Below are 55,936 nucleotides of genomic sequence, written 5' to 3'. Positions count from 1 at the left end.
CGGGGTGCCCGCGCCGCCCGCCGACTGGCCGGCCTGGCCGCTCTGCCCGCCGGGCTGACCGGAGGCGCCGGCCGACGTACCGGCGGAGGTGCCCGAGGACGCGCCGGAGGTGCCGCCCGGCGTGCCCGTACTCCCGCCCGGGATCGGCGGGTTGGCGCCGTTGGTCGGGTTGGCCCCGGGCGTGATGGCGCTCGGATCGGGCGAGACCGAACCCGACGGGATCGGCTTCTTGTCCGAGGCGTTCTTCTTGTCGTCGGAGTCCCCACCGGCAGTGCATGCCCAGGCCACCAGCGCGATCAACAGCGCGAGGGCGAGCAGCACGACGACCCGCCGACGCCAATAGACGGTTGACGGCAGGTGACCCACGGGACGGCGCATCGAGTCCACGCGCAAACTCTAGGGGAGATCGTTACGCCGTCCGGTGTAGCCACACCGTCCGAAGCGTTGGATTTTCCGGCCGTGTCGCGACCGAAGAAGCCCTGGTCGCGGGCCTATTCCGGCATTTGCGGGCAGAAGCCACCGTCACCCGCCCGAGTGACCACCCGTAACGTGCGAGGATCGGGGGGAGATGTCACACGCACTGCACGAGCCGATCCTCGACTGGTATTCGGCCAACAACCGCGATCTGCCCTGGCGCACCCCCGACGCGTCCGCGTGGGCGGTGGTGGTCAGCGAGTTCATGCTGCAACAGACCCCGGTGGCCCGGGTGTTGCCGGTCTACACGGCCTGGCTGGAGCGCTGGCCCACCCCGGCCGCACTGGCCGCCGACGAGCCGGGCGAGGCGGTGCGGATGTGGGGCCGGCTCGGCTACCCGCGCCGCGCGCTGCGCCTGCACGGCGCGGCGACCGCGATGGTCGACCGGCACGACGGCGAGGTCCCGCGCGCACACGCGGACCTGCTCGCACTGCCCGGGGTCGGCGAGTACACCGCCGCCGCCATCGCCTCGTTCGCGTTCGAACAGCGGCACATCGTGCTGGACACCAACGTGCGCCGGGTGATCGGCCGGGCGATCGACGGCGTCGAGTATCCGCCGCAGGCCACCACGCCGGCCGAACGGCGCACCGCGACCACGCTGTTGCCCGACACCGCCGAGACGGCGTCGACCTGGGCGGTCGCGATCATGGAGCTCGGCGCGCTGGTGTGCACGGCCAAGTCGCCCAAATGCGTGGGGTGTCCGATCGCGGCGCTGTGCGCGTGGCGGCTGGCCGGCAAGCCCGCCTACACGGGTCCGCCGCGACGCGGGCAGACGTACGCGGGCACCGATCGCCAGGTCCGGGGCCGACTGCTCGCGGTGCTGCGCGACAGCGCCGAACCGGTGGACCAGGCCGCGTTGGACGCGGTGTGGGACGAACCCGTCCAACGCGCGCGAGCGCTGGACGGGCTGGTCGCCGACGGGCTGGTGGAACCGTTGGCGGCGGGTGTGTACCGCCTGCCGGCCGGTCCGCTCAGTGACAGTACTTCTTCTCCGCGTCGATCGGATTCGTCGGAATCCGCATCGAATTCCGTTTCACCGAGCCGGTGAAATTCTTCCAGAACCGGGACAACGACATCGGCTCGCGGGTCGCTTCCTGAAGTTCGCGAATTTCGCCGCAATTCAGCGCCCGACGGGCCGCCTCGACCTTTGCCGGGTCGACGTTGCGCAGGTCGAGCGGGGTGCCCGGCCGAGTGAAGTCGGCCAGAATCCATTCGATGTAGGTCAGCTTGTCGTGCCCCGACCGGGTGCGGTAGTCGAGGTCGAGGTGTGCGCCGAGCGGATTCGCCAGGCCGAAGATGTCGATCGCCAGACCCGAGGTCGGCACCAGCACGGCGGGCTGGCCGAGGGCGCCGTAGACGACCGAGTCGGTGACCGGGACATGATATTTGAGCGGCGCGGACCGGAAGTCGAAGTTCAGCATCCAGAACTTGTCGGGCTCGTGGTAGTAGGTCAGATAGACGAACTGCGCGCCGGGCGTCGCCCGATCCGCCTGCCATTCCCGGCCGACCCCTTCGAGCCGCTTCACGAACGCCGCCCGATAGGACGCCGCGGTCACGGGGTTCGACTCGCCCGTCCAGGCCGTGTACCAGGTGCGGGTGTCCTCGATGTTCTTCGGCCCGAACCCCTGATACGGCACCCGCATCGCGGCCGCGCAGACCAGCGACCACACCGCGAGCGCGGCCGCGGTACCCGCGTACAGCCGTTGCAGCGGCAACACCAGGACCGGCAACAGGAAGGCGAAGGTGCCCGGCAGCAGCAGCCGGGCGTGCATGAAGTCGCCGCCGACCACGATCACGTAGCCGAGCAGCACCGTGCCCGCGACCAGCGCGGTCCCGGTCAGCACCCGGATCCGGTAGCGCTCGAAGTCGCCCACCGAGCGTCCGACGGTCGCCAACAGACCGACCGCGACCACGGTCAGCAGCAGCGGCGCCCAGATGTTGTACGGGCTCGCGTAGTCCTCGAAGTACGTCCACCCGCGCCCGACGTCGGTCTTGGTGCCCTCCTTGGCGATCGCCGTGTTGGGCAGCAGGACGCCGTAGTAGCCCATCCGGAAGAGCTGGTACAGCACCGGCAGCAGCCCGCCGCACGCCGCGAGCACGGCCAACCGCTTCCGGGTCGGCCGCAGCAGCAGCCAGGCGGCCACCGCGAACACGATGGTGCCGAGCGCGAGGTCGGGCCGCACCAGGACACCCATGCCGAGCGCGAACGAGGTCCACGCCTGGCGTCGGAACGAGGTGTTCCGGTCCAGCCGGACCAGCAGACACCAACTCGTGCCCAGCCAGACGAAGATCAGGCCCATCTCCAGGCCCGAGGTGGCGAAGTCCCAGAACGGCGGGAGCGCGGCGATCACGAGCGCGCCGGCGGGCAGCGGCCATCCGCCGCCGGGCAGGTCGCGGTAGAGCCGGCGAGTGCCCGCCGAGGCCAGCGCCAAGCCGACGACCGCGCAGCCGAGCGAGCCGTAGACCGCGACGGCCACCAGGTCGATCCCGGTCGCCCCGCCGACCAGCGCGAGCAGCCACGGCCACAACGTCGAGGTCGCCGCCTCGGCCCGCTCGCCCACGTTGAAATTGGGTCCGTTGCCGTCCAGGATCTGCTGGGAGACGCGGACGAAGATCAGTCCGTCGTCGCCGATCCAGCGCCGCCGGAACGCGGCCACGCCGAGCAGCAGGGCCGGGACCAGGACGACGGCGAGGGCCCATCCGGTCCGCGCATCCGGCCGATACCACGGTCTTTGTGGCGATATTTCCGGACCGGAATTCTTCGCGCCCTCGACCGCGTGGTCCTCGACCAAGGCGCCTTCTACGCCCATCGTCCTGCCCCCGAGCTGTTGTGGTTCACACTTCGATCCGCGCGATAATAACATCGGTGAAATACGTGTTCGAATTACCCCTGCCCGAAGCCCGGCAATGCGATCGAAAACTGTATCGGCGACCGCGCCCGACATCGTCTTTGCGGGCCTATTCTTTTCCAACGTAACGAAATAACCGAGCGAACGCATTACCCGCCCACCCCGGCCCTACCGACCGGCGGCCCGGGGACCGCGGGCCCCGGACCGCCCCCCTCGCCGCGCGCCACTCCCCCGGCCGCCCGCGACGCGGTGCGGCGTTCCGCCCGGAATGCCGGCGCTCGGCCTCCGACGGGCGAATACTGGTTGTGCACGCGGCGGCTACGCAACGCGATCCGGCCGCGCAGCGCGGCGGTACACCGACAGCGAAGGGGGACGCGGTGATGGAGGACGCCGGCCACGACGAGCGCGGATCGGGCGACGCGATCCAATGCATGGGCTGCCAGGGCACCGGCCTGGACACCTCGGGTCGGGTGTATCGCAGCCGGCACCGCGAGGTGTCGACGATCTGGGCGGGCACCCGCTGTCCGCACTGTCGGGGCACCGGTTGGCTGCGCAACGGCCCGACCGATCCCCCCGAGGGCTCCACGGGCGGTCCCTGGCGCACCGGCACCTGACCCGCGCGCGAACCCACCCTCAACCGCGCGCCGCACCACCCGCGACGGGTCGCAGATAACGCCGAAACCCCTGGGCGAGGGCGTCGAACCCGCAGGCCCGATAGAAGGCGTGCACCTCGGCACCGTCGGCGGCGAGCAGTTGCACCTTGTAGCACCCGGCGTCGCCGGCGGCGGTGAGCGCGGCGGCCATCAGTCGCCCGCCGATGCCCCGCCGGCGATGCGACGCGGCGACCACGACGTTCTCCACGAACATGATCGAGTGCCCGCCTCGGGTCAGGTTGGGCAACACCACGCTGTCGACGGTGCCCACGACTGTCCCGTCCAGGTCGGCGACCAGCACCGTGCGCCCGCGCTGGGTGGCGATGTCCGCCCAGATCGGATGCGCCTGCTCGATCGGCAACGGCACGTCCCCGGGATGGAATTCGGCGTAGAGCGCGAGCAAACCCGACAGATCCCGAGCGGTCGCCGGGCGGATGGTCATGGTCATGCCGAGAGCCTACAAATCGGGACCGCCCGGGGCACGACGCCCGGCCGCTCTTGGGGGAATCCCGGCGGACCGGGTAAAGCCTCCTAGCGGCCCGACCGCCACGCCGCCGCCTTGACCGGTCGATAGACCATCCCCAGGGCCTCGTACATCCGGACGGCGGCGTGGTTCCACTCGTCGACCATCAGCGCCGCACGCCCGTGTCGACCCCGGGCCTCGGCCAGTACGAACGCGCACACCATCCGCCCCAGCCCGCGCCCACGCACCGCCGGATCCACGACCATCTCCCACACCGCACGAATCCTGTCGGAGCGTGCCCGCCCCACCCCCGCCGGGGCATCCCCGCGCCGACCACCGCCCACTCACCCACTCGGGTGAAATCCCACCCGCCCGCGCACGAGCCGGCGCGGATCGCATTCCCCCAGTTGACGGCGCCGCACCGGGGTACCGCCCGACCCCGTCCCGGCCCCCTCCGGTTGTCGCTTCGCCCGATTCGCCGTCTGCTGGAGAACGAAGCTCCCACACGACTACCTCCGGCCGGCGGCACCCCCGCCGCGACTCCGGGAACAGGAGCGTTGGCTCGTGAAGACGAATGTCACCCCACAGGAACTGATCGGCCGCAAGGTCGTCGATTCCGAAGGCAGCAAGATCGGGACCATCGGCCAGGTGTACCTGGACGACCGCACCGGCGAGCCGGAGTGGGTCACCGTCAAGACCGGCATGTTCGGCGGACGCGAGAGCTTCGTACCGCTGGGCCCGGCCGACATGCAGGGTGACGACCTGCGTGTGCCGTTCGACAAGGAGCTGGTCAAGGAGGCGCCCAGTCTGGGTACCGACGAGCACCTGTCGCCGGAGGAGGAGGCCCGTCTCTACCGCCACTACAGCGTCACGCCCTCGGCCGGCATGACCCGCACCGGGACTGCCGAAGGCACCGCCGGCACCGCCGCCGGAGCCGCCGGTACGGCCGCCGCCGCGGGCACCCGGCACCGGCCCGACATGTCCAAGTCCCAGCTCGCCGGTTCGGACGACGGCTACGAGGAGCTGACCGGCAGGCACGACCCGTCGGTGCGGACGAACGATCCGCCGGCCCGGGCCGCGGGCGCCCTGGACACCACGGCCGCCGGCACCGCCGGCGCCGTGAGCGGCCGGACCGCCCGCCCGACCGCGCGGACCGACACCGGGGCCGCCGGCGCCACGACCCGGCCCGCCTCCGCAGCCTCGGGCACCGCCGCCCGGACCGAGGCGACCTCCGGCAAGGCCGGCATGGAGTGGATGACCCGTTCCGAGGAACGCCTCGACGTGCACGTGGAGACGATCGAGGCCGGCCGCGCCGCGCTGCGCAAGGTGGTCGAGACCGAGCGGGTGGACAAGGTCGTCCCGGTGATGCACGAGGAGTGGGAGATCGTCCGCGAGCCGATCGACGACTCCAACCGCGGCGCCGCGCTCAAGGGCCCCGACATGCGGGAGAGCGCGCTGGAGATCGTGCTGCACGCCGAGCGGGTCGTCGTGCACAAGGAGGTCGTCCCGGTCGAGCGCATCCGGCTGGTCTCCAAGCGGGTGCAGGGCGAGCAGCGGGTGACCGAGGAGGTCCGCCGCGAGCGGATCGAACTGCACGACGGGGACAAGGTGCAGGTCCTCGACGGCAAGGGCGAACGGCTCGACAAGAACCGCTGACGCCGGCACCACACGAAGCCCCCGATCACCCCCGGTACATCCCTCCGGCGGCGATCGGGGGCTTTCGCGCACGAGCCCGCACGGCCCGCACGGCCCGGGAAAATCGCGGGAAATCACCCCTTCCACCCGGCGTTACTCGCCAGTAGGGTCCGAGCATGGACCTCACGGTGTTCGCCATTCCGGCCTTCACCCTCCTCCTGGTCGTCGAGTGGGTGTCGTATCGCTTCGCCCCCGACGACGACGAGCGCGGGTATGCGGTGAAGGACACCGCGACGAGCCTGACCATGGGCCTGGGCAGCATCGCGGCCGGCCTCGGCTGGGGTTTGTCGACCGTCCTTGCCTGGGACGGGCTGCACGAGCTGACTCCGTTGCGGCTCCCGCACACGTGGTGGACGTGGGTCCTGGTGATCGTCGGCGTCGACTTCTTCTACTACTGGGAGCACCGCGCCGGTCACGAGGTGCGGCTGCTGTGGGCGAGCCATGTCGTGCACCACTCCAGCCGGCACTACAACCTCTCCACCGCGCTGCGACAGACCTGGACCGGCGCGCACCACATCGTGTTCATCGGGCCGATGTTGCTGCTCGGCTTCCCCTTCGCGATGGTGGTCACGTCCTTCTCGATCAATCTGCTGTACCAGTTCTGGATCCACACCGAGCGGATCGGCCGGCTCTGGAAACCGATCGAGTACGTCTTCAACACCCCCTCGCACCACCGGGTGCACCACGGTTCGAATCCGCGATATCTGGACCGCAACTACGGCGGCATCCTGATCGTGTGGGACCGGCTCTTCCGCAGCTTCGAGCCCGAGGGCGAGCCGGTGAACTACGGGCTGACCAAGAACATCGAGACGTACAACCCGCTGCGGGTGGCCTTTCACGAATACGCGGCGATCGCGCGCGACGTGCGGGCCGCGCGTACCTGGCGGGTGCGGTTCGGGCGGGTGCTGCGCGGTCCCGGGTGGCAGCCCGCGCCGGCCGCGCCGACGGCCCCGGCAGGCGCCGCCGCCGAGGCCGCGGCGTGAGGGCTCGTGCACTGCTCGTCGCCTACCTGACGCTGGGCGTCGCCGACTCGGTGCTCGCGGCGGCGGATGTGGACGGGCCCCGCTGGGTCACCAAGACGCTGTTGATGCCGGTGCTGATCGCCTTCGTGTGGGTGGCCGCGCGGCCCGGCGCCGAGCACGACCTGCGGCTGCCGATCGGCGCGCTCGTGGGCGGGTTCGTCGGGGACGTGGGGTTGCTGGTGGATCGGGAGGCCACGTTCCTGGTCGGGATGGCCGGGTTCGCCGTCGGGCACGTCTGCTACCTGCTCGCCTTCCGGCGGGTGGGGATCACCCTGCCGGCGTGGCTGCCCGCGGTGTACCTGCTCGCCTGGGGCGCCATGATGGCCACCGTCCGCAGCGGACTGGACGATCTGCTGGTGCCGGTGCTCGGCTACAGCCTCCTGCTCACCGCGATGGCCGTGTGCGCGGCCGGGGTGAGTCGGCGCACCGGACTCGGCGGTGCGCTGTTCCTGGGCTCCGACGCGGTGATCGCCCTCGGCCTGGCCGATGTCGACCTGTTTCCGGGGCAGGCGGCGCTGGTGATGCCCACCTATGTGGCCGGGCAACTGCTGCTGGCGCTCACCTGGGCAAGCCGGCCGTTTCCCGGCCGGCACGCCGACGAGGCGGCGGACTCTCGGTCCACCGCCTCGTCGGGTTGAGCGGGTCGGTCAGTCGGCGTACCTGGCCGCCGCCGCGGTGTATTCCGGCTCCGGGTTCATCGCCGCCGCGAGCCGCAGGTACGGCGCCGCCTCGGCCCCTCGGCCGGCCCGCTCCAGGGTGCGGCCGAGCGCGTGGGTGGCCCACGCGTCACACGGGTCCAGCTCGATCACCCGGCGCAGCGTGGCCTCGGCCCGGCGGAGCTGAAGCGAGAGGTAGTACGCCCGCCCGGCCAGTTGCTGCACGGCGACGTTGTCGCGCTCCTCGTCGAGGGCCGGCTCCAACAGGCGCAGCGCACGCAGCGGCTCGCGCTGCTCGACCAGTCCTTCGGCCATGCGGTAGGTCTCCAGGGTCAGCGTCACGTCGGCTCCCTTCGCGATGCTCGTGACGGCGTCGGACACCCGACAGAACCGAATACCCCGGCCGGGTATTCCAACGGTTGCGCGGACCCCGCTCAGGCGCCCGGGACGAGCACCGCGCGGCCGTTGATCCGGCCGTGGTGCAGCCGGTCGTACACCTCGGGAGCGTCGTCCAGCGTGAATGTCTCCACGTGCGCCTTCACCGCGCCGCGGCGGGCCAGGTCGATCAGTTCGATCAGTTCGGCGCGCGAGCCCCAGTAGGGGGTGCTGACCGAGCACTCGTACGGGATCAGCCCGAAGCCGACCGGGAGGGTGCCGCCGCCGATGCCGACGATGGTCAGGTCGCTTTCCACGCCGGCGCACTTCGCGGCGAGGTCGACGGTGGGTTGTACGCCGGCGAAGTCGAGCACGAGTTGCGCGCCGCGTCCGTCGGTGGCCTCGCGGACGATGTCGGCGGCCTTGGCGTCGGAGGTGATCGCCATGTGCGCGCCGGAGGCCCGGGCCAACTCCAGTTTGTCCTCGCTCACGTCCAGCGCGATCACCTGCGCGGCGGAGAGCGCGCGAAGCAACTGCACTCCGATGTGGCCGAGGCCGCCGACGCCGATCACCACGGCCGTGCTGCCCGCGTACAGCTTGTCCAGCGAACGTTTGATCGCGTGGTATGGGGTCAGCCCGGCGTCGGTCAGCGGGACGGTCCGCACCGGGTCCAGGTCGCCGATCGGGACCAGGTGGCGCGGGTCGTCGATCAGCAGGTAATCGGCGAGCGCACCGGGGGCACCCAGGCCGGGCGGGCGGATGCCGAGTTCCCCGGCGCGCGAGCAGTAGTTCTCCCGGCCCTGCGCGCACGCGTGGCAGGTGCCGCAGCCCCACGGCCCGTACACGACCACGGCGTCGCCGATCGCCAGGCCGGTGACCCCCTCGCCGAGCGCGGCGACCACGCCGGCGCCCTCGTGGCCCAGGGTGAGCGGGGCGGCGAAGCCGAAATCGGCGGGCGGGCGGCTCATCACGAAGATGTCGGAGTGGCAGACGCCCGCGGCGGTGACCCGGAGCAGTACCTGCCCGGGGCCCGGTTCGGGTGCGGGGATCTCCCGCACCTCGACCGGCTTGCCGAACTCGACGTATTGGACGGCCTTCATGGGTTTCTCCCTTTCCGGCGTACCGGCCCCCATGCGGGTGACATGGCTGGTGCTCGGGTGGCACGGTGGGCCGGCGACGTCGTTTCCAGACTAGGACCCGCCAACCGGATGGATTACCGGGGCGGGGTATCCCGACGCGCGTGCTACGGCGCGGTGTAGCCGCCGTCGACCGGGTGGTAGCTCCCGGTGATGAACGAGGCCCGGTCGGAGAGCAGGAAGGCGACCGGTTCGGCGACCTCCTCGGGGGTGCCGAGTCGGCCCATCGGATGCAGCCGGGTCAGCGCGGCGCGCGCCTTCGGGTCGGCGTCGGCGAGCAGCGGGGTCTCGACGAAGCCCGGACCGACCGCGTTGATCCGGATCCCGCGCTGCGCATACTCGATCGCGGCGGTCCGGGTCAGGCCGAGCACGCCGTGTTTGGCGGCCACGTAGCCGGCCGCGTTCGGGAAGCCGACCACGGCGAGGATCGACGCCACGTTGACGATCGCCCCGCCGCCGCACTCCAGCATCGCCGGGATCTGGTGGCGCATCCCGTGGAAGACACCGCCGAGATCGACGTCGATCACCGTGCGCCAGCCGTCCGCCGGATATTCGCCGGTGAGTGCGTGCGGGCCGGTGACGCCCGCGTTGTTGACCGCTAGGTGCAGGCCGCCGAACGCCGCCACGGTCGCCCGCACCAGCTCCGCGCCGGAGTCCGGGTCGGCCACGTCCACCCGCATGCCCCGGGCGGTGCCGCCGGCCTCGGTGATCTCGGCGGCGACGCGGGCCGCGCCGACGTCGTCGAGGTCGGCGACCACGACCCGAGCGCCGTCGGCCGCGAGCCGCCGGGCGACGGCCGCGCCGATCCCGGAGGCGGCCCCGGTGACGATGGCGGTCCTGGCGGCGAAGTCGGCACTCATGCCTTCGATCCTGGGATCCCGCCACCACACCCGCCCGCCGGAGAGGGCCTATCGGGGGACGCCGGCCGGGGTTACAGACCGTTCAGCGCCACGTCGAGGCCGCGGCTGACGATGTCGGCCTTGACGTCGTCCGGGAGCCGGGCCAGCTCCGTGTCGAGGAGCAGCACGCTCAGGCCGTGCACCGCGGACCACATCACCACGTCGGAATACCTGCGCCGCTCCTGCGGGAGTCGGCCCAGCGCGACCAGTTCGTCCAGCGCCTCGGACATCAGCGCGTACGACTCGTCCGACACGTCGGGCGCGCCGTACGCCTCCCCGTCGTCGCCCTCGACCTCGGCCGTCTGCCGCCGGCCGACCATCGGCTCCTCCTCGGCGCCGCCGAAGAAGATGGTGCGGAACAGCCCGGGTTCGGCGAACGCGAAGCGCACGTAGCCCAGACCCGCCGCGCGCAATCGGCGCATCGCCTCGTCACCGGGGTCCGGGCACGGCTCGCCCTTGGCCAACTCGGCCCGCATCGTCGCCGCGAGCAGCGCCAAGCCGTGGTCCTTGACCGCCACGACCAACTCGTGATGGTTGGCGAAGTGCCGGTAGGCGGCGGTCGAGGACACCCCCGTCGCCCGGGCCACCTCGCGCAGCACGATCGCCTGTGGACCGGCCGCCCGGGCCCGCTCCACCGCGGCCTCGGTCAGCGCGTTGCGCAGGTCGCCGTGGTGATATCCGCGTCGGCTCGGCGTACCGGCGGCTTGCTCGCTTGGCATGGTTCTCCATTCGATCCAGCCCCATGTTGACACCGCGCACATTCAATGCAAAGTTATCAATGCCAACATTGTTATCGGCGTCAACATGACTCGCCGGACTCCGCACCCTCCGTTCCCCACGGATCGCATGGAAGGTCGATGATCATGCTCGAACGACTAGGGGACCTCGTCTTCCGCCGAGCGCGCGCCGTGCTCGTGATCGGCACACTGGTGTTGCTCGTCTCGGCCGGGGTGGGCTTCGGAGCCTTCGGCAAGCTGAAGTCGGGCGGGTTCGACGCGCCGAATTCGGCCTCCACCCGGGCCCAGAACGAGATCAAGGACACCTTCGGCGGTCGCCCGAATGTGGTGATCGAGGTCCGGGCCAAGGACGGCTCCGGCGTGGACACCCCCGCCGTCGCGGACGCCGGACGGCGACTCACCGCCGCCCTCGCCGCCGCGCCGGGCTTCGACCAGGTGGCCTCCTACTGGACCACCAACGCACCCGGCCTCAAGGCCGACGGCGGACGCGGCGCCCTGCTCGTCGCCCACTCGGCCAAGGACGACATCGCCGAACTACCCGAGAGCGCGCGACTGCCCGCCGACAGCCCGCTCCGGGTCCGGATCGGCGGCGACACCGCGATCGGCCCGGCGGTCAGCGGCCAGGTCGGCACCAGTCTCGCGATCGCCGAGTCGATCGCCGTGCCGCTGACCCTGCTGCTGCTCGTGCTCGCGTTCGGCAGCCTGATCGCGGCCCTGGTGCCGCTGGTGATCGGCTTCGTCGCGATCATGGGCACGTTCGCCGAACTGTTCGTCCTCGGCAGCCTCACCGACGTGTCGATCTTCTCGATCAACCTCACCACGGCCCTGGGCCTGGGGCTGGCCATCGACTACGCGCTGCTGATCGTGGCCCGACACCGCGAACTGCTGCACTCCGGACACGACCTGCACGACGCGGTGGTGGGCACGGTGCGCACCGCCGGGCGCACGATCGTCTTCTCCGCCGCGACGGTGGCCGCCGCGCTCGCCGTACTGCTGGTCTTCCCGCAGTACTTCCTGCGCTCGTTCGCCTACGCGGGCATCGGCGTGGTGATCATCTCCGCGCTCGCCGCGCTGATCATCGCCCCGGCCCTGCTGACCGTGCTCGGCCCACGCGTGGAGTCGATGCGCATCCGCGGCATCAAGGGCGTCCAAGGCGCCGAGGCGCCGATCTGGTCCCGACTCGCCGGCTTCGTCACCCGCCGGCCCGTGCTGACCGCGCTGCCCGTGGTCGCGGTGCTGCTGCTCGCCGCCTCGCCGCTGCTCGGAGTCACCTTCGGCACGCCCGACGAGCGGGTCCTGCCGACCAGTACCCAGGCCCGCCAGGTCGGCGACACGCTGCGCGCGGACTACAGCCTCGACGACACCCGCTCGCTCGACGTGGTCCTGCTCGGCACCGGCGCCCAGGCCCCGGTGGACGCCTACGCGGGTCGGCTCGCCGCGCTGCCCGGGGTGACCCGGGTGGACACCGCCGGCCCCGACCGGATCCGCCCGAACGCGCGGCTGATCTCGGTGATCACCACACTGCCCGCCAAGTCGGACGCCGCGCAGGACCTGGTCCACGACGTGCGCGCGGTGCCCGCCCCGAACGCCACCGAGGCCCTGGTCGGCGGCACCGACGCCCGCCTGGTCGACACCAAGGCCTCGATCGGCGACCGCCTGCCGCTCGCCTTCGGGCTGATCGTGCTCAGCACCTTCGTCCTGCTGTTCCTGTTCACCGGCAGCATCCTGCAACCGCTGCGGGCACTGCTCCTGAACGGGCTCAGCATCACGGCCGCGGTCGGCATCACCGTGTGGGTCTTCCAGGACGGGCACCTGTCCGGCCTGCTCGGCTTCACCCCGCTGCCGATGGACACCTCGATGACGGTGCTGCTGTTCTGCATCGCGTTCGCGCTGTCCATGGACTACGAGGTGTTCGTGACCAGCCGAATCAAGGAACTGCACGACGCGGGCGCGTCCGACGCGGACGCGGTCCGCCAGGGTCTGGGTCGCACCGGTCGCATCGTCACCACGGCGGCTGCGCTGCTCGCGGTGACCTTCGTGGCGTTCCTGACCAGCACCGTGAGCTTCCTGCAACTGTTCGGCTTCGGCGCGGCGCTGGCAATCCTGCTGGACGCCACGCTGGTCCGGGGCGTGCTGGTGCCCGCGGCGATGCGCCTGCTCGGCCGGCACGCGTGGTACGCCCCGCCGGTGCTGCGCAGGCTGCACGCGCGGGTGGGCCTGCACGAGTCGGCCCCGGAGTCCGGCCCGGCGCTGCCCGCCCGGGCGGGCGCCGAGCGTGGCGCGGACGTGCCAGGCGCCGTGCGCTGACCTGTGCCGGACACTGCGGCGGCCGGCAGGTTCGCTCACGGACCGCCGCACCCTGTCACGCGGGGGAGGGTGCGGCACACGAAAAGGGGCCGTCCCCGGGATTCGCATCCCGGGGACGGCCCCTTCGTCACATCTCGCGTCGGCTCGCGCCGGCGACTACTCCTTGGTCAGGTTCGGGCCCGAGCCGGTCGCCTCGACGGGCGGCGCGTCCGGCAGCGGTGCCTTCTCCATGCCCTCGAAGGTGAACTTCTCGTCCTTGCCCTCGCCCTCGGTGTCGACCACGATGATCGACCCCGAACGCAGCTCGCCGTAGAGGATCTTCTCGGAGAGGTTGTCCTCGATCTGGCGCTGGATCGTGCGCCGCAGCGGACGGGCGCCCAGCAGCGGGTCGTAGCCCCGCTTGGCGAGCAGCGTCTTGGCGGCCGGACGGAGCTCGATGCCCATGTCCCGGTCGCGCAGCCGCTCGTCCACCTTGGCGATCATCAGGTCGACGATCTGGATGATGTCTTCCTCGGAAAGCTGGTGGAAGACGATCGTGTCGTCGACACGGTTGAGGAACTCGGGACGGAAGTGCTGCTTCAGCTCTTCGTTGACCTTCGCCTTCATCCGGTCGTAACCGGTCTTGACGTCGGACGATCCGGAGAAACCGAGGCCGAAGCCCTTCGAGATGTCCCGCGTGCCGAGGTTGGTCGTCATGATGATGACGGTGTTCTTGAAGTCCACCACCCGACCCTGGGAATCGGTCAGCCGACCGTCTTCCAGAATCTGCAGCAGCGAGTTGAAGATGTCCGGGTGGGCCTTCTCGACCTCGTCGAACAGGACCACCGAGAAAGGCTTGCGACGGACCTTCTCGGTGAGCTGGCCACCCTCTTCGTAACCCACATATCCGGGCGGCGAACCGAACAGACGCGAGACCGTGTGCTTCTCGGAGAACTCGCTCATGTCCAGCTGGATGAGCGCGTCCTCGTCGCCGAACAGGAACTCGGCCAGCGTCTTCGACAGCTCGGTCTTACCGACACCGGACGGGCCGGCGAAGATGAACGAACCACCGGGACGCTTCGGGTCCTTGAGTCCGGCGCGGGTGCGCCGGATGGCCTGGGAAAGCGCCTTGATGGCGTCCTTCTGGCCGATGACCCGCTTGTGCAGCTCGTCCTCCATGCGGAGCAGTCGCGCGGACTCCTCCTCGGTCAGCTTGAAGACCGGGATGCCGGTGGCGGTCGAGAGAACCTCTGCGATCAGTTCCTCGTCGACCTCGGCCACGACGTCCATGTCGCCGGCCTTCCACTCCTTCTCCCGCTTCGCCTTGTCGGCGAGCAGCTTCTTCTCGCTGTCGCGCAGGGACGCGGCCTTCTCGAAGTCCTGCGCGTCGATCGCGGACTCCTTGTCCCGACGCACGTTGGCGATCTTCTCGTCGAACTCGCGCAGGTCCGGCGGCGCGGTCATCCGACGGATGCGCATCCGCGAACCGGCCTCGTCGATGAGGTCGATCGCCTTGTCGGGCAGGAACCGGTCGGAGATGTACCGGTCCGCGAGCGTCGCCGCGGCCACCAGGGCCTGGTCGGTGATCGACACGCGGTGGTGCGCCTCGTAGCGGTCGCGCAGACCCTTCAGGATCTCGATCGTGTGCGGCAGGGACGGTTCCGCGACCTGGATCGGCTGGAACCGGCGCTCGAGCGCCGCGTCCTTCTCCAGGTGCTTGCGGTATTCGTCCAGCGTGGTCGCACCGATGGTCTGGAGCTCGCCCCGGGCCAGCATCGGCTTGAGGATGCTCGCCGCGTCGATCGCGCCCTCGGCGGCACCCGCGCCGACGAGCGTGTGCAGCTCGTCGATGAACAGGATGATGTCGCCGCGGGTGCGGATCTCCTTGAGCACCTTCTTCAGGCGCTCCTCGAAGTCGCCGCGGTAGCGGGAGCCCGCCACGAGCGCGCCGAGGTCGAGCGTGTAGAGCTGCTTGTCCTTGAGCGTCTCGGGCACCTCGCCCTTGACGATCGCCTGGGCCAGGCCCTCGACGACGGCGGTCTTGCCGACGCCGGGCTCGCCGATCAGGACCGGGTTGTTCTTGGTGCGGCGGGACAGCACCTGCATGACCCGCTCGATTTCCTTCTCTCGCCCGATGACGGGGTCGAGCTTGCCCTCGCGGGCCGCCTGGGTCAGGTTGCGCCCGAACTGGTCGAGCACGAGGGACGTCGAAGGCGTGCCCTCCTGCCCGCTGCCGCCCGGGGTCGCGGACTCCTTGCCGCTCGAGTAGCCGGAGAGCAACTGGATGACCTGCTGGCGGACCCGGTTGAGGTCGGCGCCGAGCTTCACGAGGACCTGGGCGGCGACGCCCTCGCCCTCGCGGATCAGACCCAGGAGGATGTGCTCCGTGCCGATGTAGTTGTGGCCCAGCTGAAGCGCCTCGCGCAGCGACAGCTCGAGGACCTTCTTCGCACGGGGCGTGAAGGGGATATGACCGGACGGGGCCTGCTGGCCCTGGCCGATGATCTCCTCGACCTGCTGACGCACTGCCTCAAGCGAGATGCCGAGGCTCTCCAGGGCCTTCGCAGCGACGCCCTCACCCTCGTGGATGAGGCCAAGGAGGATGTGCTCAGTACCGATGTAGTTGTGGTTGAGCATCCGGGCCTCCTCCTGAGCCAGGACGACAACCCGCCGCGCGCGGTCGGTGAACCTCTCGAACATCGTTATCGCTCCTCAGAGCGGTCGTGCAGATCGGGGACGGTCCCCTCCCTGTCCTTCCGCATGCTAGTCCTGCACGCAGGACCGCTCGATTCGTCCGTGAAGACGGGCGACCCACGTGTTGCGGACCGCCTTGGACAACTAGTCAAACCCGATGGTGCGAGACGATGTTCCCGCCGGCCACGTACTGAGGCCGATTCCGAGTACGCCAGAAGCGAACGCGGCATTTTCGATCGCCGGTTTCGCCGTCGATCGCACCGAATCCGGCCGCCGTCGACGACTTCGCTTCCCCGTCTCCCCTCCATGTTCGGGTCATACCCCGGACGACACCTGCTGTATACCGGCAGGTCACGACCGGTGCGTACGCGACCGTGCCGGCACCGGGGGCGGCGCCGCGCGGCGAGCCCTCGAACCATGTCACTCATCGCGGTTGGCATATCACCTTTCGTAACCTCGCTGTCGTCCCGGAGTTGAACACGGTATGGCAGCCACGCTTGTTTTCGCGTCCCGTTCGGCGCCCGTCGTGCCCGGTCCGTTGGACGAGGCCATGTGGTACGCGCGGGCCCTGGGCTGGCCCGCGGCTCCCGGGACGGTCGAGTCGGCCGACCCGATCCCGGCCGCGACCACCGATCCGCGGCTGCTCTCGGCGTATTGGGCCAGCACGCCGGGGGCCGCCGTGCGGCTGGCCGCGGGGGTGCGGTTCGACGTCCTGGACGTGCCGGGCGCGGCCGGGACGTGGGCACTGGACCGGGTCGAGCGCCAGGGGCTGCCGGTCGGGCCGGTGGCGGCGACCGGCAGCGGGCGCACGCAGTTCTTCGTCGCCCCCGGCGTGGCGGGCGACCTGCCCGCGCTGCTCGACTGGCTGGACTGGGCCGACCTGGACCTGGACCTGCGCGCGTACGGCGAGGGCGACACGGTGGCCGCGCCGTTCCCGTGGCCGGCCACCTGGCGCTCGCCCTGGCCCCGGTCGTGGGAACACGCGCGCTGGGTGCGACCCCCGGTCGACCCCGGCCGGATGCCCCCGGTGGACGATCTCGCGGCGCGTACCGCGCTTCCACACGTGGACGTGCGCTTCCCGGACGTCACCCGGCTGATCGGCACGCTGGCGCACGCGTGCCAGCACGTACGGCTGTTCCCGAGGCCGCGGATGCGCGAGCCCAGGCTGCTGACCCACCACCGTCCCGGCGCCGCCTGAGCACCGGGCACAAAACGACACGAGCGGTGCTCTCCCCCGGTACGTACCGGGGGAGAGCACCGCTCGTCTACGGCGTCGGCGATCAGGCGTGGGCCTTCTCGTAGGCGTCGCGGATGTTGCCCGGCACACGACCGCGCTCACTCACGTCGTAGCCGTTCTCCTTGGCCCAGGCGCGGATCTTGGCGGTGTCGCCCGAGGCGGCACCGCCCTTGACCACCTGGCGAACGCCGCGACGGGCGGCGACCCGGCCACCGGTCTTGCGGCCGGCGTCGACGTAGGTCGTCAGCGCCGCGCGAAGCTGCTCTGCGTGCGTGGCGCTCAGGTCGATCTCGTAGGAGACACCGTCGAGCGCGAACGTCACCGTCTCATCGGCCTTGCCGCCGTCGAGGTCGTCAACGAGAAGAATCTGGACCTTCTGTGCCACCAGGATTCCCTTTCATCGGGAGGGTTCACAACGAGCTCAAGAAAAGGAAACCGCTTTCTGCGGGAAAATACAAACCCACGGGCGCGGAACCCCGTCGAGTCGGCAATACGTTACCGGGTTTGTGGTCACGACTTCACCGCACACCACACCGCCGCGGGCAAGAAGCGTCAAGGGGTTCGCCAGCACCGGTCGCGCGATCTCCGCCACACTCGTCCGGTCTACGCGGATCGAGATCACTGCCAGAGATGGAGCAGCATCCGCGTGTTGCCAAGGGTGTTGGGTTTGACGCGTTCCAGATCCAGAAACTCGGCCACGCCCTCGTCGTACGAACGCATCAGTTCACTGTAGACATCGCCGTCGATCGGTGTCTCCTCGATCTCGACGAAGCCGTGCTTCGCGAAGAAGTCGACCTCGAAGGTCAAGCAGAATATCCGTCGAACACCCAGCCAACGCGCGGTCTCCAGAAGTTTGCTGAGCAAGAGGTGTCCCACGCCGAGTCCGGTACACGCCGGATCCACCGCGAGAGTGCGCACCTCGGCGAGGTCTTCCCACATCACGTGCAGGGCCCCGCAGGCGACCACCTCGCTGTTGTCGTCCCGCTCGGCGACCCAAAACTCCTGCACGTCTTCGAAGAGGGTGACCGTGGGTTTGTCGAGAAGGATGCGTAGCCCCACGTACCCATCCACAAGGCGCCGAATGGCCCGCACATCGGACGTTCTGGCACGTCGGATCGTCACTTCCATGGGCTGACGCTATCGCGATCACGATAGGCGTCGCCGCTCCGCCCGGTTTACCACCGATCCGCCCCGGTGGCGGTGGAAACACCCGGATGGACACGCGAAGGCCCGGGCGAGGTTTCCCACCGCCCGGGCCACACGTTCTTCATACATGCGGTGCCGAGATCCGAACCGTGCCCTTGTGGAGTGATCAGGCCGGATATGGACGGATTTCCCCGGCCATTACCGTGTCCGGGAATCAGCCACGCGTGTGCCCGCACAGGCCGCCTCGGCGTCGTCGGTACACGCGTTGCGGATCACCGGCTTGGCACCGGGCGCGCTGACGAAACTCGACCTCGCGATCATCTCGGATCCGGCCGCGCCTTCCGGCACGGTGAGCACGAGAATCAGCGAGACCTCGGCGCCGGGCTTGATCCCGCCGGTCTTCCACACTCCGGTGGCGCTGTCGAATTCACCCTGCGAGGGCTTGGATTCGACCGGTTTCACGCCCGCCGGCAACGCGTTGCGCACGATCGCCGACTTCGCCTCGGTGCCGCCGTCGTTTCGCACGGTCACCGTATGGGTGATCCGGTCGCCGGGCTTGGCCTGCGCCGGGTCGGCCACGCGGCGCAGTTCCAGCTTCGGCGGCGCGGCGACGTCGACGGGCTGCGACGGCGGCACGGCCGGCTTGGTCGGCGCGGGGGTCGCGGTCGCCGTACCGACCGCGGCCAGGTTCGCGCCCACCGCGATGGTCGCCCCGACCGCGACCGCCGCGAGGGCACGTCCCGCTCGGGTTTTCGCTCGCATCATGTCGGCCCACTTTCCGTTCCACAGCTTCCGTTCCACCGCGCAGAAGTCCGCTTTTCTTACGTAGATCATTAATACGATTACGCAGAGTTGCGCCCCGAAGACGCTGCGGATTGCGCCGAACGAATTGACAAGGCCCCCGATCAGCCCAGGGAAGTGCCGAAGATCGCGCGAATCGGCTCACGGCAGCGCGACTCGCAGCGCGTCGCGCAACACTTCGATCTGCTCGGGCGTCATGCCCTCGACGAAGTGCACCAGGGCGCCGGCTCGACCACCGCCGGAGATCCAGTCGTCGCGCATCAACTCGGCGGTATGGGCGTCGCGCGAGTGCACCGCTTCATAGAGATAGGCCCGCCCGACCAACCGGCGGCGCAGCAGTCCCTTGCGGAACAGTTTGTCGAGCACGGTCATCACCGTCGTATAGGCGGGCTCCCGATCGGGCAGCAGCGCCTCCTGCACCTCGCGTACCGACGCGGGGCTGTTGCGCCGCCAGATCCGGAGCATCACCTGGGCTTCGAGTTCGCCTAGTCGATTCATGTCCCGCCCTTCGGGAAACCTCGTCGGGCCGTGAACTGCGTCACGCCTGCCGCGATGCCTCCTATGCGGCGTCGTAGAGGGAGCTTCATCCGAATTTGCCCGATTTCAAACGGGGACCGTCGGTTCGGCGGGATCGGGGCCGGGCGTGGGGTGCGGGTTTTGCTACTACGCGATGACGTAGTGTCCGCTCCGTTACGACTTGGTGGATATGCGGCGGATTGTTACCACTGGTGTCGGCCCCGTCGTCGACACCCCGAGGTATTCGTGCCGTACTCCCCCGCTTCCCCACCCACCGAAGTCCCCGCCACGCCCGTCGACCGCCGCGCCCGGTTGCGCGGCGCGCGTCCGGGTCGGGCGGTCGTCGTGGTCTCCGGCCTCGCGCTGCTGGCCGTGGCGGTCACCGCCGGTGTCCAGGGCGCGGGGACGGACTCGACCGGGAAGCGGGCGGCCGGTGCGGCGAGCGCGGATCCGGAGACGGCGCGGCGGCTCGCCGATCGTGGCGCGGACGTCGCGGCCCGCTCCGAGGAGCGCTCGACGCTCGACGCGGCGGGGTCGGCGGAGGCGGCCCGCCAGGCCCGCGAGACGCGCGAGGCGGAGCAGGCGGCCGCCGAGGCGGAGCAGGCCCGGGAGGCCGAGGCGGAGCAGGCCCGGGAGGCCGAGCGCGCGGCCCAGGCCGAACAGGCCGAGCGGGAGGCCGCGGCGGCGCGGGCGGACGCGGAGCGGGCCGCCTCGGGGTGGGTCCTGCCGACCTCGGGCTACACGCTGACCGGCCGCTTCGGCAACAGCGGCGCACGCTGGGCACACACGCACACCGGCCTGGACTTCGCCGCTCCCTCGGGCACCCCGATCCGCGCCGCCGCGGCCGGGACCATAACCTCCGCCGGTCCGGCCGGCGCCTTCGGCAACCGCATCGTGCTCAGCCACCCCGACGGCACCCGGACCTGGTACTGCCACCAGTCGCGGTTCGCCAAGACCTCCGGCTCGGTGGCCGCGGGCGAGGTGATCGGCTACGTGGGCACGACCGGCAACTCGACCGGCCCGCACCTGCACTTCGAGGTGCACCCCGACGGCGGCGCGGCCGTGGACCCGAACACGTGGCTGACCGGCCGGGGCGTCAAGCCCTGACCGGACGACGGGCGCGGCGGGTCGGCCGCCGCGCTCAGTGCCCCGGGGCCAGCGAGTCCAACCAGTCCCACCAGCCGCCGTCGGCGATCAGCGCGGCGAGTTTGGCGTAGCCCACGGCGTCGCAGTGCGCGCCGTCGCCGTACGCCTCGATGCCGGCCCACCACTGCGGGTCCTCGCGCAGCGCGCGCTGTATCGGCACGAACGGGATGCCCCGCGCGGCACAGGTCTTGGCGTAGGCGTCCTCCAGCGCGAGCGCGGCCTCACCGTGGTCCCGCTCGCCGGGGACGGGCGGCGCGCCGACCACCAGGCAGGTCCAGCGGGCGCCGGTCGCGGTGTCCAGTATCGCGTCGAGATTGGCGACGCTGTCGGCGTGGGCGACCCGGCGGCGGCCGTTCTCGATCCGCACGTCGTTGACGCCGAACGCGAAGACCATGCCGGTGCCGTCGGCGTGCCGCATCCTCGGTACGGCCTCGCCGTACCAGCGCTCGGCGACGTCGGCCGAGGTCTCGTACCGCACGCCCAGGTTGTACGCGGTCACCTGCCGGCCCCGGCGACGGGACTCGGCCGCGAGGCGGCCGACCCATCCGCCGCCGGAGAGGTCGCCGACACCTTGTACGAACGAGTCGCCGGCGACGCAGATCCGGAGATCGGGGGCTGCTGCTTCCATGCGGCCGACCCTATGCGTACGAACGGGTGACGCGCCCGGAAATGCGACAGGAGCCCCCTCGGGGGCGACGAACCGTCACCGAGGGGGCTCCCGTCGAGTCGATCAGTCGGTGGTCGGCTTCACCAGCGGGAACAGGATCGTCTCGCGGATGCCGCGACCGGTGAAGGCCATGATCATCCGGTCGATGCCCATGCCCACGCCGCCGCTCGGCGGCATCGCGAACTCCAGCGCGCGCAGGAAGTCCTCGTCGATCCGCATGGCCTCGACGTCGCCGCCCGCGGCGAGCAGCGACTGCTCGGTGAGCCGCCGGCGCTGCTCGACCGGGTCGACCAACTCGGAGTAGCCGGTGCCCAGTTCCATGCCGAAGCCGATCAGGTCCCACTTCTCCGCGACGCCGGCGACACTGCGGTGCTGGCGGGTGAGCGGCGATGTCTCGATCGGGTAGTCGCGGACGAAGGTCGGCTCGATCAGGGTGTGCTCGACCAGCGCCTCGAAGATCTCCTGGACGAGCTTGCCCTGGCCCCAGGACTTGTCGTATTCGATCTCGCGGGCGTCGGCGAGCTTGCGCACGGCCTCGATCGGCGTCTCGGGGGTGACCTCCTCGCCGAGCGCCTCGGAGACCGAGCCGTAGACGGTGATCTCGCGCCAGTCGCCGGAGATGTCCACCTCGCGGTCGCCGTAGCGGAAGATCTGCGAGCCGAACACGTCCTGCGCGACGTGCTGGTAGACCTCGCGGGTGAGGGTGGCCACCGTGTTGTAGTCGCCGTACGCCTCGTATGCCTCGAGCATGGTGAACTCGGGGTTGTGGGTCGAGTCCGCGCCCTCGTTGCGGAAGTTGCGGTTGATCTCGAAGACCTTCTCGGCGCCGCCGACGACCAGGCGCTTGAGGTACAGCTCCGGCGCGATGCGCAGGTACAGGTCCATGTCGTACGCGTTGATGTGGGTCACGAACGGGCGCGCGGTGGCGCCGCCGTGCACCGGCTGCAGCATCGGCGTCTCGACCTCCAGGAAGTCCCTGGCGTCGAACCACTCGCGGATGGCGCGCACGATCCGGCTGCGGGTGCGCAGGATCGCCCGCGACTCGTCGTTGACGATCAGGTCGACGTAGCGCTGGCGGACCCGGGCCTCGGGGTCGGTCAGGCCCTTGTGCTTGTCCGGCAGCGGACGCAGGCACTTGGACGTGATCGCCCAGGAGTCGACCATGATCGACAACTCGCCGCGCCGGGAGGTGATCACCTGGCCCTCGACACCGACATGGTCGCCCAGGTCGACGTCGCTCTTCCAGGCGGCCAGCGACTCGGCGCCGACGCCGTCCAGCGAGACCATCACCTGGATGTCGCCGTCACCGTCGCGCAGCGTGGCGAAGCACAGCTTGCCGCCGGTGCGGTACAGCACGACCCGGCCGGTCACGCCGACCCGGCGCCCGGTCTCCACATCGGCTTCGAGGCCGTCGAACTCCGCACGCAGCGCGCCCACCGTGGTGGTGCGGGGGAAGCCGACCGGGTACGGGTCGGTCCCCTCCGCCCGAAGCCGGTCGAGCTTGTCGCGGCGAACCCGCATCTGCTCGGGAAGGTCGTCGATCTGCGGCTGCGCTGCGCTCTGCTCGGTCACGGGACAAGGCTACCGACCCGCCGTCCGACCCTCGAACCGGTTCTCCCCGGTCCGGACGAGCCGCCCCGACCGTCACTCGGCAGGCGGGCGGGGCGATCCCGCGGCGCCGGCGCGGGACGCCCGGTGGCGCCGGTACCCGACGAACCCGACGGCCGCGACCGCGAGAGCCGCCACGGCCCAACGGGCGACCAGTGCCGCGGTCGACAGGCCGCCGGAGGTGGCGGAGGTGGAGGTGGCACCGGTTTCGGGGATCGCCGGCGGAGGCGGGCCGGCCTCGTCGCTCCGCATCGGCTCGGGTGTCCCGATGGTCGGGGGCGTCCCGGGAGCCACGGGGAAGGCGATGTGCACGAAGTGGCCCGGCGTCGTCCCCGCCCCCGTCATGCTCACCTGCGCGCTGCCGCCCGAGCCGGGTTCCGCCACGGCCTGCATGTGGTAGTCGACACTCTCGCCCGCGGCCAGATCCGCGATCACCGGACATGTGTAGGCACGGGGACCCCGGTACTGCGGTTGGCAGAGCTTGCTGCCCGCCGCCCCGATGTTCGGAGGCAGGTTCACGGTCACGTCGAGGAGGTGCCCGTACGCCGGACCCGGACTCACGTTCCGCACCCGGACGGAAAAGTCGACGTAGGTCGCCGAAGAGCCCATGCCGACGGGGTGGGTGTCCACGACGACGCCGTCGGACAGCGCGAAATCGGCCTGGACGGAGCGAATGTCCATCCGCTCGTTCCACTTGGGGTCGTAGAGGTCGCCGAAGGGGCGGTAGAGAGCGCCGTCGAGTCTGTCGACCTCGGCGAAGACGAGCGCGGGTCCGTCGCCACGACGGGCTCGACCGTGCCGAGCCAACCAATCGTCGAGATTTCGCCGCTCGAAGTTCTGCACCTCGACGGTGAAGTGCGAGACCACGACGTCTTGCGCAACGCCGAGGCCGACGCGACTCGTCGGCCGATATGTGGTCTGGGCGCTGAAGGGTCCGGTGGCCACACACAGGGCCTCGGGTGGTTCCACGCCGTCGGCGGACGAGTAGTAGCAGTTGCCGAACCGCTCGCGAAAGTCGACGCCCGGTCCCGTTCGCATGTGCACGACGAGGTCCCCGACGGCCTCGTCGTCCCTGTTGCGGAACATGGGTGCGGCGTCGACCGTCCCGTCGGCCTGCACCGGCACGGGATTCTTCAGCCCGTAGACGTTGGGCGGTGCGGGGTCCTTCGACACCGTGAACTCGGTTCTCGCGACGAGGACTCGCCCGTCGCCGGCCACGACCTTCAGGCCGAATCGCTCCTCGGGAGCCCGCGGTCCGTTGCGGGTACCGACGCGCATCGGCGGCAGTTCGCGGTAGCCGTCGACCGTGCCGACGGGGCAGTCGAGGAGGCCCTCCTCCCTGCCGCATGCCGGCAGGCCCACGTGGTAGTCGGTCATCCGTGTGGTGTCGATCAGGATCCGCACGTCCTCGACGGCGCCGCCGGAGGAGGTCAGCCACAGGTCGAACCCGGAGGTCGGCGCCGCCTCGTTCACCACGACATCGTTGATCGTGATGTGGGAGGACACGAAACCGAGAGTCAGGGTCGGTCCGGCGGCGCGCGCCGGGGTCACCGCGGCACCGGCGCCGAGCAGTACGAACGCGGCGACGATCGCCACGAGGGCTCGCGCGCGGGACAGACAGGTATGGAGCACGACGATCCCCCAGGCTCGACCGGACGAAGTGAGCGTACGACCCGGAGGCGGCGGGTTCAGCGGTCCGGGGCGGATGCGTTGCGACGGCGCCGGAGGACGAGGGCGACGCCGATACCGACGGCCAGGAGCACGGCCGTCACCCAGCGGGCGGTCAGCGCGGTCGTGGACAGGCCGGAATCACCGGCGGACTTCGGGGCGGCGGATCGGTCGATCGGCGGCTGGGGAAGCTCCGGCGCGCTCTTGGGCTTCTCGGACGCGTCGGGCAGGGCGGACGGCGCGGTGTTGATCGGGGCTCCGGGCCGAATGACGGTCCGTACACGCCACACGGGCTTGTACAGATCGAAGGACGCGTATCGGTCGCCCTGGAGTTGCGCGACCTCGGTGAAGTCGAGCGCGGGTTCCGTACCGGGCTCGGCATCGCCGTGCCTCGTCACCCAATCGGTCACGGTTCGTCCGTCGAACTTCCCCACCGCGGCGTCGAACCAGGTGGAGGAAACACCCGCGGAGATGTCGAGCACGACCGGGGTCGCCGGCTGGTACGTGGTGGATTCGGTGAAGGGCCCTTCCGCGACGCACAGGGCCTCCTCCGGCTCCCGATCGCTGCCACTGCCGCCGCCGCGAGAGTAGTGGCAGTTGGTGAACCTGTCCCGGAACCGGGCACCCGGGCCCGCCCGGAGAAAGACGATGAGATCTCCGGGAATCCCGTCCTCGACGCGGAACATGGCGATGGGATCCACGGTCGAGTCCGCCCGCACACCGATGGGCTGTTTCAGCTGGTAGGCCTTGGGCACATCGGGAGCCTTCGACACCGTGAACCAGGTCTTCGGAACCAGGATTCGCCCGTCGTCGGTCTCCGCCTGCACACTGAATCGCCCCACCGCACGGGCATCCGTCTTCCGGTTCGAACCCACGATCATCATCGAGGGCAGTTCGTGGTAGCCGTCGACCGTGCCGACGGTACAGACGTGGATCCCCGAATCGTGGGTGCACGGGTCGTCCGGTTGGCCCGGGTACGGGTAGCCGCTCATTGCGTAGGGCTCGATGCCCGTGGTGTCGAACCGGAGCCGCACATCGTCGACGGGCCCCCCGGAGGAGGTCAACCAGAGGTCGAACCGGTAATTCGGGCGGCTTTCCGCCGGATAGGTATCGTCCATGAAGAGGTCGGACGAGAAATAGCCCAGCGCCAGACCCGACCGGGCGGCATGCACCGGGCCGACCGCGGCGCCGACGGAAAGCAGCATGATCGCCGCGAGGATCGACCCGAGTGCGCGAACCCGGGATGTGCAGGAGCGGAACAAACGATCCCCCAAGAGTCCGACCCGACCACAGGAGCGGATGACCCACCCGCGACCCGCCCCACCGTACGCCCCACCCGAAGCCCTCCCGGCCCGGCGGCCGTTGCGCCCGGGACGGCGTGGATGCCGCCCTTCGCGCCAGTAAGGCCTTGGCGAGCTCGACCTCGAACCGGAGTTCAGCCGGTGCCGGTCTGGAGGATTTCCGGGGTGGGGAGTTGTCCGAGGACGCGGCCTTGGCGGCGATGGGGGATCACCTGGGAGAGGGTTTCCGTCGGCCGGACGTCGACGGTCGGCGGCGTTGTCGGAGCCTCTTCGAGGGTGGATTCCGGTGTGGGTGCCTCGTGTTCGAGAGTTGGCGCTTCGGGCTCGTGGGCTTCGGGTTTTTGGACCTCGGGGGCCCTGGTCTCGGGCTCGTGCGCCTCGGGCCCCGTGGCTTCCGGCTCGGAGTGCTCCGATCCGGCGGCCTCAGGGGCGGTGGGCTCGGTTGCCTCGGGCTCGACGACTTCCGGCTTCGGCGCTGCGGGTTCGACGGGCTCGGTCGCGGCGGGCTCGACGGCGGCCGGCTCGGGCGCGGCGGGTGCGTGCGCCTCGGCCTCCGGCGTCGTGGGTTGCGCCGGCGCGGGGGGCGGGGTGGGTCGAGCGGTGCCGGCCGTCCGACGCGACGGCGGCGGAGCGGCTGTCGCGCGGCCCGGGATGAGGATGTCCAACGGGTCCGGGCGGGTGGCGCGGTCGGCTTCGGCGGCGGCTCGGCGGTGGGCGCGGGCGGTGAGGCGTTGTTCGAGGGCGGCCTCGGCCAAGTGCGTGCAGCGGCGCAACAGGGCCGCGCGGCTCGCCCGTTCGTGGGGGCCGCAGGGGAGGTCGACGACCGTGCGCAGCGCGGCCAGGTCCTCGGCCGACGGCACGTGCGCGATCTCGTCCACGGCGTTGCGCAGGCAGGTCAGGAACGTGGCCGCGCTCCCCGGCAACGCGGCGCGATAGCGGCGCAGTTCGGCCGACATGAAGGCGCGCAGCCGCTCCCGCTCGTCGTGCGCCTCGCCGATCGCCCGGCCCAGCAGCCAGAAGTCGACCGAGTCGCGCCCGCCGCGCAGCGCGACGGTCAGCGCCCGACGCAGCACCCGCACCTCGTGCGCGCTGAAGGCCATCCCCTGGTCACCATGTGGCGTCGGCATACCACGCACTGTATGCGGCGAGCCGGACAATCCTGCTTATTTCATGCTTGTGTTTTTCCGACTTGGACGGCGAATCCGGGCCCGGCCCGCGCTCAGACCGTCGCGTTGCGCTCGTACACCATCCGCAGCCCGATCAGGGTCAACCACGGCTCGTGCACGTCGATCACCGACGCCTCGCCCAGGACCAGCGTGGCCAGCCCGCCCGTGGCCACCACCGTGACCGCGTCCGGGTCGTCCGGGGACAACTCGGCCGCCATGCGCTTGACCACACCGTCCACCTGGCCGGCGAAGCCGTACAGGATGCCGGCCTGCATCGCCTCGACCGTGCTCTTGCCGATCACGCTGCGCGGGCGCATCAGCTCGATCTTGCGCAACTGCGCGCCGCGGGCGCCCAGCGCGTCCACCGAGATCTCGATGCCGGGGGCGATCGCGCCGCCGACGTACTCGCCCTTGGTGCTGACCGCGTCGAACGTGGTCGCGGTGCCGAAGTCGACCACCACGCACGGGCCGCCGTACAGCTTGACGGCCGCGAGCGCGTTGATGATCCGGTCGGTGCCGACCTCCTTGGGGTTGTCCATCAGGACCGGCACGCCGGTCTTGACCCCGGGTTCGACCACGACCGTGGGGATGTCGCCGTAGTAGCGCCGCACCATGTCCCGCATCTCGTGCAGCACGGACGGCACGGTGGAGCAGATCGCGATGCCGTCGATGCCCTCGGCACCGATCAGCGGATGCTGGCCGAGCAGGCCCGCGAGGACGACCGCGAGTTCGTCGGCGGTCCGCCGGGCCTCGGTCGAGATGCGCCAGTGCTCGACGATCTCGTCACCGTCGAACAGGCCGAGCACGGTATGCGAGTTACCGACGTCGATGGTGAGCAACATCGTGGGCGTCCTTGGTGTTCTGGCTCGGGCCGTGGGGGACGGAGCGCGGCTTCGGGAGGGCGGGAGGAGCGCGGACGGTTGATCCGGTGAACGGTACCGGTCGCTCAGGCGCGCAGGTCCACACCGATGTCCAGGATCGGGGCGGAGTGGGTCAGCGCGCCGATCGAGAGGTAGTCCACACCGGTCTCGGCGACCTCCCGGGCGGTCCCCAGGGTGAGCCCGCCACTGGCCTCGAGTCGGGCCCGGCCCGCGACCAGGGCCACCGCCTCGCGCATCTGTCGGGTGCTCATGTTGTCCAGGAGGATCAGGTCGGCACCCGCCTCCAGGACCGGCGGGATCTGCTCGAGGTGGTCCACCTCGACCTCGACGGGAAGGTCCGGGAACGCCGCCCGCACGGCCTTGAACGCCTCCGCGACCCCGCCCGCGGCGACGACGTGGTTGTCCTTGACCATCGCCGCGTCGGACAGCGACATGCGGTGGTTGACCCCGCCGCCGCAGCGCACCGCGTACTTCTCCAACGCGCGCAGACCCGGCGTGGTCTTGCGGGTGTCCCGGATCGCGGCGCCGGTGCCGTGGACCGCGTCCACCCACGCGCGGGTGACGGTCGCCACCCCGGACAGCCGGGAGAGCAGGTTCAGCGCCACCCGCTCCGCGGTGAGCAGCGCGCGGGTGCCCGTCTCGGCGCCGAACAGCACCGTGCCGGGCGCCACCGCGTCGCCGTCCCGGACGTGCCGGGTGACCACCAGGTCGGCGCCGCAGACGAATTCGAGGACCGCCTCGGCGACCGGCAGGCCCGCGACCACACCCGCGGCGCGGGCGGTGAAGTCGGCGTGCCCGCGCGCGGTTTCCGGGATGGTGGCCACCGAGGTGACATCCACGCCGCCGGCCAGGTCCTCCGCGACGGCGGCGGCCACGAGCGCGGCGACGGCGAGCGGGTCGAGCCCGGCCTCGGCCAGGCGCGCGGTGAGGTCGGCGGACAGCTGGTCGGTGCTCACTCGGTGGACTCCTTCGGTTCGTGGGCCTGATAGGCGACCCGCAGCTCGCCATCGCGCAGCGTCGTGACCAGATTGCCGCGCCATGCCGTGTCGTCGGGGTCGGGGTGGTCCTCGCGCCAGTGGCAGCCGCGCGTCTCCTCGCGCAGCCGCGCGGCACGAGTGAGCGCGCTCGCGACCAGGTGCAGGTTGGTGGTCTCCCACGTCGACGTGCACGGATCGTCGCCGGCGCGCGCCGCGAGGCCGGTCAGCGCGGCCTCGGTCGCGGCCATCCCGGCCTCGTTGCGCAACACCCCGGCGCCCGAGGTCATCGCGCGTTGCAGCGGCAGGCGCACCGCCTCGCCCAGCAGCCCCGCGGGTGCGCTCGGTGCGACCGGCTCGGCGAACGGCGGCAGTTCCCCGGCCAGGTCGGCGGCGATGCGCTCGGCGAAGACCAGGCCCTCCAGAAGCGAGTTGGAGGCGAGCCGGTTGGCGCCGTGCACACCGGTGCAGGCCACCTCCCCGCAGGCGTACAACCCCGGCACGCTCGTGCGGCCGTGCAGGTCGGTGCGGACCCCTCCACTCGCGTGGTGCGCGGCGGGAGCGACCGGGATCGGCTCGGTCACCGGGTCGATCCCGTGCGCCAGGCACGCGGCCAGGATGGTCGGGAAGCGGTGCTTCCACATCTGCGCGCCGAAGTGCCGGCCGTCCAGGTACATGTGCTCGGCACCGGTCTCGGCCATCCGGCGCATGATGCCCTTGGCCACGACGTCGCGCGGGGCGAGTTCGCCGAGCGGGTGTCGGTCGGTCATGAACCGTACGCCCGCCGCGTCCACGAGGTACGCGCCCTCGCCGCGGACCGCTTCGGAGACCAGCGGCTGCTGTCCCTCGGCGTTCGGGCCCAACCACAAGACGGTCGGGTGGAATTGCACGAATTCCAGGTCGGTGACCTCCGCCCCGGCGCGCAGCGCGAGCGCGACCCCGTCACCGGTGGACACCGAGGGGTTGGTGGTGGATGAGAACACCTGGCCCATGCCGCCGGTGGCGAGCACGACGGCCCGACCCACCGCGGCGCCCACCCCGTCGCGCGCGCCCTCGTCCATCACGTGCAGCGTGACCCCGGCGGCCCGCCCGCTCTCGTCCTTCAACAGGTCGAGCACGAGCGCGTTCTCGATCACCTCGATGTCGGGCAGGGCGTGCACCGCGGCGACCAGCGCGCGCGATATCTCCGCCCCCGTCGCGTCGCCGCCCGCGTGCACGATGCGGTTGCGCAGGTGGCCGCCCTCGCGGGTGAGCAGCACGTCGCCGTCGGGGCCCCGGTCGAACTCGGCGCCGGTGTCGATCAGTCGGCGCACCGCGTCGGGGCCCTCGGTGACCAGCACCCGGACCGCGTCCTCCAGGCACAGCCCGGCGCCGGCCACGAGCGTGTCGCGCAGGTGCTGTTCGGGGCTGTCGCCCTCGTCGAGCGCGGCCGCGATCCCGCCCTGCGCCCAGCGGGTGGAGCCCTCGTCGAGCCGGCCCTTGGTCACCAACAACACCCGGCCGGCCCGCCGGGCCCGCAGCGCGACGGTCAGGCCGGCCACGCCGGAGCCGACCACGATGACATCGGCCCGTACGGTCCAGCCGGGATCGGGCGCGGCCAGGCGCATGGGTTGTGCGGGCGCGTTCACGACGTGGTCCGGGCGGGGGCCACGCGGTCGCCGCGCACGGTCTCCCCGCCGGGCAGCGCCTCGGCCGGGTCGTGCCCGGTGCCGGTGATCGTGTTGGCCGTGTCGACGAACACCACGCGCGGCTTCATCGCCCGCGCCTCGGCGTCGGTGACCTGCGCGTACGCGATGATGATCACCAGGTCGCCGGTGTGCACCAGCCGTGCCGCGGCGCCGTTGATGCCGATCACGCCGGTGCCGCGCGGGCCCGCGATCGTGTACGTCTCCAGGCGGGCGCCGTTGTCGATGTCGACCACGTGCACCAGTTCGCCGGGCAGGATGTCGGCGGCTTCGAGCAGATCCTCGTCGATGGTGATGGATCCGACGTAGTGGAGGTCCGCCTGCGTGATCGTCGCGCGGTGGATCTTGGACTTGAACATCGTGCGCATCATGACCGGGGGACTCCCGTGATCGTCAGGCGGGCGTTGTCGATGAGGCGGGTGGTGCCGACGCGGGCCGCCAGCGCCAGGATCGCCGGGCCCGCGTGGTCCGCGGCCACCGGGGTGAAGTCGTCGGGATCGACCAACTCCACGTAGTCGGGCTCGAGTACGGCCCGCAGCACCCCCACGGCCGCGGCCCGCACCGCCGCCGCGCCGTCGGCGGCGCGCCCGGCGCCCGCGTCGAGCGCGCGCCCGAGGGAGAGCGCGATCTCCCGCTCGGACGCGGAGAGATAGCGGTTGCGGCTGGACCGGGCCAGTCCGTCGGGTTCGCGGACGGTGGGCACGCCCACGATCTCGACGGGGAAGTTCAGATCGCGCACCATACGCCGGATCAGCGCCAGTTGCTGGGCGTCCTTCTCGCCGAAGAAGGCGACCTTCGGGTCGGTCAGGTGCAGCAGCTTGGCCACCACGGTGAGCATGCCGTCGAAGTGGCCGGGGCGGGAGGCGCCTTCGAGGACCGCGCCGGTGGGTCCGGCGGTGATCCGCACCTGCGGCTCGCCGCCCGGGTACACCTCGTCCACCGAGGGCGCGAACACCACGTCGGCGCCCGCCCGCGCGCTCACCGCCAGGTCGGCATCCAGGGTGCGCGGGTAGCGGTCCAGGTCCTCCCCCGCGCCGAACTGGAGCGGGTTGACGAACACGGTGACCACCACGTGTCCGGCCGGGCCGACGAACGCGCGCGCGGCGTGGATCAGCGCGGCGTGCCCCTCGTGCAGCGCGCCCATCGTCATCACCACCGCGCGCAGTCCGTGCGGGCGGGTGTCCTCGGCGAGTTCGGCCGCGGTCCGGGCCAGTCGCACATCGGTCACGGTCGGCCTCCCTCGGCCAGTACACCGAGCAGCGCCTCGGCCGCCTCGGCCTTGAGCAGCCCGGCGTTGAGCGCGCGGTCCGCGGTCAGCCGGGCCATCGCCACGTAGGCGGCCAGCGCCTCGGGCGAGACCCGACGCAGCTCGGCAACGTGCGCGGCCACCGTGCCCGCGTCGCCGCGCGCCACCGGACCGGTCAGCGCATGGTCGCCGGCGCGCAGCGCGTTGTCCAGGGCGGCGCCGAGCAGCGGCCCGAGCATCCGGCCCGGGGCCCGCACGCCGGCCGCGCCGAGCAGTTCGATCGACTGCGCGACCAGGGTGACCAGGTGGTTCGCGCCGTTGGCCAGGGCCACGTGGTAGAGCGCGCGGTCCTGCTCCTCGATCCACTCGGGCTCGCCGCCCATCTCCACCACCAGCGCCTCGGCGACCGGTCGCAGCACCTCGGGCGAGGTGACCCCGAAGGAGCAGCCGGCCAGCCGTTCCAGGTCGACGGTGCTGCCGGTGAAGGTCATCACGGGGTGCAGCGCGAGCGGCAACGCGCCGGCGCGGGTGGCCGGCTCCAGGATGGCGACGCCGTAGCGCCCGGAGGCGTGCACCAGGAGTTGGCCGGCCTTGATCGCCCCGGTCTCGGCCAGGCCGTGCACCAGGGCTTCCAGCGCGTCGTCGGGCACGGTCAGCAGGGTCAGGTCGGAGGCCGCGATGACCTCCTGCGGGGTGACCAGCGGGACACCCGGGAGCAGTTCCTCGGCGCGGCGCCGGGATGCCTCGGAGACGCCGGAGGCGGCCACCACCGAGTGCCCGGCGAGGGCGAGGGCGGCGGCCAGGGTCGGGCCGACGCGGCCGGTGCCCACCACGCCCACGCGCAGCCGCGCGGGGCGGTCGGCGGGGTCGGGCGAGCGGCCGTGCGGATACGGGCGTGCGGTGATGTCGTTGTTCACGCGAGCGAGCCTTCCGTTCCAGTCCGCGGCGGGTACCGGACGAGTACTGGCCCGATCAGGGTACTCACGCGCCGGGCGGACCGGTCCCCGGGATGGTCGGCGGGTGGGCCGGCCGCGGACTCGGCGCCGGCCACCGGTAGCGGGAGGCACCGGCCGCGTAGGAGGCCCGCAGGGCGACCTTGCGGCGGATCAGCTCCGGTCCGCGCATGCCGATCGCGCCGAGCGCGGTGAGCACGAGGCCGGTCAGCAACATCGTGCCGGTGACCACCCGGGCGACCCGCACGCTGCGCGGACCGCCCTGGGTCTGCAGCGAGTAGGCGGACGGGCTCGCTCCGTCGCCTCGGGGCGCGGATTCCACCGACGCGACGGCGCTACTGCGCTCGGGTGACGGAGCGGGAGCCGGGCCGGCGTCCAGGGCTCCGGCCGCCGCGACGATCCCGACCGCGGCGACCGCGAGCGCACAGCGGCGTCCCACGCGTATGACCAGTTGACGGCTGCCCATGGGAAGCCTCCCGGAGACCGGTGCCGATGAAACCGAGTACGAGCCTGTGCGGGCCGGGTACGAGGATTCGGCCCTCTTCGCCTTCCCCGAGTCGATCGTCTATGTGTCCCCTTTCGACCCGTGTCGCATGCCTGTCACGCTCCGGGAAACCGGAAAAAGCGCATGCGGAGACCCCGGGCGGGCCCGGCCCGCCCGGGGTCACCCTCGGTCGTCGTTCGCTACCCCAGCCGCACCGGCATCCGGGTGAGCGCGTTGTTGAGGTTGGAGCACAACCGCTCGGGCTCGCCGGTCCGCTCGATCACGGGATGCGCCGCGAGCAGCTCCTCGAAGAACACCCGGCCCTCCAGTCGGGCGATGTGCACGCCCAGGCAGAAGTGCTCGGCGAAACCGAAGGACAGGTGCGGGTTGGGCCTGCGGGTGATGTCGAAGCGTTGCGGGTCGGCGAAGATGTCCTCGTCGCGGTTGGCCGAGGTGTAGTACATCGCCACCTTCTCGCCCGCCCGGATCCGCACACCGCGCAGTTCGGTGTCCCGGGTGGCGGTGCGGCGGAAGTAGTGCAGCGGGTTGGCCCAGCGCAGGATCTCCTCCACCGCGCCCGGCACCAGCGCCCGATCCGCGCGCAGCGCGGCGAGCTGGTCGGGGTGGGCGAGCAGCGCGTCCAGCCCGGCGGAGAGCATCGTCTTGGTGGTGTCGTTGCCCGCGGTCACCAACTGCACGAAGAACCGGCCGAAGTCGAGGTCGGTCATCATCCGGCCGCCGAACTCGGACTCCAGGATCAGCGACGTGATGTCCGCGCGCGGCTCCTCGATCCGGCGCCGCGCCGCGAAGCCCATCGCGTAGCGGGCCATCTCGATCGCCGCCGTGCCGCCCTCGCCCGCCGTGTTGCGTTCGGCGAGCGCGTGGATGTGGTCCCAGTCCGCGGCCGGCAGGCCCATCAGCTCGCCGATCACCTGGGTGGGCAGCCCGGAGGTGACGTCGTGCACGAACTCGACCTCGCCGCCACCCACCCGGGCCAGGATTTCCCGGCAGATGGCCCGGATCCGATCCTCCATGCCGCCGACGACCCGCGCGGTGAAGGACTTGACCAGCGGCTTGCGGTAGGCCCGATGCCGCGGCGGATCCATCGAGAGCAGCGTGCCGCGCAGCGCCTCCAGGCGGTCCGGTTCGAGGTCCTCGACGAGGATCCCGCCCGCCTCGGCGGAGAAGATCTCGGGGTGTTGCGAGACGTACTCGACGTCGGCGTGCCGCAGCACCGCCCAGTAGCCCGGCTGCCCCGGGATGTCCTGCCAGTACACCGGCCGGGTCCGGCGCAACTCGGCGAACAGCGCGTGCGGCGGGCCGTCCACGTACCGCTCGGGGTGGTACAGGTCCGGTTCGGCCCGCTCGGCGATGGCGGTCATCGTGCCCCCTCGCAATCTCGACTCGCGGACATCCTCAACCCACCAGCACGTTCGGCCGGCCGAAACCCTGCGCCTCGCACAGCGCGCGGTAGGCCCGCAGGGTGCCGGGACCGTCGGTCACCGAGGTGATGTTCCCGTCCGCGTCCAGGTTGAGGTTGGCGCCGTACATCTGGAACCAGACCCGGGTGTCCGGCTCCACGCAGGTGAGCGTGTGCACCGATCCGGCGGGCTCGTACAGGAACGAGCCGGCCCGGTTGACGTAGTCGTACTCGGCGTACTTCCACGCGCCCGAGGTGGTGTAGCCGTACACGGGTCCGGTGTGCCGGTGCGTCTCGACCGCGAAGCCGGGCTGGAAGACGTTCTCCACGATCCACAGGCCCTCCTCCTCCTCCTTGACGCACAACACCTTGAGCTTGTTGCCGCCGCCGATGTCGACGAACGGCAGGTCGTCGACGCCGAGGTGGACAGCGGGGCGGCCGGGTGCGCTGGTGGTCATGCGATCTCCTTGGTCATGGCGGGTCCCCCGGGACGGGCGCCGCGTCCGCGGCGGCGCGACAGCATGTCTGTAACGGTGTAACAGCATGCCTCGAACGGCGCCGAGTTTCGAGGGCCGCGCAGGATGGGCAACACCATCGATCGCACGCGTACGCGCGGGGACACGTGCGGCGACGGGCACAGGGGACGGGTACAGGGGATGGGGAGCGGAGATGGGACAGCTCGACGGACGAGTCGCCGTGGTCACCGGCGGCGCCGACGGGATCGGCCGCGCGTGTTGTGAGCGCTTCGCCGAGGAGGGCGCCGACATCGTGGTCGCCGACGTGCGCGACGAGGCCGCGATGGACACCATCGAGGCGGTCGAGAAGCGCGGCCGACGGGCCACCTACATGCACACCGACCCGAGCAGTCCGACCGACACCGGGACGGTGATGCAGCACGCGATCGACACGTTCGGCGCGATCGACGTGCTGGTCACCGCGGCGGGCATCACCACGGCCGACCACGTCGGCGGCCGGCGCCGGCGGGCCGCCCCGGTCGAGTCGGACCCGATCAGGCGGTTCACCGACAGCCCGCTCGCCGAGTGGCAGCGGGTGCTGGACGTGAACCTGACCGGCACGCTCCTGGCGGTCCAGGCCGCCGCCCGCTGGATGGTCGCCCGGGGCCGGCGCGGCTCGATCATCACCGTCGCCTCGATCGCCGCGCGCCACCCCGAGACGGGCGGGCCGGGCTACGCGGTGTCCAAGGCGGGCGTGTGGATGCTGACCAAGCAGGCGGCCCTCGCGCTCGGCCCGGCCGGGATCCGGGTCAACGCGATCGGCCCGGGCTTCATCGAGACCAACATGACCGCGGTCCTGCGCGGCGTGCCGGAGCTGGAGCAGCGGCTGCTCGGCAGCGTGCCGCTGGGCCGGATGGGCACCGCGCGCGAGGTGGCCAACGCGGCGCTGTTCCTGGCGAGCGACCAGTCGTCCTACTTCACCGGCGAGATGTTGCACCCGGACGGCGGCTTCTACACCGACTGACCCGGCCGAGCCGACCAAGCCGGCCGGGTGCGCGGGCCGGGCGGTCGGCCCGCGCGCCCGGGACGCTACCGGCCGCGGGCCTTGACCAGGCCGGTTTCGTACGCCAGCACCACGACCTGGACCCGGTCGCGCAGCCCGAGCTTCATCAGGATCCGACCGACGTGCGTCTTGATGGTCGCCTCGGACAGGAACAGCCGCTGCGCGATCTCCGCGTTGGACAGGCCCTGGGCGACCAGCATCATCACCTCCAGCTCGCGCTCGGTCAGCGCGTCCACCACGTCCGGGCGGGGCTCGTGGTCGCTGGGCAGGATCGGCGCGAACCGGTCGAGCAGGCGCTTGGTCGTGCTCGGCGCCACCACCGCGTCGCCCGAGGCCACCGCCCGGATCCCGGACAGCAGCTCCGGCGGCGGCACGTCCTTGAGCAGGAAGCCGCTCGCCCCGGCCTTGAGCGCGGCGAACGCGTACTCGTCGAGGTCGAAGGTGGTCAGCATGAGCACCTTGGGCCGCACCCGACCCTCGGGCAGCACCAAGGCGTTCTCACCGCCGTCCGCGCAGATCCGGCGGCACGCCTCGACGCCGTCCATGCGCGGCATCCGCACGTCCATCAGGACCACGTCGACGTCCACGTGCCGCAGCTTGTCGAGCGCCTCGACGCCGTCGCCGGCCTCGGCCACCACGCTCATGTCCGGCTGCGCCTGCAACACCATGGTGAAGCCGGTCCGCAACAATTCCTGGTCGTCTACCAGCATCACCTTGATGCTCACTGGGCTCCTTGAAGAGTCGTTCGGGACGGGCCTGCGGCGGCGGACGCGGAATCGGACCGGCCGGCGTAGGGCAGCATCGCACTGACCGACCACCCGCCGCCGACGGTGGGGCCGGTCCGCAACCGGCCGCCCAGCATCGCGACCCGCTCGCGCATGCCGACCAGGCCGTGCCCCATGCCGTCGCCCGGCGCCGCCGCGCCCCGCCCGTCGTCGCTGATCTCCATCTCCAGGCCGGCCTCCCCGTAGCCGACGCCGACCTTCGCGGTGACGTCGGGGCCGCCGTGCTTGCGGGTGTTGGTCAGCGCCTCCTGGACGATCCGGTACGCGGTCAGCGCCACGCTCTGCGGCAATTCGACCGGCACGCCCGCGACCGTGAGCTCCACGTTCAGGCCGGTGGTGCGCACCTGCTCGACCAGTTCGTCGAGTTGCTCGACGCCGGGCTGCGGCACGTACGCCTCGGTCTCGCTCTGCGAGCGCAGCACGCCCAGGAGGCGGCGCATCTCGGCCAGCGCCTCGCGCCCGGTCGCCGCGATCGTGCCCAGCGCCTCGCGGGCGCGATCCGGCGCCGCGTCGATCGCGTACGCCGCGCCGTCGGCCTGCACCACCATCACCGACACGTTGTGCGCCACCACGTCGTGCAACTCGCGGGCGATCCGGGCCCGCTCGGCCGCGGCGGCGATCTGCGCCTGCTGGTCGCGCTCGAACTCGAGCCGGGTGGCCCGCTCCTCCAACTCGGCGTAGAACGCCCGCCGGGTACGCATCGAATCGCCCAGCACCCATGCGATGGCGAGCAGGACCACGGTGAACGTCAGGCCGAAGAGGTTGGCCTTGAACGAGGATTCGGCCGAGGAGGGGAACCGGGCGAGCAGTACGGCCGGCCCGATCAGGGTCATCGCCAGGCCGGCCCGGGAGAGCCAGCGCGGGCCCGACTTGGCGGCGGTGTACAACGACACGAGCATCGCGTAGTTGGCGGCGGTGATCGTGTTGTCCCAGACCAGCTGCATCAACCCGCCGACCACGACCAGCGCGGTGGCGGTGAACGGGCGCACCCGGTGCAGCATCATGCCCAGGCTGAGCAGCGTGGTCAGGAGCAGCCACCACCATGTGGGGGCGTCCGAGCTCGACCCGTCGGAGAAGACCTGAAGCACACCGAGGCCGAAGACCGGAATCGTGCACACCGAGTCGACCCACAGGGGGTGTGCTCGCAGCCACGCGTAGATTCGTTGCACACTTCGACGCTACGTGGGCCCCGCCCGACGCGCGTCCACCGACTTACCGAATCATCCCTCCGCCACAAGTCGCACCCCGCGCCGGGTGCGTCTCGCTCCGGAGGCCGGCCGGATCGGCTCAGGCACCGTCCGCGGGTCGTACCGGCAGCAGCGCGCGCACCTGCCAACCGCCGCCGGGCGCGGGCCCGGTCTCCAGTCGGCCGCCGAACATCGCGACCCGCTCGCCCATGCCGACCAGGCCGTGCCCCATCCCGTCGCCCGGCGCCGCCGCGCCGCGCCCGTCGTCGCCGACGTCCAGTTCGACGTCGTCGCCCAGGTAGCGCAGCCGCACCAGCGCCTTGACGTTCGGGCCGCCGTGTTTGCGGGTGTTGGTCAGGGCCTCCTGGACGATCCGGTACACGGTCAGCGCCACGCCCTGGGACAGCTCGACCGGCACCCCCTGCACGGTCAGGTCGACCGGGAGGCCGGCGTTGCGGACCCGGTCGAGGAGGTCCTCCAGCTGTTCGACGCCCGGTTGCGGGACGTAGGTGTCGGTCTCGGTCTGCGAGCGCAGCACGCCGAGCAGGCGACGCATTTCGGCCAGCGCCTCGCGCCCGGTCGAGGAGATCGTGCCCAGCGCCTCGCGGGTCAGCTCGGGCGCGTTGTCGAGCGCGTAGGCGGCGCCGTCGGCCTGGACGACCATCACCGACACGTTGTGCGCCACCACGTCGTGCAACTCGCGCGCAATCCGGGCTCGCTCGCCGGCCGCCGCGATCTGCGCCTGCTGGTCCCGCTCGCGCTCCAGCCGATCGGCCCGGTCCTCCAACTCGACGTAGTAGGCCCGCCGGGTGCGCATCGAGTCGCCCAGCACCCAGCCGATCACGAACGGGCCCATCAGCAGCAGCGTGAAGAAGATCACCCCGGTGGCGCCGACGTCCGGGTTGTCCCACCAGCGCAGCACCGCCGCGATCGGCGCGAGCACGCCGGCGACCAGCGCCGTGCGCGAGACCCAGCGCGGGCTGTACGCGGCGGCGCTGTAGGCAATCGCGGGCATCGCCAGTGCCTCCAGGCCCGGCGCCACGTCGTCGAAGAGCTGGAAGATCCCGATCACGAGGGTGGCCACCAACGCGAGGGTGGGATTGCGCCGGCGGATCAGCAGCACCAGCGACATCGCGCCGAGCGCGACCAGGTGCGGCACGTCGGGCGGACCGGGTTGATCGATGATCACCTCGAACCCGCCGAACATGAGCAGCAGCAGCGCCCACGCCCCGTCGACGAGCAGGGGGCGCCCACGGAGCCAGGCGTACAGGTGATGCACACAGGCAGGGTAGACGGGCACACACGTTCGCCCACACTCCGGACGGATCGCCACGGACCCGACCTCGATCGCACGGCAGCATCGGCGGGCCGGTACCGTCGGGTGCGATGGAACGATGGCTGACCTGGCAGGAAGCCACCCGTCGGGCGCTGTACGGAGCAGAGGGCTTCTACCGCCGGGCCGAGGGGCCGGCCGGGCATTTCCGCACCTCGGTACACGCCTCCCCGCTGTTCGCCCGGGCGCTGGCGGACCTCGCGGCGGCCTCGGGCCTGGACACCGTGGTGGACGTGGGCGCGGGGCGCGGCGAGTTGTTGATCGCGCTGTGCCGGATCGCGCCGCATCTGGAGTCGGTCGGCGTCGACGTCGCCGACCGCCCCGAGGTGTTGCCGCCGTCGATCGGGTGGGGGCCGGAGATCCCGGCCGGCCGGAATGTGCTGCTGGTCGCCAACGAGTGGTTGGACAACATCCCCGTCGACGTGGTCGAGGTGGACGCGCGCGGGGTGGTGCGGGTGGTCGAGGTGGACGTGCGCACCGGTCACGAGCGGCTCGGCGCACCGGTCGGCGGCGAGGACGCGCGCTGGCTGGAGCGGTGGTGGCCGCTGGGGGACGCGCGGCCGGGGCGGCGGGCGGAGATCGGCGCGCCCCGGGACGCGGCGTGGGCGCGGGCGGTCGGGCGGCTGGAGCGGGGGGTCGCGGTCGCGATCGACTACGGGCACGTGGGCGGGGGGCGACCGCCGTACGGGTCGCTGGCGGGGTACCGGCAGGGCCGCCAGGTGCCGCCGGTGCCGGACGGCACGTGCGACGTGACGTGCCATGTGGCGATGGACGCGGTGGCGGCGGCGGGCGAGGCCGCGGGGGCGGGCGGCACGGTCCTGACCACCCAGCGACACGCGCTGCGCGCACTGGGCGTAACCGGGCAACGCCCACCCTACGCACTCGCCCGCACCGACCCGACCGCATACCTGTCGGCCCTCCGCGACGCAGGCGAGGCAGGCGAACTCACCGCCAGAGGCGGCCTGGGCGACTTCCACTGGCTGACCCAATCAGCCCCCACCCGGTGACTCCGCGCCGAACCGGGCAAACAGCGGCAACGGGCAGAGTCCGCGCCAGGACGGCACGCAAGGCCGGGGCGGAACGGGCAGCGCGTATAGCCAAGCCGAACGCAACGGCACGTGAAACCGGGTCGGCCCACGAGCCCAACCTCACCACCCAACACAAGCGCCCCCCCGACCGGCACCAACGGCACCCCAACCAACACAATCCAGCCCGGCCGGCACGGGCGCCACGGCCGGCACGGGCGCCACCCCAACCCAACCGACACAATCCAGCCCGGCCGGCGTTTGAGGCCACCCCAGCCCAACCAACGCATGAGCCGAACCCAGCCACAAGCCCGACCCGGCCAACGTTCAAGGCCCGCACATGAAGCGCCCCCCACTCACCCCGACCGACACCGGCGGCACCCCAACCCAACCGACACAATCCAGCCCGGCCGGCGTTTGAGGCCATCCCAGCCCAACCAACGCATGGGCCGGGCCCGGCCACACAAGCCCACCCCAGCCCGGCCGGCGTTTGAGGCCATCCCAGCCCAACCGACACATGAGCCGGGCCCGGCCGCACAAGCCCACACCGGCCGGCCCGCGCCCAACGCGCGCGCCGCGTGGGCGCGGCCCCGCACCGTGGGGTCAGCTCGCGCCGAGTGCGCCCGCTGCACGGAGTTCGGCGATCTTGGCCTCGTCGTACCCGAGCAGGTCCGCGAGGACGGCCGCGCTGTGCTCGCCCACCGTCGGCGCCCGCTCCGGCACGGGAAGCGTCTCGCCGACGAACTTGATCGGCGACGGCAGTTGCTCGCAGCCGAGCCGATCCTGACCGATCCACGGGAACCTGTGCCGGAACTGCGGGTCCTCGGCGATCGTCTGCGGCGTGTTCACCGGCGCGATCGGCGTGTTCGCCTCGTTGCCGAACTCGATCCACTCGCGCGCGGTTCGCGTGGCGAAGATGTCCCGCAGGATGCCCCGCAGTTCGACGTTGCCGACCGCGTGGTCCGCGTACTTCGAGCCGGGCCAGCGCTCGAACAGGTCGGCCCGGTCCACCGCCTCGCAGAAGTTCTTCCACAACGACTGCTCGGACGCCATGAACAGCACGTGCCGGTCGTCCTTCGTCGCGTAGATCTGGTACCGGACGCCCTTCTCCATGCCACCGGTGCCGGGCGCCCGCCGGGCGTAGCCGTCCGACTTGTTCCCCGTCACCTCGGACTCGGGCCGCTCGTACGCCTTCCAGGTCTCGCTGCGCAGCCAGTCCATCGACGCGGCGGCGTCCGACTGCGCGATGTCGATCATGCCGCCCTCACCGGTGGCCCGGGCCCGGATGATGCCCGCGAGCACGCCGAGCGCGCCGAACATCGGACCGGCGTGGATGCCGATCGAGGCGTGCTCGGGCAGATACGGGAAGCCGTCCTCGTCGATCGCGGGCTTGACCACCCCGGCCCAGGTGTCGTAGGCCACACCGTGGCTGGGCATGTCCCGGTACGGACCGGTGGCGCCGTAGCCGGAGATCGTGCAGAAGACGATCCTCGGGTTGATCTTCCGCAGGTCCTCGAAGCCGATCCCGCGGCGCGCCAGCCCGCCCGGCCGCATCGCCTCGATCACCGCGTCGGCGTCCTTGACCAGGGCCTTGAAGGTCTCGATCGCCTCCGGCTTGCGCAGGTCCAGCACCAGCGACTTCTTGCCGCGGTTGACGTGGAGGTGCATCAGCGAGGTGCCCTCCACGATCGGCCACGTCATGTCGCGGATGTAGTCCCCCTGCGGCGGCTCGATCTTGATCACCTCGGCGCCGAGGTCCACCAGCGACGAGGTGATCGCGGCCGGTCCCAGCATCGAACATTCGATGATGCGAACCCCCGCGAGCGGGGCCCCACCCTTCGACTCGACCTGACTCATCGCTGCCTCCCTGCGAATATGACGATGCGTCAGATATTAACCGGCGCCCTCGCCGAGGGAAGAGGCGGAACCTGACGAGCTGTCAGATGCACCCTGGATCCAGCGTTCCGTGCCCGCTCCACGACGCCCGGTACGCGAGCGTTCGGCCTGTTCCGCGACAATCGTGTCCGCCTCCACCGCGTCCCGTCGGGCCGCCCGCACGTGTACCGGGCCCGGGGTCGAGTCGAGGTGCACCGTGGCCAGGCCCAACCGGCGCTCCCACGGTCCCTGGGTGCGTCGTACGCTCTGCACCTTCGCGTGCGGAATCACGTCGAGGATCCGGTGGAAGCGCCCGCTGCGCGCGACGAACACCTCGCCGTCCGCTCCGTACGCGTAGGCCGACCAGCCCACCGGGTCGTGCCAACGGGCCCGGCGCGGAGCCGGGATCAGCTCGATCGCGTCGATGTCCACACCCGGCAGGATCTGGCCGAGCAGCCCGTGGGCGACCGCGCGCGGCGCCACCGGCAGCAGGATCGTCTCCTTGGCGTCCGTGTCCTTGCCGCCGTAGCCGGCCACGTTGATTTCGACCCGGACCCAGCCGGGCAACCGCCACAACCACGGCTGCACGATCCGCACCGCCTGGACCCGACCGGGCGGCACGGTCTGATGCCGCTGTTCCAGCAGCCCGTGCCGCAGCCGCAACCCGTCCGGCGAGCGCGCCACGGTGAAGTCGAAGTTGCGGATCACCCGGCCCGCGGTGAACTGCCACGCGGCCAGGAACAACGGCAACGTGCCGAACACGAAAGCGAGTTCGTGCAGTACGAAGGCCAACACCAGGATCGCCACGCTCGGCGCCAACGCGGCCCACGTGCCCACCGACAGCAGTACCGAGCCGACCACCGCCGACAGCGGCACCGCCACCAACGGCTGCTCGGGCGCCTCCCCCACGTCCGGCCGCACCCCGGCGGCGCGCGCGAGCAGTTCGGCCCGCAACCGCTGCGCGTCGGCCTCGCCCAGATAGGACAGACTCGCCTCGGCCTTGTCCCCTCCCGCCACCTGCAACTGCAACTCCGCCAGCCCGAACAACCGGGCCACCAGCGGACGCACCACGTCGACCGCCTGGAGCCGGGACAGGCGCACGTGCCGGGTCCGGCGGAACACCATCCCGGAATCGATCCGCAGGTCGTCGCCCTCGATCCGGAACGTGGTGAACCACCACGACAGATAGCCGTAGGCGAACGCGAGCGGCACCAGCACGCCGAGCCCGATGATCAGCCGACTCGGGGTCGCCCAGCCGGAGTTGACGTTGTGCACCACCACGCCGAGGCAGGCCGCGATGACCACCCAGCCGCGCGCGGGCGGGGTCAGCGGGTGCAGCCGACGCGGCTCGACCGTCGGCGCGCCCGACCGCTCGCCCTGCTGTTCGACCGACGGCTCCACCGGTCGTTCGTCGCCGGTCACAGCCCCGCCGATCGGGCCTCGCCCAGCGCCGCGAGCCGGTCGCGCAAGCGCGCGGCCTCGGCGGGCGGCAGGCCGCGTACCCGTGCGTCGGAGGAGGCCGACGCGGTGTGCAGGGTCACCGTGGCGATCCCGAAGTGCCGCTCCAGCGGACCCGCCGCGACGTCCACGAACTGCATCCGCCCGTACGGCACAACCACCAGCCTGCGCAGCAGCACGCCGTGTTCGATCAGGAGGTCGTCGGCCCGCTCCGCGTAGCGCCACGAACGCTGGTTGCGCCGGATCAGCGGGAGCGCCCAGGCCCCGAAGCCGGCCACACCCACCACGAACACCGCGCCCGCCCACCACACGACCAGCCACCCGAGCAGGCCGCCGCCGAGTATCGCGAACAGGATGCACACGCCGAACAGCAGCGCCCGACGCATCCGGTACAGCTGTTCCGAAACGGAACGCCAGTCGAGGTCGGGGGGTGCCAGGGCGTCGTCGGCCGGTTTCATAGGGGCAACCTTCCCAGGTGGGCACACAAGGGTGCGAAGGAGGCCGCGACTACTGGCAGACTCAGGGTCCATGACCGCCAGGACCGTGGGCGTGGGTATCGGCGCCGACCAGCTCGACACGACCGACATGGTGCTCAACATCGGGCCCCAGCACCCCTCCACGCACGGCGTGTTGAGGTTGCGACTCGTGCTCGACGGCGAGCGGATCGTCTCCGCAGAGCCGATCGTCGGCTACATGCACCGGGGCGCGGAGAAGTTGTTCGAGGTCCGCGACTACCGGCAGATCGTGATGCTCGCCAACCGGCACGACTGGTTGAGCGCGTTCGCGAACGAGCTGGGCGTGGTGCTCGCGGTGGAGCGCATGCTGGGCATGGAGGTGCCGCAGCGCGCGGTGTGGGCGCGGACCCTGCTCGCCGAGCTGAACCGGGTGCTCAACCATCTGATGTTCCTCGGCTCGTATCCGCTGGAGCTGGGCGCAATCACCCCGATCTTCCACGCGTTCCGCGAGCGCGAGGAGATCCAGGCGGTGATGGAGGAGATCTCCGGCGGTCGTATGCACTTCATGTTCAACCGGGTCGGCGGCCTCAAGGAGGACCTGCCGGCGGGCTGGACCGGGCGGGTGCGGCACGCGGTGGCGACGGTGCGCACCCGGCTGGCCCGGCTCGACGACCTGGTCTCCGACAACGAGATCTTCCGCGCCCGCACCCGGGGCGTGGGCGTACTGACGCCGGCCGTGGTGGCGGCGTACGGGGTCAGCGGGCCGATCGCGCGCGCCTCGGGGGTCGACTTCGACCTGCGCCGGGACGAGCCGTACCTGGCCTACGGCGAGCTGACCGACGTACTGCGCGTGGTCACCCGCGAAGAGGGCGACTGCCTGGCCCGCTTCGAATGCCTGCTGGAGCAGGTACACGTGAGCCTGGACCTCGCCGACGCGTGTTGCGACCGGCTCGACGGCCTCCCGCAGGGGCCGGTGAACCTGCGGCTGCCGAAGGTACTCAAGGCGCCCGAGGGTCATACGTACGCGTGGACCGAGAATCCGCTCGGCCTGAACGGCTACTACCTGGTGTCCCGGGGCGAGAAGACCCCGTGGCGGCTCAAGCTGCGCTCGGCGTCGTACAACAACGTGCAGGTGCTCGGCGAGGTGCTGCCGGGCTGCCTGATCGCGGACATGGTGGCGATCCTGGGCTCGCTGTTCTTCGTCGTCGGCGACATCGACAAGTAGGCGGACCCGCCGGGATCCGTCGGGTCCGCCTACAGCCGCCTAGAGGCCCTGTCCGGCGGATCTTGGCGGGTCCGCGCCGCCCGGCACCGCACCTCGCCGCACCGGAGAAACAGCCGAATGGAACCACTATGCGGCTGCTTCTCCGGCACGCCGATGCACGGCACCGGACGACGCGGCCTGATCCACCAAGATCCGCCGGACAGGGCCTAGTAGTGCTTTGTCAGGTCGGTGTTGGTTTTGGTCTTCGTGGTGGGCGTGGGCGGGGCAGGGTCCGGTGGCAGGTGGGGCAGGTTCCGGTCCAACAGCCGAGGAGGTCCTGGAGGGTGTCGAGGACCCGGTAGAGCGTCAGGCCGGCGTGAGGGCTTTTGGGTCGGTCCGGTGGAGCGTGAGGAAGGCGTGGGCGGCGGTGACCAGGGTGACGTGGTGGTGCCATCCGCGCCAGGTCCGGCCCTCGTAGTGGTCCAGCCCGAGACCGTGTTTCAGTTCGCGGTAGTCGTGCTCGACGCGCCACCGCATCTTCGCGAGCCGGACCAGTTCCGCGACGGGTGTGTCCGGGGGCAGGTTCGTCAGCCAGTGGTCGGTCGGCGCGTGGGCGTCGGCCGGCCACTCGGTGAGCATGGTGAACACGGGCAGCACCCCGTCCCAGGCGACGTCGGCGTCCCCCGCGGCGGCCCGTGCGAGCCGCGCCGGGACCTTCCCGGCCGGTCGCACCGCGGTCGTGGCGAACCGTGACCGCATCGCGCCGCGCGAGCCCCGCCGCCACCCGACCTCGACGAACGCCTCCCGCCCCACGGCAACCGCGTGCTCCACCAGGGAGCGGGCCCGGTCCCGATACCGGGGCAACGGACGCGGTCCCAGGCCCGAGTACGCGAGCGTCGACGGCAGCGCGTCGCCGGTGTGGGCGATCTCGTCGCCGCGCACCGCGACCACGAAATCGAGCCCCCGCGCGGCGAGTTCGTGCCGGAACCCGCCGATCTGCCCGTATCCGGCGTCCGCCACGATCACCGGCGGGACCAGCCCCCACCCGATCAGGGCGTCGATCGCGTCCAGGGCCAGGCGCCACTTCTCGACGTGCCCGACATCCTCGGGAACCCCGGCCCGACTCCGCCGCACCGGATCCTCCGCCCACTCCTCGGGCAGGAACAGCCGCCACTGCAACGGGCACGACATCGCGTCCGTCGCCGCGTGGACGCTCACCCCCACCTGGCAGTTCGCCCGTTTGCCCAGCGCGCCGCAGTACTGCCGGGCGACCCCGACCGACGCCCTCCCGCACTTGGGGAACGACGTGTCGTCCACCACCCACACCCGCGGATCGATCACCGCGCACATCCGCTCCGCGACCCGCCGCAGCACCTGTTGGTGGTCCCACGGCGAGTCCGCCACGAACTGCTGCAACGCCTGCGCGTTCCCGTCCGGCAGCCGCTCGGCCATCGGCACGATCGACTTCCGCCGACCGTCCACCATCAACCCACGCGCATAACAGTCGCCCTGACGTCGCTGATCCGTCCTCGACAGCGACCCGAACATCTCACCCACGAACGCCGCGAGTTCCTCCCGCAGACGCTCCACATCCCCGAGATCCACCCTCCCACCATGCACCCAAAACAGCACACATGGGAACCTCACCTAACAAAGCACTACTAGGCGTGCTTACGGATGTCGATGCGGGGGATTTCCTCGGTGTCGTCGTGCGCGGTGAGGTCCACCGGGAGCGGCTTGCGTTGCGTGGCTCCGGTGGGGGTCCGGCCGGGCTCGGCGGGGGCGAAGCGCACACCCTGGCCACGGTGTACCGGCGCGGGCTGTGCGGCCGGGGCCTCGGCCTCGGCGTGCACCGGGTCGGCGATCCGGTCGGCCTCGATGTCGTCGGTCTCGGGCGCGACGTCGGCCGGCTCGACCGGCTCCACGTGCGGGCGGCCGGCGATGAGCGCGTCGTAGCGCGCGTCGGAGCCGAACAGTTCGTCGGTGAGGAAGCCGGTGGCCTCCGGCTCGGCCAGGGGCGCACGCGGCGCGAAGAAGTCGAACCGTCCGGACGCACCGGCGCCGGCCACCCGACGGGTCACCTCGAGCACCTTGTCCCGCACCATCCGGGTCACCTCGGCGGTCTCGGCGGCGACGGGCACGCTCGCGGGGCTCTCGACGCCGGGTGTGTCCGCGGCTTCGGTCACGGCGGGTACATCCGCGGAGCCCCCGGTGACCGGGACGTCGGCCGGCGCCTCGGCGGAGGCGAGTGTGTCGGCCGGGGCCTCGGCGGCACGCGGTTCCGCGACGGGCGCAGCCGCCTCGGGCGTGGTCCCGGCGCCGGCGGGCTGCTCGGCGACGCGAACGGCCTCGGTGTACCGGGTGAGTTCGGTGGGCGGCGCGATCGGCGCCACGGGCCGCGCGGCCGCAACGGCCGGCACAGTCTCGGATCCAAGCACGGTCGCGGCCACGGGCGTCGGCGCAGCCGCAGGTCCGGACTCGGCATCAACCGCCGCCGCAGGCAAGGGCGTTGCCTTGGTCACGGCCGCAATCGCAGGCTCGGGCACACCGGCCTTCCCGGACCCAGGCGTCGACGCCGGCACGGCATCGGACTCGGACGCGGCGCCCGCCCGGGACGCATCGGCCTCCGGCATCGCCCGCACGCCCGCCGCAGGCGCGACGCGCCGCTCGTCGCTGCGCACCGCCTCGTTCGCGGCCGCCGCGACCGCGGCCGCCGGCGCGACCGGAGGCCGTACGCCCGACCGCGCACCCGGGCCGAACATCGAGGCGGCATAGGCCCGAACCAGGTCCGGCGAGGACACCGGAGGTCGCCGCACGGCCGGCACGATGGACGGCGCCGTGGGCCGGGCCCCACCACCGCGGCGGTCCAGCAGATCGAGCACGGCCGCGGCCCGCGCGAACAGATCGGGGGTCAACTGCTGCGGACGCGAGGTCAGATGCTCGGCGGCCACGTCCAGAACCAGCCCGTGTTCCTCGGCCCGCTCTACGGCCAGCCGCAGTTCCTCGGCCATGCGCTCGCGCTCGCGACGCCGCGCGATGCTCTCCTCGGCCAGACGCCGCTGGTGCGCGGTGCTCCCGCGAACCACCCACGCGACCGCACCGACGGCGGACGAGACACCGAGCAGCACGGCGATTCGAAGGGTGTTCGCACCCCCCGCGACCACCGCCAGCACGACGGCGACCAGCGCCGGTGCGCATATGGCGGCAAGCAGGGATATGCGTGTGGCGGTCGAGACCGAGCGATGGCGTCCACGGGGCATATGGAGACGTTAGCGCGCACACGGTGTTCGGCTCGGTGCGGGGGCTGTCGTGCGCGCGTGTCGTTTTCCGCCTTCACTACCCGCAACTCCGCTCGGAACGGCCCCGAACACCGGCCGGTCATATGCAACTCCGGCCGGCGTCGGGGTATTTGCCGGTGACGAGGTTTTACCGAAAAATCAGATCAGGTTCTTCGACTTCAGGTATGCCTTCGCCACATCGGCCGGCTTCTTGCGGTCCTCGTCGACCTGCTTGTTCAGCGCGGTCAGGTCCTCGGTGGTGAGCACCGGGGCGAGCTTGTTCACCAGCGGCAGGATCTTGTCCGCCTTGCCCGAGTTGACCACCGGAAGCACGTTGTCGGCGTTCTGCAGCTTCTTGTCGTCGGTGAGCACGACGAGACCGAACTGGTCCAGGGTGGCGTCGGTGGAGGTGGTCAGGACCAGTTGGTCGCTGCCGTTCTTGACCGCCTGCTTGGCGGCGGTGGTACCGACGCCGAGCGGGTCCACGCCGGAGACCTTGATGCCGTACGTCTTCTCCAGGCCCGGTGCGCAAAACGGCCGCGTCTTGCACTCCTCGCCCGCCGCGATCTTCACATCGACGCCGGCCTTGCCGAGGTCCGACAGCGTCTTGAGGTTGTACTTCGCGGCGAAGTCCTTGGTCACCGCGAACGCGTTCTGGTCCACCGCCTGCGAGGGTTCGCCGCTCTTGAGCCCGGCCGGACCCGCGAGCGTGTTCAACGCGGCGACGGTGGCCGTCACATCGGGCGAGGCGACCGGAGCCGCGTCGGGGCCGTTCTTCTTGCGGTTCAGGAATTCCGCCATGGTCGCCGCGTATTCCGGCACAACCGCGATCTTGCCCTTCTCCAGCTCGGGTTCGTAGAGCTCACGGTTCTTCACCGTCTTGATGCTCGCCTTCACCCCGCCCTTGTCGAGCAGCTGTTTGTACATCTGCGCCAGGATCTCGGACTCGGTGAAGCCGGCCGAACCGACCGTCGTCTTGTCGTCGTCCGAGGACGAACACCCCGTCGCGCCCACCAGGAAGACCAGCGAGAGTCCCGCCGCCACACCGACCGTCATACCCGTTCCACCGCGCCGCTTCGGCATGCGATGCACCGCCCTTTCCGTTCTCACGAGGTCACACCGCCACGCGGTGTCCGGGCCGTGAACCGCTGCACGAGCGCGAACAGGCCCTCCACCACCAAAGCCAACGCGGCCACGAGGAAGGCCCCCGCGACTACTTGACCGTTGTCCTGCAGGTCGAAACCGGCCGTGACGATGCGCCCGAGACCGCCCCCCGCGACCAGTGCCGCGAGTGTTGCCGTGGCAACAACCTGAACGGCACACGTACGAATTCCCGTCATGATCAACGGAAGCGCGAGCGGGAGCTCGACGCGCAGCAACATCTGGCCGCCGGTCATGCCCATGCCGCGCGAGGCCTCGACCACGTCCCGGTCCACTCCGCGCATGCCGACGTAGGCGTTGGTGAGCACCGGCGGGATCGCGAACAGCACCAGCGCGATGATCGTCGCGGTGTCGCCCATGCCGATCGGACTGAGCCCGAGCAGCACGAGCACCGCGAACGTGGGGATGGCCCGGCCGATGTTGGAGATGTTGATCGCGAGCGCGCCGCCCCGACCCAGATGACCCAGCCACAGTGCGATCGGCAACGCGATGGCGACCGAGATCAGCACGCACACCACGGTCAGCAGGACATGTTCGGTGAGTCGGTTCCATACCCCGCTCTCGCCGCTCCAGTTCGCGCCGTCGGCCAACCAGTCCCAGGCGTCTCCCAGTACGGTCACGCCGCCGCCCCCGCTCGTGTGTCGACCTCGGCGGTCGGCGCGGACACGAGCGGCAACCGCCGCTTGCGGCCGCCCGCCCGCTCCCACGGCGTCAACAACCGCTGTACGCCCAGCAACAGCAGGTCCGCCACGATCGCCAGCGCCACGCACAACACCGACGCGGTGAGCACCTGCGCCCTGAACAGCGTGTCGATGCCCGAGTAGATGAGATTGCCGAGGCCGCCCGAGCCGACGATCGCGCCGACCGTGGTGAGCGCGACCGTGGACACCGTGGCAACTCGCACGCCCGCCATGATCGCGGGCAGCGCGAGCGGCAGTTCGACCTGGAAGAGCAGTCGCCCCGGCCCGTAGCCCATCCCCTTCGCCGCCTCGACCACATCGGGCGGCACCGCCCGCAGACCGGCCAGCATGTTCCGGACCAGGATGGTCAGCGAGTACAACACCAGACCGATGATCACGGTGGTCTCGGTCAAGCCGGTGAACGGCTGCAAAATAGCGAACATCGCCAGCGAGGGGATCGTGTACAGGATCGTGGTGGAGCCGAGCAGCACGCTGCCCGCCGGGCGCCACCGCCGGGCCGCGAGGGCCATCGGAAACGCGATGAGCACGCCGATCGCCACCGAGACGACGGTCAGATAGATGTGTTCACGCAACGCCGTGGTGATTTCCCCGGAGTACTCGTCGAAGTACTTCCCGCAGATCCACGAGTTGCGCTTCAGGCAGTCACCGGAGGCCACAATCACGGGCGAACAGTACCCAGGCGGTCGGACACGCATGCCCGTGACGGCGGACACACCCGGTGTGCGGGCAGGGGCACCCGGGTACGTTGCCTCCCCTGGGGGTCGGGGAAACACTCGGGTCTCCGGACACCTGCCACGACCGCCTGCCATGCCCCGGAGGGCCCCCATGATCCGGCTGGACCGCGTCACCAAGCGGTACCCCGACGGCACCGACGCGGTGGCGGACCTGTCCCTGGACGTCGCCACGGGCGAGCTGGTCACCCTGGTCGGCCCGTCCGGCTGCGGCAAGACCACCACGATGAAGATGGTCAACCGGCTGATCGAGCCCACGTCCGGGCGGATCTTCCTGGACGACGAGGACATCACCCGGGCCGACCCGGTCAAGCTGCGCCGACGGATGGGCTACGTGATCCAGTCCGGCGGCCTGTTCCCGCACCGCACCGTGCTGGAGAACACCGTCACCGTGCCGAGCCTGCTGGGCTGGGACCGGAAGAAAGCCAAGGCGCGCGGCGTCGAACTCCTGGAACTGGTCGGCCTGGACCCGGCGAAACTCGGCGACCGCTACCCGCACCAGCTCTCCGGCGGTCAGCGCCAGCGGGTCGGCGTGGCCCGCGCGCTCGCGGCCGACCCGCCGGTGCTGCTGATGGACGAGCCGTTCGGCGCGGTGGACCCGGTGGTGCGCGAGCACCTGCAGACCGAGTTCCTGCGCCTGCAGCAGGAGTTGCGCAAGACCATCCTGTTCGTCACCCACGACATCGAGGAGGCGGTGCGGCTCGGCGACCGTATGGCGGTGTTCTCGATGGGCGGTCGCATCGAGCAGTTCGACACACCCTCCAGCGTGCTCGGCGCGCCCGCCAACGACTACGTCGCCGATTTCGTCGGCGCCGACCGCGGGCTCAAGCGGCTGTCGGTGACCGAGATCACCCCCGACGACCTCGAACTGCCGCCCATCGTGCGCCTGGACGACCCGATGCCGGAGGCGCTGGCGAAGCTGCGCGCGGCCGGCTCGCGCTGGGCGGTGGTGCTCGACGACGCGGGCGATCTGCACGGCTGGGTGGACGACCGGGTGGCCACCGGCACGGTGCGCGACCGGGCCCGGCGGATGGAGGCGTGGGTGCCCGTGCACGCCTCGCTCAAGCAGGCGTTCGGCGAGATGTTGCAGCACGACGCCGGCTGGATCGCGGTGGTGGACGGCGACCGGTTCGTGGGGGTGCTGACCCCGGCGCGGCTGCACGAGGCGCTGCGGCGGTCGATCGGCGCCGAGGAGCGGGACATCCCGCCGGCCGAGGTCGTCCTGGACACCATCGAGGGGTGAGCGGGGCCGGCCGTACCGCCTACCGGATGGTGGGTACCGGCCCCCGATTCACTTGTCCTCGGGATCCTCGGGCACGCGCAGTATGCGCTCCAGGAACAGACACCCGCCGACCAGGAGCACGCCCGCGCCCACCGCGAACGCGCACCGCTGGGCCTGTGCGGAGCGCTCGGTGACCTCCAGGAAGTGTGAGAGGTAAAGCGCGTAGCCGCCGTACAGACCCACCACCAGGGCGCCGACGAGCGAGCCCGCCTTGGCGAAGACCACCGCGCGCGCGGCGACCAGCGGGTCCACCGCGCGCGCGTTCGGGCGCCGCTCGCGCTGCGCCTTCAGCCGCGAGCGCAGCGACAATGCGGTGGCCAGCGCGACCGCGGCCAGGCACAGCAGCACGATGGGCGCCAGGATCGGGACCACGGGCGGTGTCCCGCGCGAGTCCCACAGGTCGATTCCGGCATACGCGATGCCGCCCGCCCCCAGCGCGAGGGCGAGCAGGACGAGCGGGCGCGTGGGCTTCATCGGTCTGCGGTCAGCTCCAGATCGTCACGGCGGTGCACGCCGGCCGGGCCCACCCGCGCGAGCAGGTCGGCGATCGGGCCGTGACCCGGCAGCTCCGCCTCGGGGTCGATGTCGTGCCAGGGCGCGAGCACGAACGAACGCTCGTGCGCGCGCGGATGCGGCAGGGTCAGCCGCGGGTCGTCCTGCGTCACGTGCTCGAACCAGATCACGTCCACGTCGAGCGTGCGCGGTCCCCAGCGCTCGACCCGGACCCGCTGGAACGCCTCCTCGATCGAGTTGGCGCGCTCCAGGATCAGATCCGGGGTGAGCAGCGTGCGCACCTCGACCACCGCGTTGAAGTAGGTGCCCTGCTCGGGGCCGCCCACCGGGTCGGTCTCGTAGACCGGGGATACCCGCAGCAGGGTCACCCCGGGAGTGTCGGCGATCTCGTCGATCGCGCCCTGCAGGGTTTCGAGCCGGTTGCCCAGGTTGCTGCCGAGCGCGAGCACGACCCGGCTCCAGGACAGCTGCGCGCGCTGCGCGGTGGTCTCGGCGGGGCGCTCCGGGGCCGGCTCGCGCGGGGTCCGCGCGGCGGAGGTGTCGGTCATCGGTCGCGCCCCCGCACGATGGTCACGGTCACGTCGTCGAACGGGACGGTGATCGGGGCGTCGGGCTTGTGCACGATCACTTCCACCTCCTGCACCAGCGGCCGGGCCAGGCACACGTCGGCGATCCGCTGGGCCAGCGTCTCGATCAGGTCCACCGCATCGCCCTGGACCACGCCGACCACGTCCTCGGCGACCTCGCCGTAGTGGACCGTGAGGGTGAGGTCGTCGGCCCGCGCGGCCGGTCGGGTGTCCACCCCGAGCACGACGTCGACCACGAACGTCTGGCCCTCTTCGCGTTCCTTCGCGAACACTCCATGATTGCCGCGGGCCTTCAGCCCCCGCAGCGAGACGCGGTCCAGCATCAGTCGCCTCCTCGGCGCGTATCCCATCACTGCGCACCCCGAACGGTCGGTCGCCCTTCCGGTCGAGGGGCGGTCGCGCCGACGGCCGGACCACCTCTGTGCGGTACGAATGTACCCAGCGGTCCCGACAGGTTCCGTCGTCCGGGTGCCTCGAACGCACCCGAACGACACCTCGAAGCGGTCGGGACCGGTCAGATCTCCTCTTCGGCGTCGACCTCCGCCATCACCGGCGACGCGTGGTGCAGCCACAAGCGCCAGCCCGCGGGGGTGCGCCGGAAGACATTGGTGACCACCGCACGGCCCCCGGCGAAACCCGTCTCGTCGCCGCCGTCCTCCTCGGCCATCCCGGTCAGCATGTTGGCCGTGCAGGACAACACCGCGACCTCGCCGGCCAGCTTGACCTCGACGTCGGTCAGGAAGAACTGCACGTACGCGGTATTGGCCATGATCAGCGCATAGGAGCGCAGGATCTCCGCGCGTCCGTGCAGCGCGGGCCAGCCCGGATGCACACAGGTCACGCTCGACGCGTCGGCGCCGTCGGCCCAGATCGCGCCGAGGGCGTCGATGTCGCCCTCCTCGACGGCCGTCCACAGCGCGAGGTTGACCTCGCGTACCGCGTCCGCCTCGGGCGACGTCTGGTCGTCGATCGGGTTCATCGGGCCTCCTGCCAGGCAGCCGCCACCTTGACCGCGTCGAGCGAAGCGGGCACCTCGTGCACACGGACGGCCCACGCGCCCGCGGCGGCGGCCAGCGCGGAGACCGCGGCCGTCGCGTCGTCGCGCCCGCGAGGTGGGCGCAGTGTGCCGTCCTCGGCGGCGAGCAGCCGGCCCAGGAAGGTCTTGCGGGACGCGGCCACCAGCAGCGGACGACCGAGGTCGTGCAGCGCGTCCAGGTGGGCGAGCAGTGGCCAGTTGTGTTCGGCCGTCTTGGCGAAGCCCAGGCCGGGGTCGAGCACGATCGCGTCGGGATGGACCCCGGCGGAGACCACCTTGTCCATACGCTCGGCGAGTTCGGCGCGCACCTCGGCGACCACGTCGGAGTAGACCGCCCGCTCCTGCATCCCGCGCGAGTGGCCGCGCCAGTGCATGACCACGACGGGCACTTCGCTCTCGGCCACGTAGGCGGCCATCGCCGGATCCGCGAGCCCGCCGCTGACGTCGTTGACCAGCCGGGCGCCGGCCGCCACCGCCGCGCTCGCCACCTCGACCCGGGTGGTGTCCACGCTGACCACCGCGCCGGCCGCGGCCAACTCACGCACCACCGGCACGACCCGCCGCAGTTCCTCGTCGGCGTCCACCCGACCGGCCCCCGGGCGGGTCGACTCGCCGCCCACGTCGATCAGGTCGGCCCCCTGTTCGATCAGCGCGAGCCCGCGCGTGATCGCGGCCTTCGCGTCGAACCAGAGACCGCCGTCGGAGAACGAATCGGGGGTCACATTGACCACACCCATGACCGCGCACCGGCCGAACTCGGGCAGGCCGCGCACCCTCGGCGGGCGGTCGGGAGCCCGATGGCGCGGGCCGGTCGTCGCTGTCATGGGGAACAGAGTAGGGGGGGGGGGGGGGCGGGCCCGGGCCCCCCCCCCCCCCGCCCCCCCGCGGGGGGCCGGGCCCCCCCCCGCGGCCCGCCCGGGGGGGGTGGGGGGCGGGCGCCCCCGCTCAAAGACCAAACGCCCCCCCGCG

The 55,936-nt window shown here is 71.4% G+C and carries 55 protein-coding genes (1 of these 55 only partly in view); 12 read left to right on the top strand and 43 right to left on the bottom strand.

Features of this window, described 5'->3' with window-relative positions:
- Positions 1-387: the 5' end (the start) of a hypothetical protein gene (locus tag ACFXKZ_RS11800; protein ID WP_379999098.1), read on the bottom strand. It extends 480 nt beyond the left edge of the window; only the first 387 of its 867 coding nucleotides appear in the window; the start codon lies at positions 385-387; its stop codon lies off the left edge, out of view.
- A gap of 181 nt (positions 388-568) precedes the next feature.
- On the opposite strand from ACFXKZ_RS11800, the gene ACFXKZ_RS11795 reads away from it, so the two are divergent.
- Complete coding sequence (locus ACFXKZ_RS11795; protein ID WP_379999096.1) at positions 569-1,522, top strand: A/G-specific adenine glycosylase; 954 nt, start codon at positions 569-571, stop codon at positions 1,520-1,522.
- Here the strand turns inward: ACFXKZ_RS11795 and ACFXKZ_RS11790 are convergent.
- Positions 1,446-3,284: a hypothetical protein gene (locus ACFXKZ_RS11790; protein ID WP_379999094.1), complete on the bottom strand. Its 1,839-nt coding sequence runs from the start codon at positions 3,282-3,284 to the stop codon at positions 1,446-1,448. The two genes, ACFXKZ_RS11795 and ACFXKZ_RS11790, sit on opposite strands and share 77 nt — an antisense overlap.
- A gap of 416 nt (positions 3,285-3,700) precedes the next feature.
- Here ACFXKZ_RS11790 and ACFXKZ_RS11785 point away from each other — a divergent pair, with 416 nt between their 5' ends.
- Entirely contained in the window at positions 3,701-3,937 is a 237-nt protein-coding gene (locus tag ACFXKZ_RS11785) for a hypothetical protein (RefSeq protein ID WP_379999092.1), read from the top strand.
- 19 nt (positions 3,938-3,956) lie between these two features.
- On the opposite strand, the gene ACFXKZ_RS11780 is transcribed toward ACFXKZ_RS11785, so the two are convergent.
- Positions 3,957-4,424 (bottom strand): GNAT family N-acetyltransferase, encoded by a 468-nt coding sequence (locus tag ACFXKZ_RS11780; RefSeq protein ID WP_379999090.1) that lies wholly within the window; start codon positions 4,422-4,424, stop codon positions 3,957-3,959.
- Positions 4,425-4,507: 83 nt separating this feature from the next.
- Positions 4,508-4,783, bottom strand: a complete 276-nt coding sequence (locus ACFXKZ_RS11775; protein ID WP_379999088.1) for a GNAT family N-acetyltransferase — start codon at positions 4,781-4,783, stop codon at positions 4,508-4,510.
- Between the two features lie 220 nt (positions 4,784-5,003).
- On the opposite strand from ACFXKZ_RS11775, the gene ACFXKZ_RS11770 reads away from it, so the two are divergent.
- The 3 genes from ACFXKZ_RS11770 (at position 5,004) to ACFXKZ_RS11760 (ending at position 7,794) form a co-directional block, all read left to right on the top strand.
- Positions 5,004-6,095: a DUF2382 domain-containing protein gene (locus ACFXKZ_RS11770; RefSeq protein ID WP_379999086.1), complete on the top strand. Its 1,092-nt coding sequence runs from the start codon at positions 5,004-5,006 to the stop codon at positions 6,093-6,095.
- Between the two features lie 155 nt (positions 6,096-6,250).
- A complete protein-coding gene (locus ACFXKZ_RS11765; RefSeq protein ID WP_379999084.1) occupies positions 6,251-7,117 on the top strand; it encodes a sterol desaturase family protein in 867 nt (288 codons plus the stop codon).
- Positions 7,114-7,794 (top strand): lysoplasmalogenase, encoded by a 681-nt coding sequence (locus ACFXKZ_RS11760; RefSeq protein WP_379999082.1) that lies wholly within the window; start codon positions 7,114-7,116, stop codon positions 7,792-7,794. The genes ACFXKZ_RS11765 and ACFXKZ_RS11760 overlap by 4 nt, the downstream gene beginning before the upstream one ends.
- Before the next feature lie 9 nt (positions 7,795-7,803).
- Here ACFXKZ_RS11760 and ACFXKZ_RS11755 read toward each other — a convergent pair whose 3' ends face one another.
- The 4 genes from ACFXKZ_RS11755 to ACFXKZ_RS11740 form a co-directional block, all read right to left on the bottom strand.
- The gene (locus ACFXKZ_RS11755) at positions 7,804-8,154 is read right to left on the bottom strand and encodes a tetratricopeptide repeat protein (protein WP_246126865.1); all 351 of its coding nucleotides are present in this window, start codon (positions 8,152-8,154) and stop codon (positions 7,804-7,806) included.
- Positions 8,155-8,246: 92 nt separating this feature from the next.
- Positions 8,247-9,287, bottom strand: coding sequence for an NAD(P)-dependent alcohol dehydrogenase (locus ACFXKZ_RS11750; protein ID WP_379999079.1), 1,041 nt, complete (start codon positions 9,285-9,287; stop codon positions 8,247-8,249).
- A 143-nt stretch (positions 9,288-9,430) separates the two neighbouring features.
- Positions 9,431-10,183, bottom strand: a complete 753-nt coding sequence (locus ACFXKZ_RS11745) for an SDR family NAD(P)-dependent oxidoreductase (protein ID WP_379999077.1) — start codon at positions 10,181-10,183, stop codon at positions 9,431-9,433.
- 71 nt (positions 10,184-10,254) lie between these two features.
- Complete coding sequence (locus ACFXKZ_RS11740) at positions 10,255-10,941, bottom strand: TetR/AcrR family transcriptional regulator (protein ID WP_379999075.1); 687 nt, start codon at positions 10,939-10,941, stop codon at positions 10,255-10,257.
- 144 nt (positions 10,942-11,085) lie between these two features.
- On the opposite strand from ACFXKZ_RS11740, the gene ACFXKZ_RS11735 reads away from it, so the two are divergent.
- The gene (locus tag ACFXKZ_RS11735) at positions 11,086-13,266 is read left to right on the top strand and encodes an MMPL family transporter (protein ID WP_379999996.1); all 2,181 of its coding nucleotides are present in this window, start codon (positions 11,086-11,088) and stop codon (positions 13,264-13,266) included.
- A gap of 156 nt (positions 13,267-13,422) precedes the next feature.
- On the opposite strand, the gene ACFXKZ_RS11730 is transcribed toward ACFXKZ_RS11735, so the two are convergent.
- Positions 13,423-15,945 carry an ATP-dependent Clp protease ATP-binding subunit gene (locus tag ACFXKZ_RS11730; protein WP_126639262.1) on the bottom strand — a complete coding sequence of 841 codons (2,523 nt, stop codon included), beginning with the start codon at positions 15,943-15,945 and terminating at the stop codon, positions 13,423-13,425.
- Between the two features lie 478 nt (positions 15,946-16,423).
- On the opposite strand from ACFXKZ_RS11730, the gene ACFXKZ_RS11725 reads away from it, so the two are divergent.
- A complete protein-coding gene (locus ACFXKZ_RS11725) occupies positions 16,424-17,137 on the top strand; it encodes an SCO3374 family protein (protein ID WP_379999073.1) in 714 nt (237 codons plus the stop codon).
- A gap of 82 nt (positions 17,138-17,219) precedes the next feature.
- On the opposite strand, the gene ACFXKZ_RS11720 is transcribed toward ACFXKZ_RS11725, so the two are convergent.
- The 4 genes from ACFXKZ_RS11720 to ACFXKZ_RS11705 form a co-directional block, all read right to left on the bottom strand.
- Positions 17,220-17,561 carry an Lsr2 family protein gene (locus ACFXKZ_RS11720; protein ID WP_379999071.1) on the bottom strand — a complete coding sequence of 114 codons (342 nt, stop codon included), beginning with the start codon at positions 17,559-17,561 and terminating at the stop codon, positions 17,220-17,222.
- A 233-nt stretch (positions 17,562-17,794) separates the two neighbouring features.
- Positions 17,795-18,304 carry an amino-acid N-acetyltransferase gene (locus ACFXKZ_RS11715; RefSeq protein WP_379999069.1) on the bottom strand — a complete coding sequence of 170 codons (510 nt, stop codon included), beginning with the start codon at positions 18,302-18,304 and terminating at the stop codon, positions 17,795-17,797.
- A 216-nt stretch (positions 18,305-18,520) separates the two neighbouring features.
- Positions 18,521-19,087, bottom strand: coding sequence for a DUF11 domain-containing protein (locus ACFXKZ_RS11710; protein WP_379999067.1), 567 nt, complete (start codon positions 19,085-19,087; stop codon positions 18,521-18,523).
- A gap of 177 nt (positions 19,088-19,264) precedes the next feature.
- Positions 19,265-19,621, bottom strand: a complete 357-nt coding sequence (locus ACFXKZ_RS11705) for a BlaI/MecI/CopY family transcriptional regulator (RefSeq protein WP_379999065.1) — start codon at positions 19,619-19,621, stop codon at positions 19,265-19,267.
- Between the two features lie 264 nt (positions 19,622-19,885).
- On the opposite strand from ACFXKZ_RS11705, the gene ACFXKZ_RS11700 reads away from it, so the two are divergent.
- Entirely contained in the window at positions 19,886-20,746 is an 861-nt protein-coding gene (locus tag ACFXKZ_RS11700) for a peptidoglycan DD-metalloendopeptidase family protein (protein ID WP_379999063.1), read from the top strand.
- A 34-nt stretch (positions 20,747-20,780) separates the two neighbouring features.
- On the opposite strand, the gene ACFXKZ_RS11695 is transcribed toward ACFXKZ_RS11700, so the two are convergent.
- The 14 genes from ACFXKZ_RS11695 to ACFXKZ_RS11630 form a co-directional block, all read right to left on the bottom strand.
- Positions 20,781-21,413, bottom strand: coding sequence for a GDSL-type esterase/lipase family protein (locus ACFXKZ_RS11695; protein ID WP_379999061.1), 633 nt, complete (start codon positions 21,411-21,413; stop codon positions 20,781-20,783).
- 102 nt (positions 21,414-21,515) lie between these two features.
- A complete protein-coding gene (lysX, locus tag ACFXKZ_RS11690) occupies positions 21,516-23,024 on the bottom strand; it encodes a bifunctional lysylphosphatidylglycerol synthetase/lysine--tRNA ligase LysX (RefSeq protein ID WP_379999059.1) in 1,509 nt (502 codons plus the stop codon).
- A gap of 72 nt (positions 23,025-23,096) precedes the next feature.
- Positions 23,097-24,692, bottom strand: coding sequence for a hypothetical protein (locus ACFXKZ_RS11685; RefSeq protein ID WP_379999057.1), 1,596 nt, complete (start codon positions 24,690-24,692; stop codon positions 23,097-23,099).
- Between the two features lie 56 nt (positions 24,693-24,748).
- Complete coding sequence (locus tag ACFXKZ_RS11680; RefSeq protein ID WP_379999055.1) at positions 24,749-25,933, bottom strand: hypothetical protein; 1,185 nt, start codon at positions 25,931-25,933, stop codon at positions 24,749-24,751.
- Between the two features lie 230 nt (positions 25,934-26,163).
- Positions 26,164-27,156 carry a hypothetical protein gene (locus ACFXKZ_RS11675; RefSeq protein ID WP_379999053.1) on the bottom strand — a complete coding sequence of 331 codons (993 nt, stop codon included), beginning with the start codon at positions 27,154-27,156 and terminating at the stop codon, positions 26,164-26,166.
- Positions 27,157-27,248: 92 nt separating this feature from the next.
- Positions 27,249-28,037, bottom strand: coding sequence for a type III pantothenate kinase (locus ACFXKZ_RS11670; RefSeq protein ID WP_379999051.1), 789 nt, complete (start codon positions 28,035-28,037; stop codon positions 27,249-27,251).
- A gap of 104 nt (positions 28,038-28,141) precedes the next feature.
- Entirely contained in the window at positions 28,142-29,032 is an 891-nt protein-coding gene (gene nadC / locus ACFXKZ_RS11665) for a carboxylating nicotinate-nucleotide diphosphorylase (RefSeq protein WP_379999049.1), read from the bottom strand.
- Positions 29,029-30,657, bottom strand: coding sequence for an L-aspartate oxidase (locus tag ACFXKZ_RS11660; protein WP_379999994.1), 1,629 nt, complete (start codon positions 30,655-30,657; stop codon positions 29,029-29,031). Before ACFXKZ_RS11660 ends, nadC begins: the two co-directional genes overlap by 4 nt.
- Positions 30,658-30,674: 17 nt before the next feature.
- A complete protein-coding gene (panD, locus tag ACFXKZ_RS11655; RefSeq protein ID WP_379999047.1) occupies positions 30,675-31,106 on the bottom strand; it encodes an aspartate 1-decarboxylase in 432 nt (143 codons plus the stop codon).
- Positions 31,103-31,963 (bottom strand): pantoate--beta-alanine ligase, encoded by an 861-nt coding sequence (panC, locus tag ACFXKZ_RS11650; protein ID WP_379999045.1) that lies wholly within the window; start codon positions 31,961-31,963, stop codon positions 31,103-31,105. The genes panD and panC overlap by 4 nt, the downstream gene beginning before the upstream one ends.
- Positions 31,960-32,898 carry a Rossmann-like and DUF2520 domain-containing protein gene (locus ACFXKZ_RS11645; RefSeq protein WP_379999043.1) on the bottom strand — a complete coding sequence of 313 codons (939 nt, stop codon included), beginning with the start codon at positions 32,896-32,898 and terminating at the stop codon, positions 31,960-31,962. The genes panC and ACFXKZ_RS11645 overlap by 4 nt, the downstream gene beginning before the upstream one ends.
- A 64-nt stretch (positions 32,899-32,962) precedes the next feature.
- Positions 32,963-33,400, bottom strand: a complete 438-nt coding sequence (locus ACFXKZ_RS11640) for a hypothetical protein (RefSeq protein ID WP_379999041.1) — start codon at positions 33,398-33,400, stop codon at positions 32,963-32,965.
- A gap of 218 nt (positions 33,401-33,618) precedes the next feature.
- A complete protein-coding gene (locus ACFXKZ_RS11635; RefSeq protein ID WP_379999039.1) occupies positions 33,619-34,800 on the bottom strand; it encodes a cytochrome P450 in 1,182 nt (393 codons plus the stop codon).
- 34 nt (positions 34,801-34,834) lie between these two features.
- Positions 34,835-35,296 (bottom strand): 2,4'-dihydroxyacetophenone dioxygenase family protein, encoded by a 462-nt coding sequence (locus ACFXKZ_RS11630; protein ID WP_379999037.1) that lies wholly within the window; start codon positions 35,294-35,296, stop codon positions 34,835-34,837.
- A gap of 211 nt (positions 35,297-35,507) precedes the next feature.
- Between ACFXKZ_RS11630 and ACFXKZ_RS11625 the strand changes: the two genes are divergently transcribed.
- Positions 35,508-36,317 (top strand): SDR family NAD(P)-dependent oxidoreductase, encoded by an 810-nt coding sequence (locus ACFXKZ_RS11625; protein ID WP_379999035.1) that lies wholly within the window; start codon positions 35,508-35,510, stop codon positions 36,315-36,317.
- Positions 36,318-36,382: 65 nt separating this feature from the next.
- On the opposite strand, the gene ACFXKZ_RS11620 is transcribed toward ACFXKZ_RS11625, so the two are convergent.
- The 3 genes from ACFXKZ_RS11620 to ACFXKZ_RS11610 all read right to left on the bottom strand — a co-directional run bounded on the left by ACFXKZ_RS11620 (position 36,383) and on the right by ACFXKZ_RS11610 (position 39,607).
- Positions 36,383-37,081 carry a response regulator transcription factor gene (locus ACFXKZ_RS11620; RefSeq protein ID WP_078976573.1) on the bottom strand — a complete coding sequence of 233 codons (699 nt, stop codon included), beginning with the start codon at positions 37,079-37,081 and terminating at the stop codon, positions 36,383-36,385.
- On the bottom strand, positions 37,078-38,310 hold the full coding sequence (locus tag ACFXKZ_RS11615) for a sensor histidine kinase (RefSeq protein WP_379999032.1): 1,233 nt from the start codon (positions 38,308-38,310) through the stop codon (positions 37,078-37,080). Before ACFXKZ_RS11615 ends, ACFXKZ_RS11620 begins: the two co-directional genes overlap by 4 nt.
- Before the next feature lie 118 nt (positions 38,311-38,428).
- The gene (locus ACFXKZ_RS11610; RefSeq protein ID WP_379999030.1) at positions 38,429-39,607 is read right to left on the bottom strand and encodes a sensor histidine kinase; all 1,179 of its coding nucleotides are present in this window, start codon (positions 39,605-39,607) and stop codon (positions 38,429-38,431) included.
- Positions 39,608-39,714: 107 nt separating this feature from the next.
- Between ACFXKZ_RS11610 and ACFXKZ_RS11605 the strand changes: the two genes are divergently transcribed.
- Positions 39,715-40,668, top strand: coding sequence for an SAM-dependent methyltransferase (locus ACFXKZ_RS11605; RefSeq protein WP_379999028.1), 954 nt, complete (start codon positions 39,715-39,717; stop codon positions 40,666-40,668).
- Positions 40,669-41,289: 621 nt separating this feature from the next.
- Here the strand turns inward: ACFXKZ_RS11605 and ACFXKZ_RS11600 are convergent.
- From ACFXKZ_RS11600 to ACFXKZ_RS11590, 3 genes are read right to left on the bottom strand one after another with little or no spacing between them, the layout of a single operon-like run.
- Positions 41,290-42,543 carry a CaiB/BaiF CoA transferase family protein gene (locus tag ACFXKZ_RS11600; protein ID WP_379999026.1) on the bottom strand — a complete coding sequence of 418 codons (1,254 nt, stop codon included), beginning with the start codon at positions 42,541-42,543 and terminating at the stop codon, positions 41,290-41,292.
- A gap of 36 nt (positions 42,544-42,579) precedes the next feature.
- Complete coding sequence (locus tag ACFXKZ_RS11595; protein WP_379999024.1) at positions 42,580-43,983, bottom strand: PH domain-containing protein; 1,404 nt, start codon at positions 43,981-43,983, stop codon at positions 42,580-42,582.
- On the bottom strand, positions 43,980-44,477 hold the full coding sequence (locus ACFXKZ_RS11590) for a PH domain-containing protein (protein WP_101897100.1): 498 nt from the start codon (positions 44,475-44,477) through the stop codon (positions 43,980-43,982). The genes ACFXKZ_RS11595 and ACFXKZ_RS11590 overlap by 4 nt, the downstream gene beginning before the upstream one ends.
- Before the next feature lie 70 nt (positions 44,478-44,547).
- Here ACFXKZ_RS11590 and ACFXKZ_RS11585 point away from each other — a divergent pair, with 70 nt between their 5' ends.
- Positions 44,548-45,699 (top strand): NADH-quinone oxidoreductase subunit D, encoded by a 1,152-nt coding sequence (locus ACFXKZ_RS11585; RefSeq protein WP_379999021.1) that lies wholly within the window; start codon positions 44,548-44,550, stop codon positions 45,697-45,699.
- 345 nt (positions 45,700-46,044) lie between these two features.
- Here ACFXKZ_RS11585 and ACFXKZ_RS11580 read toward each other — a convergent pair whose 3' ends face one another.
- The 5 genes from ACFXKZ_RS11580 to ACFXKZ_RS11560 form a co-directional block, all read right to left on the bottom strand.
- Positions 46,045-47,283, bottom strand: coding sequence for an IS701 family transposase (locus ACFXKZ_RS11580; protein WP_379999019.1), 1,239 nt, complete (start codon positions 47,281-47,283; stop codon positions 46,045-46,047).
- 56 nt (positions 47,284-47,339) lie between these two features.
- The gene (locus ACFXKZ_RS11575; RefSeq protein WP_379999017.1) at positions 47,340-48,938 is read right to left on the bottom strand and encodes a hypothetical protein; all 1,599 of its coding nucleotides are present in this window, start codon (positions 48,936-48,938) and stop codon (positions 47,340-47,342) included.
- Between the two features lie 177 nt (positions 48,939-49,115).
- On the bottom strand, positions 49,116-50,012 hold the full coding sequence (locus ACFXKZ_RS11570) for an ABC transporter substrate-binding protein (RefSeq protein ID WP_379999015.1): 897 nt from the start codon (positions 50,010-50,012) through the stop codon (positions 49,116-49,118).
- Between the two features lie 50 nt (positions 50,013-50,062).
- Positions 50,063-50,737, bottom strand: a complete 675-nt coding sequence (locus tag ACFXKZ_RS11565) for an ABC transporter permease (protein WP_379999013.1) — start codon at positions 50,735-50,737, stop codon at positions 50,063-50,065.
- Entirely contained in the window at positions 50,734-51,474 is a 741-nt protein-coding gene (locus ACFXKZ_RS11560; protein ID WP_379999991.1) for an ABC transporter permease, read from the bottom strand. The genes ACFXKZ_RS11565 and ACFXKZ_RS11560 overlap by 4 nt, the downstream gene beginning before the upstream one ends.
- A gap of 169 nt (positions 51,475-51,643) precedes the next feature.
- Here ACFXKZ_RS11560 and ACFXKZ_RS11555 point away from each other — a divergent pair, with 169 nt between their 5' ends.
- The gene (locus ACFXKZ_RS11555; RefSeq protein ID WP_379999011.1) at positions 51,644-52,792 is read left to right on the top strand and encodes an ABC transporter ATP-binding protein; all 1,149 of its coding nucleotides are present in this window, start codon (positions 51,644-51,646) and stop codon (positions 52,790-52,792) included.
- A 48-nt stretch (positions 52,793-52,840) separates the two neighbouring features.
- Here the strand turns inward: ACFXKZ_RS11555 and ACFXKZ_RS11550 are convergent, their stop codons facing one another.
- The 5 genes from ACFXKZ_RS11550 to folP all read right to left on the bottom strand — a co-directional run bounded on the left by ACFXKZ_RS11550 (position 52,841) and on the right by folP (position 55,791).
- Positions 52,841-53,305, bottom strand: coding sequence for a DUF3180 domain-containing protein (locus ACFXKZ_RS11550; RefSeq protein WP_078976563.1), 465 nt, complete (start codon positions 53,303-53,305; stop codon positions 52,841-52,843).
- Entirely contained in the window at positions 53,302-53,892 is a 591-nt protein-coding gene (gene folK, locus ACFXKZ_RS11545; protein WP_078976562.1) for a 2-amino-4-hydroxy-6-hydroxymethyldihydropteridine diphosphokinase, read from the bottom strand. Before folK ends, ACFXKZ_RS11550 begins: the two co-directional genes overlap by 4 nt.
- Positions 53,889-54,251: a dihydroneopterin aldolase gene (gene folB / locus ACFXKZ_RS11540; RefSeq protein ID WP_379999989.1), complete on the bottom strand. Its 363-nt coding sequence runs from the start codon at positions 54,249-54,251 to the stop codon at positions 53,889-53,891. The genes folK and folB overlap by 4 nt, the downstream gene beginning before the upstream one ends.
- 194 nt (positions 54,252-54,445) lie before the next feature.
- The gene (locus tag ACFXKZ_RS11535) at positions 54,446-54,910 is read right to left on the bottom strand and encodes a nuclear transport factor 2 family protein (RefSeq protein ID WP_379999009.1); all 465 of its coding nucleotides are present in this window, start codon (positions 54,908-54,910) and stop codon (positions 54,446-54,448) included.
- Positions 54,907-55,791 (bottom strand): dihydropteroate synthase, encoded by an 885-nt coding sequence (folP, locus tag ACFXKZ_RS11530; RefSeq protein ID WP_379999007.1) that lies wholly within the window; start codon positions 55,789-55,791, stop codon positions 54,907-54,909. The genes ACFXKZ_RS11535 and folP overlap by 4 nt, the downstream gene beginning before the upstream one ends.
- Positions 55,792-55,936 lie beyond the last annotated feature (145 nt).

Origin of the sequence: Embleya sp. NPDC059237, from assembly GCF_042754105.1 — a bacterium.
In the GTDB taxonomy this organism is placed as follows: domain Bacteria; phylum Actinomycetota; class Actinomycetes; order Streptomycetales; family Streptomycetaceae; genus Embleya.
This window is presented reverse-complemented; position numbering and strand designations above follow the sequence as displayed.

Bases quoted from the DNA above. Each gene is read 5' to 3' on its own strand.
- ACFXKZ_RS11795 (WP_379999096.1), top strand. From the start codon at position 569: ATGTCACACGCACTGCACGAGCCGATCCTCGACTGGTATTCGGCCAAC.
- ACFXKZ_RS11790 (WP_379999094.1), bottom strand. From the start codon at position 3,284: ATGGGCGTAGAAGGCGCCTTGGTCGAGGACCACGCGGTCGAGGGCGCG.
- ACFXKZ_RS11780 (WP_379999090.1), bottom strand. From the start codon at position 4,424: ATGACCATGACCATCCGCCCGGCGACCGCTCGGGATCTGTCGGGTTTG.
- ACFXKZ_RS11765 (WP_379999084.1), top strand. From the start codon at position 6,251: ATGGACCTCACGGTGTTCGCCATTCCGGCCTTCACCCTCCTCCTGGTC.
- ACFXKZ_RS11750 (WP_379999079.1), bottom strand. From the start codon at position 9,287: ATGAAGGCCGTCCAATACGTCGAGTTCGGCAAGCCGGTCGAGGTGCGG.
- ACFXKZ_RS11745 (WP_379999077.1), bottom strand. From the start codon at position 10,183: ATGAGTGCCGACTTCGCCGCCAGGACCGCCATCGTCACCGGGGCCGCC.
- ACFXKZ_RS11740 (WP_379999075.1), bottom strand. From the start codon at position 10,941: ATGCCAAGCGAGCAAGCCGCCGGTACGCCGAGCCGACGCGGATATCAC.
- ACFXKZ_RS11735 (WP_379999996.1), top strand. From the start codon at position 11,086: ATGCTCGAACGACTAGGGGACCTCGTCTTCCGCCGAGCGCGCGCCGTG.
- ACFXKZ_RS11730 (WP_126639262.1), bottom strand. From the start codon at position 15,945: ATGTTCGAGAGGTTCACCGACCGCGCGCGGCGGGTTGTCGTCCTGGCT.
- ACFXKZ_RS11725 (WP_379999073.1), top strand. From the start codon at position 16,424: ATGGCAGCCACGCTTGTTTTCGCGTCCCGTTCGGCGCCCGTCGTGCCC.
- ACFXKZ_RS11715 (WP_379999069.1), bottom strand. From the start codon at position 18,304: ATGGAAGTGACGATCCGACGTGCCAGAACGTCCGATGTGCGGGCCATT.
- ACFXKZ_RS11710 (WP_379999067.1), bottom strand. From the start codon at position 19,087: ATGATGCGAGCGAAAACCCGAGCGGGACGTGCCCTCGCGGCGGTCGCG.
- ACFXKZ_RS11705 (WP_379999065.1), bottom strand. From the start codon at position 19,621: ATGAATCGACTAGGCGAACTCGAAGCCCAGGTGATGCTCCGGATCTGG.
- ACFXKZ_RS11695 (WP_379999061.1), bottom strand. From the start codon at position 21,413: ATGGAAGCAGCAGCCCCCGATCTCCGGATCTGCGTCGCCGGCGACTCG.
- ACFXKZ_RS11680 (WP_379999055.1), bottom strand. From the start codon at position 25,933: ATGCTGCTTTCCGTCGGCGCCGCGGTCGGCCCGGTGCATGCCGCCCGG.
- ACFXKZ_RS11675 (WP_379999053.1), bottom strand. From the start codon at position 27,156: ATGCCGACGCCACATGGTGACCAGGGGATGGCCTTCAGCGCGCACGAG.
- ACFXKZ_RS11670 (WP_379999051.1), bottom strand. From the start codon at position 28,037: ATGTTGCTCACCATCGACGTCGGTAACTCGCATACCGTGCTCGGCCTG.
- ACFXKZ_RS11660 (WP_379999994.1), bottom strand. From the start codon at position 30,657: ATGCGCCTGGCCGCGCCCGATCCCGGCTGGACCGTACGGGCCGATGTC.
- panD (WP_379999047.1), bottom strand. From the start codon at position 31,106: ATGATGCGCACGATGTTCAAGTCCAAGATCCACCGCGCGACGATCACG.
- ACFXKZ_RS11640 (WP_379999041.1), bottom strand. From the start codon at position 33,400: ATGGGCAGCCGTCAACTGGTCATACGCGTGGGACGCCGCTGTGCGCTC.
- ACFXKZ_RS11635 (WP_379999039.1), bottom strand. From the start codon at position 34,800: ATGACCGCCATCGCCGAGCGGGCCGAACCGGACCTGTACCACCCCGAG.
- ACFXKZ_RS11630 (WP_379999037.1), bottom strand. From the start codon at position 35,296: ATGACCACCAGCGCACCCGGCCGCCCCGCTGTCCACCTCGGCGTCGAC.
- ACFXKZ_RS11625 (WP_379999035.1), top strand. From the start codon at position 35,508: ATGGGACAGCTCGACGGACGAGTCGCCGTGGTCACCGGCGGCGCCGAC.
- ACFXKZ_RS11605 (WP_379999028.1), top strand. From the start codon at position 39,715: ATGGAACGATGGCTGACCTGGCAGGAAGCCACCCGTCGGGCGCTGTAC.
- ACFXKZ_RS11600 (WP_379999026.1), bottom strand. From the start codon at position 42,543: ATGAGTCAGGTCGAGTCGAAGGGTGGGGCCCCGCTCGCGGGGGTTCGC.
- ACFXKZ_RS11590 (WP_101897100.1), bottom strand. From the start codon at position 44,477: ATGAAACCGGCCGACGACGCCCTGGCACCCCCCGACCTCGACTGGCGT.
- ACFXKZ_RS11585 (WP_379999021.1), top strand. From the start codon at position 44,548: ATGACCGCCAGGACCGTGGGCGTGGGTATCGGCGCCGACCAGCTCGAC.
- ACFXKZ_RS11575 (WP_379999017.1), bottom strand. From the start codon at position 48,938: ATGCCCCGTGGACGCCATCGCTCGGTCTCGACCGCCACACGCATATCC.
- ACFXKZ_RS11570 (WP_379999015.1), bottom strand. From the start codon at position 50,012: ATGACGGTCGGTGTGGCGGCGGGACTCTCGCTGGTCTTCCTGGTGGGC.
- ACFXKZ_RS11555 (WP_379999011.1), top strand. From the start codon at position 51,644: ATGATCCGGCTGGACCGCGTCACCAAGCGGTACCCCGACGGCACCGAC.
- ACFXKZ_RS11550 (WP_078976563.1), bottom strand. From the start codon at position 53,305: ATGAAGCCCACGCGCCCGCTCGTCCTGCTCGCCCTCGCGCTGGGGGCG.
- folK (WP_078976562.1), bottom strand. From the start codon at position 53,892: ATGACCGACACCTCCGCCGCGCGGACCCCGCGCGAGCCGGCCCCGGAG.
- ACFXKZ_RS11535 (WP_379999009.1), bottom strand. From the start codon at position 54,910: ATGAACCCGATCGACGACCAGACGTCGCCCGAGGCGGACGCGGTACGC.
- folP (WP_379999007.1), bottom strand. From the start codon at position 55,791: ATGACAGCGACGACCGGCCCGCGCCATCGGGCTCCCGACCGCCCGCCG.